Below are 57,359 nucleotides of genomic sequence, written 5' to 3'. Positions count from 1 at the left end.
ACGCCGACGCCGGCCTGAATCGCTTCGTCGCGCAGATCGAAACGCTTGCCGTCGCGCCGGACCGGAGCTCGCGCGTCGTGATCAACGAACGCACCGGAACGGTCGTCGCGGGCGGCGACCTGCGCATCGCGGCGATCACGATCTCGCATGGCGACATCAGGGTGTCGGTCGCAACGCAGTACAACGCATCGCAACCGGGCCTGATCGGCGTTACGGGACCGAACGTGCACAGTCTGGTCGTCGGCAACAGCGAAATGCGGGTCGACGAACCGGGCCAGACCGTCGCTGGGTCGTTCCCGCGCGGCAGCGTCGGCGAACTCGTTCAGGCGCTCAGGTCCAGCCATGTCAGTACGCGCGACGTCATCGCGATCCTGGAAGCCATCAAGGCCGCCGGCGCGTTGCATGCCGACATCATCGTTCAATAAGGAGAATGCTCGTGCCGATCGATCTGGTGACCGCCGTCACCGCGAAAGCGCTCGATGGCCTGTATGCAAGGCAGGCCGCGACCGCGCAGAACATCGCGAATGCCAACTCGGCCAACTATGCGCCGCTGCGCGTGTCCTTCGAAGCCGAATTGCGCGATGCGGCCGCAGCGCGCACGAACAACGACGCCGCGGACCGTCTCGCCCGCGTGCGCGCCGTGATCCCGCGCATCGACACGCCGCTCCCGGTCGACGGAAACGGCGTGCGCGTCGACAGCGAAATCGCGACGGCATCCGAGACATCGGCACGCTATGCGATGCTGATCGGCATGCTCGACCGAACCCTGCAGCTTCGACAACTGGCCATCAAGGGAGCCTGAGCATGAGCGATTCCATCTTTGCGATCGCCCGCTCCGGGCTCGACGTCGAACACCAGCGCATGGAGATCATCGCGCAAAACATCGCCAACGCCGGCACGACCCGAACGGCGACCGGCGAACCGTATCGCCCGCTGCGCCTCGTTTCGGGCCCGCGCGTCGGCGCGTCGTTCAACGATCACCTGCAGGCCGGCGCTCCATCGCCCGCGGCCGGTCTGGCCGGCGTGCAGAGCTACGGGATCGAGCGTGTCGACGCACCGGCCCGGCTCGTCCACGACCCTGCCCATCCGCACGCCGACGCGAAGGGGTTCGTTGCCTATCCCGGCATCGATCATGCAGGCGAGATGTCGCTGATGGTGCAGACCTTGCGTACCTACGAGGCGGATACCGTCATGTTCAACGCGGCCCGCTCGATGTATATGCGCGCGCTCGAACTGGGGAGTCGCTCATGAGCATCGACTCCGTCGAATCCGTTCAGCCGCTGCCGCCGGCTTTCGCCACGCAGGCGTCGCTGTCGCCACGGCTGGTCGATCGCCCCGGCTTCGCCGACTGGCTGTCCGACGGCGTGACCCGCGTCGATCACGCGGTCGTCGCTGCCGACCGGGCAGTCGCCGGGTTCGCACTCGACGGCTCGACGCCGCCGCATCAGGTGATGATGGCGCTCGAGGAAGCCAGGATGTCCTTGCAGTTCGCGTTGCAGGTTCGCGCGCGGCTCGTCGAGGGCTATCAGGAACTCATGCGGATGCAGCTGTAACCGACTCCCATCATGACATTGCTATCCCGCTATCGCGCCCGCTTCAGCGACGCGCCTCCCGGCCGACAGCTCGCGTGGATCGCCGGCCTCGTCGCGCTGATCGCCGCCGTCGCGTTCGCCGGCTACTGGGCGCTGCGCCCGAGTTATCAGGTGCTGTTCAGCGATCTCAAGCCGCAGGACGCGGCTGCGATCATTGCCGAACTGGAACGCCAGAAAGTGCCGTTCCGTATCGACGAAGCAAGCCATGCGATTCTCGTTCCGGACGGCGACACGCGCGCCACGCGCCTGAAGCTGATGAGCGCCGACCTGCGCCTGCGAGGCACGGTCGGATTCGAGCTGTTCAACAACTCGGATCTCGGTCTGACGGATTTCGCGCAGAAGGTCAATTATCAGCGCGCGCTTCAGGGCGAACTCGCGCGCACGATCATGTCGCTGGACGAGATCGACATGGCACGCGTGCATCTGACGCTGCCCGAATCGTCGATCTTCCGCCGCGTCGACGATCGTCCGAAAGCTTCCGTTGCGCTGTTCGCGCGCGACGGGCAAACGCTCACGCCAGATACGATCGGCGGCATTCAGCGCCTGATCGCGGCCGCCATCCCGCAGATGGCGCCAGCCGACGTGACCGTGGTCGATCAACGCGGCGGTCCGGTCAATTCGCGCGAATCGGACCTGGACGATCCGCATTACGCGCTCAAGCATGCGATCGAGCGGGAATACGTGCGCAAGATCACCGGCCAGATCGCTCCGCTGATCGGGGCGCTGCACGCCACCGTCAGCGTCGACGCCGCGCTCGATTTCGATCAGGTACGCACGACCCGCGAGTCCGGCATCAGCCAGCCGATCGTGAACGACAATGGCACGGTTCCGGCGCTGCCGGCCGGCAAGCAGGCACTGCCGCCGGCCGGCCTGCCGCCGTTGCCGTCGCCTGCTGCCGCCAATGATGGAACGCGCAGCGAGCGCAGGGTCGAACAGATCGTATCCGCACCGGGGGCAATCAAGCGCCTGAGTGTCGGCATCGTCGTCGACGGTGCGTTGCCGGACGACGCGCTGGAACGCTTGAGGACCGTTGCAAGCGCGGCCGTCGGCGCCAATACGGCGCGCGGCGATACCGTTTCGGCGTTTGCCAGCCGGCGCGCGGCACATCCGTCGTCGTCGCAACTCCTCGCGCCCGTCCCGGTTGTGCCCGGCGACCACGCCGCTCGTCCAGCCCATCCCGCCCATCCCGCGAACTCGACCTACGTGGCGGTCAAACGCGACATCAAGCGGATCATTCGCGAACTCGATCCGCTCCGACCGCTCGTCGGCTATCTCGGCGTGACCGGACTGATCTCCTTCGTCGTGCTGCGGCTCGTGCGCGGCGCATGGGTGAAACGTCGCCGCACCCGGCTGCTGAGCGAATCGGAGCGGGAGCGGTATGTATTGCGATTGCGCACACTGCTTGCCGACGCACGAGGCCAGCATGGCGGCTGATTCCCTGTCTCGACACGATCGTCGTCTCCGTGGCGCAGTGGCGCAACTGGCGCACCGCCCGATGGCCGACATCGAGGCCGTCTGGCATGCGTTGACCGACGACGAGCGTGCGCAACTGGGGCCGCTGCTGGCGGATGCGGCTGCGGCGCTGTCCTCGGTGGCACTCGAGCTTGTCGCGGCACCGCCGACAGAGCCGCCCGATGGCCAGGCAGATGCCCCGCACGAGGACGGCATCCCGGCCGTGCTCGCGCGACTGGCGGGTCATTGGCCGGATGCATTGCTGATGCGTGCCGTCCGGTCGTTCGGCAGCCAGCAGGTCGATGCATTCCTCGCGCAGGTTCCCGTGGACCGGCGCGAAACGTTGTCGCGCCAACCTGCGACGCCACCACTCACCTCGCGCGCGCACGAGGCGTTGATGCAACGGGCGCGCCAGGCAGCAGACACGCTTTCGGCGCCGGCACCGACGGAAGACACGGTTGCCGACACGGCGCGTACGACATGGGCCCGGCGTCTGGTCCGTAGCTTTCGCAAGGGGCGTGCGTGATGGCGATCATCAAGGCCGGTCGCGTTCTGTTGACCCCTGAGCGCGCGATGCTGCCGGACCGGCAAGGCGCGACACGCGAACACGGTACGGCCGTCCCGTCGCCCGGCCCGGCTCCGTGCGTTTCCGATGAATCGGTCCGCGACGATACCGCCGTGCGGGAACGGGCCGCCCTGAACGCACGCATCGCCGAACTCGAGGCGCGGCTGGCGGAACACGAGGCCGCGCTGGAATCGCATGTGAACGACGCGTTCGAACAGGGCGCCGAAACCGCTCGTGGCCGGTTCGTTCAGGCTGAGGCCGAGCGGGTCGCGTTGTTGCAGAAGGCTGTCGACGCTGCGCGAGGCGAGTTCTCCCGAAAGCTCGACGCGCTGGACGCGCTTGCGACCGAGATCTCGCTGGCGGCGCTGGAACGCGTGCTCGGCAATCCGGACGACTACGCGCGTCTCGTCGTCGCCACCGTTCGTCATCGCATGACGACGATCGCCGAGGGATCGATGCTGGCCGTCCGCGTCTCGGCGACCGACTTCCCGGATGCAGGCGCGCTTGAGCAGATCGACGCGGGATCGCATGTCGAACTCGTTGCCGACCCAGCGTTGCAGGCAGGCGCCTGCTTCATTGATCTTCAGCTCGGGCGAATCGACGCAAGCATTCCTGGCCAGCACGCGCGGACCGCCAATCTGCTGAGCGGAGGACCTCGCGATGACTGACGCCCGGATCGCTCACCCGGCCCTCGCCGCCCTGCGTCATTTCGATCCGGTCATGCAGTTCGGTCGGGTCACGCGCATCATGCCGACCTTTCTGGAAGCTGACGGCCCCGGCGTGCCGATCGGCGCCCTGTGCGCCATCGGACCGGATACCGCGCGTCCCCGGTTCGCGGAAGTCACGCGGGCTGAACGCGGGCGGGTCACGCTCGCCCCCTACCAGTCCGTCGCGTCGATTCGCGTCGGCGACAGCGTCCGCGCCGTCCATGCCGACGCCACGCTCGCGGTCGGCGACGCCTATCTGGGCCGCGTGATCGATCCGTTCGGTCACCCGCTCGACGGCGGCCCTGGCGTCCCGACCGTCGAGCGCTGGCCGCTCGCGGGGCGCGAAACGCAGCCGCTCGACCGCATCTCGCCGACGGTCCCGCTGCCAACCGGCATCCGCGCCATCGACACGATGCTGACGCTGGGCGTCGGGCAACGCGTCGGGATCTTTGCCGGCAGCGGCGTCGGCAAGACCACGCTGCTAGCCGCGCTTGCCCGTCACGTCGACGCCGACGTCTGTGTTCTTTGCCTGGTCGGCGAACGCGGTCGCGAAGCGGAGGAGTTCTGGCAACGGGCGTTGTCGGACACCGCGCGCGCGCGTTCACTGATGGTCGTGGCCACGTCGGATCAACCTGCCATCCTGCGCGCGCGCAGCGTACTGGCCGCGCTGGCGCATGCCGAATATTTCCGGGCGCAGGGCAAGCACGTGCTGCTCCTGCTCGACTCTGTCACCCGCTACGGGCTCGCGCTTCGCGAGATCGGCCTTGCCGCCGGCGAGCCGCCGACCGTACGCGCCTATACGCCGGGGGTGTTCGCGGCCCTGCCCAAGGTCGTCGAACGCTGCGGCGCGTTGCGCGGCCACGGCGCGATCACCGCGCTGATGACCGTGCTCGCGGAGACCGACGAAATCGACGATCCGATGGCGGAAACCATGCGAGCGTTGCTCGACGGGCATATCGTGCTGACCCGCGCACTCGCCGAACAGGGACACTTTCCGGCTATCGACGTCATGCGCAGCATCAGCCGCGTGATGCAGCACGTCGCGTCCGATACGCAACGGGCGCTGGCGTCGCGGGCGCTGGCCGGCCTGTCGCTGTACGAAACCTCACGCACGCTGATCGAAGCGGGTCTTTACGTGTCCGGAAGCAACCCGCCGCTCGACAACGCACTGCGTGTTCGGCGCGACCTTATCGCGTTCCTGAGACAGGACGTCGGAGAGGCCGTCCCACGGGACGATGCGCTGGCGGCGCTGGCTCGATTGCTGGAAGACGTCGCATGAAAACGCGCGCCCGCCTCGACCGTGCCCATGAAATCGCCAGCCTGCGCAAGTTGCTGCGCCAGCGTGCGTTGACCGACGCAGCCGGCGCACAGGCGCTGCGCGACGCCGGACGCGAGCGCGAGTCGCGTGCCGTGGCCGCACGCGATGCCCATTTTGCCGCGTGGCGCGCCGCAGTCGGCACGGCGGGTCAGCTCGTTCCGGCGCTCCTGACCAACTTTGCCGGCGCAATCGCCGGACTCGCCGCCGAATGCGACACCGCACGCGCGCAGCAAATTCAGCGGCAGGCAGCACTCGATGCATGCCTGCAACAGCTGACGCAGCACGACCGGCTCGCGGAACTGGCAAACGAGCAGGTCGCGGCGGCCGAAGGGCAGTATCGCCGGGCACTTGACGAGCGCCGCATGGCGGAGCGCGAAATCCGGTCCACAGCCACGATGGAGGATCGATGAAAGTCGACGGACAGACCTTATCGGCCACCGGTCCGGCTCGCCACCGATCCGCGCCGGCCGACACGGAATCGAAGAATGCCTTCGGGCAACTGCTTCGCTCGCTGGAGCGGGACGTATGGACCGGTGCATCGCAGCCGGTGCGACCGGGTCGTGAAGCCGGCATGCGCGCCGCGCACTCACGCGAACCGGCGGCGACACGTTTGCAGCCGACGGGCATGGCGGATCGTACCTCCAACGAACGCCCCGATATCGCCGACGGCCGGCACCCTGTCAGCGACCGTTGCCGTATCCCTTCCGTCGTGCCGGAGACGCCCGCACCGGCGCTCGATTCGTCCGCCCGCGCACGGCGCGACGCATCGCCCGCCGTGCTCGCCGGCTCGCTCGACACACTGTTGCCCGTGCCGGAGCGACGCGGTGCGCCTGGCTCCCGACCCGCGTGCGGCGATTCCGGGCCGGAATCTGGCCTTCCATCGATCGCTCGCTCGGCATCGTCCCGGCCTGCGACAGCCGCCGAGCCGTTTAGCGTCGTCGTCGCGAATGGAGACGGGGGCGTGACGATCGCGCTTCGTGTCCGGCTGCCCCGCGACGACGACCTCGAAGCCCTCGCACTGCATGCCTGGCAGGCGCTGCGTCGCTACGGCATCGGTTCCGCCACCCTGCTGGTCAATGGTATCGACCGCAACCTGACGATTCCAGGAGAACAAACCCATGGCGATTAACCCGGTTGGCGCCTCGTCCGATCTCGGTAACCGGATCGATTCGATCGGCCTCGACATGCAATCGCTGCTGCAGATCATTCTGACGCAGCTCACCTACCAGGACCCGTTGAAGCCGGTCGACAACTTCGAGTTCGTGTCGCAGCTCGCGCAGTTCACGTCGCTGGAACAGACGCGCCAGATGACCGACAAGATCGACAGCCTGCTGTCGGTGCAGTCCGCCACGCAGACGTTGGGGCTGCTCGGGCGCAACGTGGACGTGAAAACCGACTCGGCCACGCTGAGCGGCGTGGTGAAGAGCGTGTCGTTCAAGGATGCGCAACCTCAACTCACGATCGAAACGTCCGACGGTCAGTTCCTGACCAACGCGACCGTCACGCAAATCGTGTCCGTCCGATAACCCGCGATTCAGGAGAACGACGTGCTTGAAAGCATCTACATTGGAATGAGCGGCCTGACGGCTTACTCGAAAGGATTGCAAACCATCAGCAACAACGTCGCCAACCTGAATACCGCCGGTTTCAAGACGTCTTCCCCGCAATTCGCCGATCTCTACTACGGGCAGCAGTTCGCGCGGAGCGCGCCGGGGAAATCGAACGCGATGTCTCTCGGCAGCGGCGTCGAATATGGCTATGCGTCTCTGAACTTCACACAAGGCGACCTGCGTGCGAGCGGAGGCCAGCTCGATCTCGCGATTCAGGGTGACGGCTTTCTTACGCTGCTCGACGGCGAGGCCGTTCGCCATGCGCGAACCGGGCAATTCGCCGTGCAGGACGACGGCACCATTCGAGACAAGGCCACTGGCCTGAAGCTCGCGGCGCTCACGTCGTCGGGCAGTCTGGGTGAACTGTCCATCGCCGGCAAGCAAGTCAGTCCGCCCCACGCGACGAGCGTCGTGCAGTTTTCGGACAACCTGTCGACGGGATCGACCAGTTTTTCGATTCCGAACGTCGACGTCTACGATGCCAACGGCGGCGTGCATACGCTCAAGATCGATTTCGAGCCCGATTCGCGCATCATCCCCGGTCGCTGGAAAGTCTCCGTCTCCGACGAGAACGGCATTCCCGTCCAGGAAAGCGCGTTGCAGTTCATCGGCGGCATCGTCGAGCCGGGTCGCGACAAGATCGACGTGACGCTGCGCCCGGCCGACGCTCCGGCACTGACCGTCACGCTCGATTTCTCGAGCGGCGTGACGAGCTTTTCGGCGGGCAGCACGTCGACCTTGCGGGTCGCCACCAAGGACGGATACACGGCCGGCACGCTGGCGTCGTTGAGCATCGACCAGGACGGCCTGCTGGCGATCGGCTATTCGAACGGCCAGACCGCCACACTCGACGCGGTCGCACTCGCCAGTTTCGCCAACCCGCAGCAACTGATCCAGATGGGCAACGGCCTCTTCGACGGCACGCACGCGGCGACACCCAACTACCGGACCAGTAAGGGGCCCGGTGTCGGCACGCTCATTTCAGGTGCGACCGAAGCGTCCAACGTCGACCTGTCGACCGAGTTCGGCCGACTGATCCTGATCCAGCGTGGCTACCAGGCGTCGTCCCAGGTCATCAGCGCCGCCAATGAAATGATCATGCAGCTGTTCCAGATGCGAGGGCAGGGATGAGTACGCAGCCCGTCGCATGGCGTCCCGACAGCGAGCGGGATCTGGTCGAGGCCCGCACCTGGCTGGATGGTGCGTTGGCTCAGTGGCAGACGCGCTGGTTCGTCACCGCTACATTTGCCGTCGATGATGTCGTCCGGGTACCGGCGGGTATGCCGCTTCCCGAGCATGACGGATATACCTGCCGCGCGCACGCCGACGGCGTGCGATTCGTGTCGTCGCCCGACGCCGACCGGCTGCTGGCGGAAGCTGTCTATGCGATCGACCGTCGGACGTTTTGCGCTCCGGGCTGCCACGACGCGCTGACCGCCATCGCGACAACGATGATCGATGAACTGGCCGACCTGCTTCGGTCGGCGTCCGACGCTTCGTCGCGAGCGCCGGCCGGCTGGCGGGCCCACGAGCAGGGCGAATCGATTGCCACGCCGCCCAGATACGGCGCGGTCGAAATGAGCATCGTGTCGACGAACGGTTCGCCGCTGGCCAAAGTCGCTTGCGACGTCACCCGGATTTGGACGCTGGCCGGAACGGCCGGTACGCCAGGCAAGGTGCCGCCGCCCGGCGAAACGGTCGTCCCGCGCGTCGTCGCGCTCGACGACAGCCCTGTCGCCCTGTCGGTAAGGCTCGGCAGATGCCGCCTGACCGCCGCCGAACTCGCCACGCTCGCCATCGGGGACGTCATCCCGCTCGATCAGGCGCTGGACGCGCCCGTCACCCTGACGATCGACGGCACCTCGATGCCCGTCGGCACCGGCACGCCAGGCCGCACGGGTACTTCCCTCTCCTTTCAATTGACGTCGCTTTCGACGCCCGCCGCCTCATGACGACACATACGCTCCCGCAACGCTCGACGGTCACGCGCGTGACGCTTCCGGAACATCAACCCGCCCCCCTCGACACCGACGCGAATCGTCCCGCGCTCGGCCTGCTGGACGACGTGAAGGTCGACATCGACGTTCGCCTCGGCCGTGCCACCCTGACCGTCAAGGATATGCTCGCACTCCAGACCGGGGCCGTGATTGAGCTCGAGCGGGCCGTCGGCGCCCCCGTCGACGTCCTGTTGAACGGCAAGCCGATCGCGCACGGAGAAATCGTCGCGGTCGACGGGAATTTCGGCGTCCGCATCCTCGGCATCGCGCCGGCCTGCTGATGAGCCTGACCTCGTCATCCTGGCTGGCGCCCGCCTCCGGTGCCGCCGCGGCACGCTATCCCGATGTCGATTGGGGCCATGTCGCGGCTGCGACGCTGCTATGCATCGGGCTCGGCATCGCCGCCATCCTGATGTTGCGCAAACGCCTGCTGCATGGCGCGATGTCCCGTGCCGCGCCGGCATCCCGCATGCGCATCGTCGAACAGACGCGCCTGGCGCCACGCACGACCCTGCATCTCGTCGAGTACGACCGTCGAATCGTGATGCTCGTCACGGATGCGACCGGCGTCAAGGTGCTCGATGCACATGATCTCGATCCGGATTGCTGATATGCGACCACGCGTTCCGATTCATGGCGCCCTGATCGGTCTGGCGTTGCTTGCGTGTCTCGGCCCAAGCCTGGCGCACGCTGCGACCGGCGCAAGCGTCGTCGCGCCGCTGTCGCTGTCGGGGGCGGCGGATCTGGCCCGCACCGGGCAGAGTACATCGGAAGCCGTTCGCATTGCGACGCTGCTCACCGTGCTGAGTGTCGGGCCCGCGCTCGTGGTGTCGATGACCGCGTTCATCCGGATCGCCATCGTGCTGTCGATGATTCGCCATGCGTTCGGCATGCCTGAAACGCCGCCTACGCCCGTGCTGATCAGCCTTGCGCTGTTCCTGACGATATTCGCGATGCTGCCGACGCTGCAGACGATCAATCACGACGCATTGCAGCCGTTCATGGACGGCCGGATCGACCTGAAATCGGCCATCGACCACGGCAGCGGACCGATTCGCGACTTCATGCTGCGGCAGGTTCGCGAGGACGAGCTGCAGCTGATGTACGCGCTTTCGCATCAACCGCTGCCGGCAACGCCGGCCGACGTGAGCCTGTTGCAATTGACACCCGCGTTCATCCTCAACGAATTGCGCGTGGCATTTCAGATCGGTTTCGTGATCCTGCTGCCGTTCCTGCTCATCGATCTCGTCGTATCGAGCGTCCTGCTTTCGCTCGGGATGCTGATGGTGCCGCCGGCAACGATTTCGCTGCCGCTCAAGGTGTTGATGTTCGTACTGGTGGACGGATGGGGGTTGATCCTGCGCGGCGTTCTGGGAAGCTTCAAATGACGCTCCCCGCCTCGGCCGAACCATCGTCGGCGACGACCGCGGACGAATCCGTCGAGCAGCGGCTGTGGCATGCCGTTCTCCACGACCGGTGTGCGACGTCCCGAGAGCGGCTGTTCGATCTCCACCTGCCGTACGCAACGGCGCTCGCGGGGCAACTGTACCGAAGCCGCCGCCATGACGACGTCGAGTTCAGGGACTATCTGCAGTTCGCCTGCATCGGGCTCCTCGAAGCCATCGATCGCTTCGATGTCGCTCGCAGCACCGGTTTCAGAACCTTTGCGACACGACGGATCCAGGGCAACGTGCTCGACGGCGTGGTACGGCTGAGCGACGGGCAGGAGCAGGTCGCGTTGCGAGCGAAGATCCGGAAAGAGCGGCTCGAGTCGCTCAACGAACCCGGCGGAACTCGGACAATGGACGCGTTTCAGGCATTGGCCGGACTGACGATGGGGCTAGCGATCGGCTTCGTCCTCGACGAAACCGGGATGATCGATCGCTCGTCGAGCGTCGCGCCGGGAAACCACGATCATGCGTATCGGACGCTTGCATGGCGCCAGACCAAGACGCGATTGAACGACGCAATTGCCGACCTCCCGGATCGAGAACGCAAGATCGTGCAGCATCATTACTTCCACGGCCTGACTTTCGATCAGATCGGCGACATTCTTGACCTGACGAAAGGACGCGTATCGCAGATGCATCGTGCCGCGCTGGCAAAGCTCCGGAACAACGTCGGCACCATCGAAAACCTCTACCTCAAGACATGAATCCCATGACCGAAGAACTGAACGCCGTGTCTTTTTGTCCCGATAGCGCAATGGCCGATGTCCTGAAAGCGATGCAGGAACCCGGTGCCTCGTCACTGCAAGCATTGACCGGAACGCTGGAGACGTGGTCGTCGGACCCGCGTCTTCACCTGTTGCGTGGCGCGACCTACGCCAGTCAGCACGATTATGCGCATGCGAAGACGGATTTCATCGCAGCACTGACGCTTGCACCCGATTATGCGGTCGCGCGGTTCATGCTCGGCTTTCTGGAGCTGACAAACGGGGAAGTCGAACTGGCCCTGCACGCGTGGGCGCCCCTCGATGCGCTACCGGCCGATGACACATTGCGCATCTTCAAATCGGGGCTGGTCGAGCTGGTTCACGACCGTTTCGACGATGCACTTCGCCAGTTGCGTCTGGGTATGGTGTCGAATCGACGGTATCCGCTGATCAATCACTATGTCGCGGCCGTGATCGAGAAAATCGCCGACCCGTTGGCGCAGACGGAGGCCTCCGTCGATCATGTGCCGGAGTGGGTTGCCGGGAATCGATATACCCCGCCGTCCAAACCGTAAGGCTTGCGAATCCCATGGCTTCCGGTCCCATGATCGATCAAATCAGTCAGTTGCTTCATCACGAGCTTTCGAGGAAATCGCGGCAGGTTGCGGAGAAAGTCCGAGCGGAATCCGCACTCACGGGGCGGACGCGTCAGCAAGAACCCAAGGCCGCCGATCCAAATGCGGTTCTGCGTGCGCGAATCGATCACCTGAAGCAGTCCGGTGTCGTCGAAACTCCCGTGCTGATTCGCGCCGCCGTCGAGTACATGCTGAAACGGGAATTCGGTGACAGACTCGCAAACTTGTCGTCGTTTCAGGAAATGACGGATTGGGTGACCGCCGTCATTCTCGACGATCCGGCGAGCAGGAGCGCCCTCGCCGATCTGCTGAAATTGTGACATCGTCCGACCGAAACGTACCAACAGCCCCATCATCTGGAGCCGCGAACGACTGACGGGCCGGAGTCGAACCTCCGCGATTTCCGCGCATGAATTCGCGCGGAATTCGCGACGACAGCGCCGCCAGCTTCATCGCACTTCACCGCCCCCCGGCTGCGCCACCGCCAGCGCAAACTCGAACACCGCGCCGCGCCCGTCCCGGTCGACGAGCCGAATCCCGCTGCCGTTGAGCGCCAGCATCCGGTGCACGATCAGCAGCCCGAGCCCGCCGCTCGTCGCCGCGCCGCCGCTCATCGGCCGCTGCGGCCGCTGGAACAGCCCCGCGCGCCGCGCCGGCGGAATCCCTTCGCCGGTATCCGACACGGTCACCACCACGCGATCGTCCAGCGGCGTCAGCGCGACCTCGACCTCGCCGTGCTGCGGCGTGTGCCGCAAGGCGTTGTCGAGCAGATTGGTCAGCACGCGCTCGATCATCCCGAGATCGGCCGACACGACCGGCACGCGCGGCGGGATCCGCGCATGCAGCGCGATGCCGCGCGACTGCGCGGCCAGTTCGAACTTCTGGAATACGTCCTGCACGAGATCGACGAGCGAGAACGGCTCGCGCTCGGCCTGCACGCCGCCCGATTCGAGCCGCGCGAGTTCGAACAGCGCCTGCGCGAGCCGCCCGACCTTCGTGCTCTGTGCGAGCGCGATCGACAGGTAGCGGCGGCGTTCGGCCTCGGCGAGCGTGTCGGACTTCAGCGACAGCGTTTCCAGATAGCCGTGCAGCGACGTCAGCGGCGTGCGCAGGTCGTGCGAGATGTTGGTGATCAGTTCGCGCCGCTGCTGGTCCTGGCGCGTCAGCGCGCGCCACTGGTCGCCGATCCGGTCGGCCATCTGCGCGAACGCGGATTCGAGCACCGCGATGTCGTCGCCGCGCCGGCCCGGCGGCGAGCGCGGCACCGGCGGCTGCGTGTCGGGCGCGCCGTTGGCGTCGAAGCGGCGCATCGCATCGGTCAGCCGGCGCAGCGGGCGCGTGATGAAACTGAACGCGGTCAGGCCCGCGAGCAGGCCGAGCAGCGCGACGACCGCCATCGACCACAGCGTCGTGCGCAGCACGTTGCCGGCGTCGACGCGCGCGGCCAGCCGGTCATGCGCTTCGCCGAGCAGCACCACGTAGATATAGCCGGACGGCGACTGGCCCGCGCGCTGCAGCGGCGCGGCGCTGAACACCTTGCGCGCGTCGGGGCTGCGCGGATCGTCGCCGAGGATCGGCAGCGGCTCGCCCGCGATGAAACGCCGCACCGGCGCGAGGTCGACGCGATCGCGCTTCACGTGGCCCGGCGGCGCGTCGTCGCCCTTGATGCGCCCCGCGTTGTCGAGCAGGTACACCTCGACGCTGGGGTTCACGCCCATCAACTGGCCGAACAGCGTGCGCACGGCGTCCGGGCGCAATCCGTTCGCGTCCATCAGCGGCGTGCTGCCCGCGATGTGCGCGGCGAGATCGCGCGACAGGCCCTGCACGACTTCCTTCTCGCGCATGTCGTTCGCGCGGATCTGCAGCCACGCCGACACGCCCGAGCACGCGAGCAGCAGCACCGCGAACACGCACGACAGCCGCTGGGTGAGGGTCAGTTTCATCACGTGTCCCGCTGGTCCGGCGCGGCGAGCTTGTAGCCGCGTCCCCACACGGTGAGGATCCGCGCGGGCTCGGCGGGATCGGCCTCGATCTTCGCGCGCAACCGGTTGATGTGGGTGTTCACCGTGTGTTCGTAGCCCTCGTGCTGGTAGCCCCACACGGCATTGAGCAGATCCATCCGCGAGAACACCTTGCCCGGGTGCCGCGCGAAAAAATACAGCAGGTCGAATTCGCGCGGCGTGAGGTCGATGCGGGTGCCGTCGACGGCGGCTTCCCGCGCGATCGGGTCGATCGACAGCCCGGCGATGTCGAGCGTGCCCGCGTCGATCCGCGAATCGCGCGCGAGCGCGTCGACGCGCCGCAGCAACGCCTTGACCCGCGCGACGAGCTCGAGCACCGAAAATGGCTTCGCCAGGTAATCGTCGGCGCCGAGTTCGAGGCCGAGGATCCGGTGCACTTCGCTCGAGCGCGCGCTGGTGATGATGATCGGCGTGTAGCGCGCCATCGCGCGGGCGCGCCGGCAGATTTCCAGGCCGTCGACGCCCGGCAGCATCAGGTCGAGGATCAGCGCGTCCCAGTTGCCCTGTTCGAGCAGGCGCAACCCTTCCGTGCCGTCGGCGCTGTGCACGACCTCGTAGCGCTCGTCGCGCAGGTGCAGGCTCAGCACGTCGGCGATGTCGGCATCGTCTTCGACGATCAGGATGCGTTTGGGGTGGTCCATGGCGGTCGGGGGCGGCAGGTCGGCGGCCGTCTTCGGTCTCGAACGGCGGTTCTGGCCGGCCAGGGTCCGGCAAGCCGGCCTGCCCGGGGCGAATCGCGGCGCAACGCCGCGCTGTCGCCATTGTGCAAAATTTTGCCGGTGGCAGGGGTCACATTTCGTTTAAGTTTGAATCGCGCCCTTGCCGTGAGCCAATGCCCGCCATGTTGCCCGTTCGCCCCCTCGAGCCGGATTGCCGTCATCCCGGTCGCGGACACGCCGACGAGAAGGCGCCATTGCCCGCCCGCATTACCGAATGCATCCGGCCGGCCCGGAAGGCACGCGCCGTGATACGACATGCCTGCCGACTCGCACCGCATCGATGCCGTGCGACGCCCACAGCCCGGCATCGTTTCGCGCCGAGGCCCGGGCGACGTCAGGACAACCCGGACGGAAAGCGGCCGGCATCGTTCGACGACACCGGCCGGACATCTCTTGATGCGCCACGCAATTTCATGACGGTCGCTCCGGCCTCCGACGGACGGTTCGGCACGCGTGGCGGATGGGGCGTTCGAGTTGCGCACCGGCACCACGAACGATACGACAGCAACCCGTGAAATCGAGACGACGCCCCATTACCTGACGGAGCGAGCCCCGTCGGGCGACCAGCGGACTCAGGTTTTCGTCACCTGGGTTTTCGCGAAATAGGTGTACGGCCCGTTCGGACTCCTTTCGGCGATGTATGCCGCACACCACCCGGCGCCCCACGGCTGCTTCGTATTGAAATTCTGGCCGTTTTCGTTATCCCAGCTCCACGCCTTCGCTTCGGTCGGATTGGACGGAAAGCTTCCCGCATACAGGCAGACTCGACCTTGCTGTGCTCGAAACGGCGAATTCGTGGACCACTTGATCCAGCAGGTTCCCTGGTATTCATACAACGACAGTTCCCAGGTGTACGTACCGACACCGGCCACCGGCGCCACTTCCGCTTGAACGTTGCTCATGAATATTCCCCGTAAAGTCCGTATTTCATGACCGATCGAACATGGTCACCGTTTTTTAAAGTGGTGGCTGGACTCCACTCGACGATCGACGAGATGCGCGACCCGGCTCACTCAACTCAACAGCCGCTCGACCTCCTCGATGAGTGCATGACGACGCCGCGCGTCGTGTTCGTAAGCACGCTCGGCCGCCGCGATGTCCGCCCCGCAGTGCGGGCATCGGGATTCGTGCTGCTGGACGTAGCTGTTGCAGGCGCGGCAGACGACCAGCCTCGGCGGGACCCTCCCGACTTCCGGCGCACGCTTGCCCTTGTGTTTCCACGCGAGTTCGACGGTCTGTCCCGAGCGGGAAATGCTCGATACGGGGGTGCCGTCGGCAATGCGTTCGGTGACCAGATCGAAGCGCCCCACCGCGAACGACGTGGGCGCCGCATCCTCGATCTTCTCGATGCGCTCGCGCAGCCCCTGCTTCTTCAATTCGAGCACGCGATAGTGGCAATAGGGATTGTTGCCCGGCTTGCCGAGCAGCGAATGCGAGGTCCACGTGCAGCCACCGCGACACACGTCGGCGTAGTAACAGGTGCGACAGAATCCCCACAGGTCGTCCACCGAGCGCAGCCGGCCGAAATGGATCGCCTCGCTGGTGCGCCAGATTTCCTCCAGCGACAGATCCCGAACGTTGCCGCCCGCGAAACCGACCGTCGCGAGCGACGGGCACCCCTTGACCGTGCCGTCCGCTTCGAGCGCGATGACGGTCTGCCCGGCCGCGCACCCGGTCCAGTGCACCCGCTCGTCCCCGAAGCCGCGCCACAGATGCTCGTGCGGCCCGAAGTAGCCGATGTTGTTGCCGACATTCATCAGCAGGCCGCGCTCAAGCCCCCGCTTGTAGAGATCGGCGAGCAGCGGCATCAGCTCCTCGAGCTGGTACGGCTGCAGGAGCAATTCGTCGTGATCGACCGCGTTGCCCATCGCGACCGTCAACTGAATCTGCCAGTGGGTCGCCCCGATCTCGATGATCGTATCCATCAACGCCGGGAGATCGCGCATCGTTGCCGAACCGATCTGCGTGTTCACACTGACCGCGAGACCGTGCGCACGGGCACGCTTCAGTGTATCGACGGCCCGGTCGAACGATCCCGGGACATTGCGCAACTTGTCGTGCAGCGGCGCCAGGCCGTCCAGCGAGACCCCCAGCCCGTTGAGGCCCGCCTCGACGGCCTGCGCGAGCCGGGCCGGCGTCAGATTGCGGCCGCCCGTCTGCACCGCGCAGTACATCCCGTGCGAGCGGATCGCCTTGATGAGTTGCGCCCAGTCCTTGCGCAGGTATGCCTCGCCGCCGATCATCGACACTTCTCGCGTACCGAGCCGCGCCAGCGCATCGATCACGTCGAGACACTCGGCGGTCGACAGTTCGTTGGTGCGTCGGTGGCCCGCACGCGATCCGCAGTGCAGGCACTTCAGGTCGCACGCCAGCGTGATTTCCCACACGACGTGCACCGGGACGAACCGTTCGTAGTCCTGTTCGCTCAGGAAGCGAACCGGGCGCACCTGATTCTCGTCCATTTCGATGTCCTCGCGTATCGTCTGTCCCGCACCCGCCACTCACCGACCGGCCGTCGGCGGCGGCCGCCGCGAACCGCGGCAGGCACCGCCGCCTCGCACCTGCTCAGCGCCCGGCTTCCAGCCGGGCGATCTCGGCGTTCAGACCGGCAAGGGCTTGCTCGATACGGCCTGCATCGGCGAGCTGTTGTTCGGCCTGGCGGGCGAGCGCCTTCATGCGGCCGAGATCGCCCGATTGCGTCGCCTGCTGCAGGCCGACGCCGTACAGCGGCGTGACCGGATGGCGGGGTTCGAACGGTTGCGGCGCGCCGGCCACCGTCATGATCGCGTGTTCGACTGCATGCCAGCGGTCCCCTTCGAAGAACCGGTAGCTGGCGACCCCCGACTTCCAGTCCGCCTCGACCATGCCCTGCAGCCGGAACGTTTCGGCCAGGCCGCTGGTCGGCCCGGACGGGTTGCCCTGCAGGCTGAGGACGAGTTGCGTCTTGCCGCCCGGCGTCAGCACGATCGGGCTGAACTGGCCCCAGACCTGCGCACTGAATTCGAGCGGCGGCCAGGTCGTCTGGGTGATGCGCGCCACGCCGCTGACCTTCTTGGCCGGCGCGTTGACCAGTAGCGCCAGCGTGAGGACAGGTGCGCCGATAGCCGGCGTTGCGACGCGAAAATTCACGGGAAAAAGAGCGACGGACATGAAATGGCTCCTGTAGCGAATAGGGATCGGGGCAACCGGACCGGTTTCAGTTACCGGCTTCGAGTCGCGCGATTTCGGTCTTCAGCGCCGCCAGCGCCGCAGCAATTTCGTCACGGCTTTGCAGCTGGTGCTTCGCCGCGGCTGCGACCGTCTTCATGTGCGCGAGATCGCCGGAGGCCGCCGCCTGCTGAATGGGCGCACCGTACAAAGGCCGCGGCCCGCCGTGCGGCTCGACGATCACCGGGCCGGGCTCGAGGGGGACGAATTCCCGATCGATCCGTGCCGGCACGTTCTCGAACGAGCGCCAGCTGCCGTCGTCGAAAAAGCTGTACGACGCGACGCCGCCTTGCCAGTCGTTTTCCAGCACGAGATGCAGCCGGAACGTCACGATCGAATTCGAGTTCGGGCCGCCGTCGTTGCCCTGCAGCGTCACCAGGATGCGCGTGTTGACCGGCGGCATCAGCGCCATATAGGTGTAGTTGCCCCAGACGTCGGCATGGAAGTCGACCGGCGGATTCACTGCCTGCCCGATCGTTGCGGTGCCAACCACACTGCCCTCGGGCGCATCCACGAGCAAGGCGAGCCTGAGCGTCGGTGCGCCCGGCATTCCTGTGCCGATGACATAGCCCGCGGGGAAAAGCCCGGTACGTGCGTTTTCTGACATTTGGTCCTCCTGCGTGGTGAACGAAACGGCGATGCGTGCGACGCCAGCTCAGGCCCGCTCGCGCCTCACGATCTCCTGCTTGAGCTTGCCGACCGCCGCGGCAAGGTCCTCGTGCTGCTTCAGAACCGCTTCGGCCTGGCTGAGCAAGGCCTTCATCCTTGACACATCGCCATCCGATATGGCCTGGTGGATCGCTACGCCATAAGGCGGAATGACGTGGCCGGTTTCCCTGTTCATGACGTTCTCGCTAAAAAGGTCGTCGTGCCGATTCGCGGAAGCTCCGCGAGCAATAGATCAAGCAACCGATGTGCCAGTCGTGGATCGACGGGCCTGTGTCCGTGCGCGCTGCCGCCGCTCGACCATCCGAGGACGAATTCGTCCCGCCGTTTGCTGCGCGATGGACGAATGTGTCCATCCGCGGCGGGACCGCCCGATCGTCCGAATGCACGCGCGCGAGGTCCGGTGCCGCGGACGCGTGCCGGCGTGCAAGGTGGGAAAAGACCCGGCGCGCGTCGACACGGCGACGCTGCGCCGGCATGCGCCGTTCGCCACGGTCTCGGGAGAAAGGTGTCACGCGCGCAATCCGCCGTGCCGCGCGCTCAGGACATCGCGTCGATGCGATCGCTACAGCAGGCCAGGAAGCAGGCCCGGATCCTGGAGCGGCGTGGAGGGCGGGCGGACTGCGACGGGCACGTGCAACGGCCGGTCGATCGCTTCGATGATCGACGCCGGGCGGACGGCCTGCCGCGACAGATCCGCGAGATGTCCCATCGCGGCAAGACGCGCGGGCACCGAGCCCAGCGCCAACGCCGTCGAGATCGCGATGCGCAACCCCTGCTCCGCACCCGCGGTATCGCCCAGCATCGATTGCGCACGCGCCTTGAGGATCAACAGCTCACCGAGATACGCACGCTCCTGCCTGCGAATCACCTTGTCGAGCGCATCGGAAACGAGCGCTTCGCATTGCTGCGCGCGCCCCGTGCTCAACAGTATCTCGCCATGCTTCCAGGTCTTGATCGAATAGAACAGCGCGCCGCCCTGCTTTTCGATTTCGTTTTCATAGCCGTCCAGCAGCATCGCCTCGGCGTCGCGGAATTCGCCGATCGCACTCAGATAGCACGCCCTGAAAATCCGCACCGCACCGCCCGAACAGGCCGGTGCGTCGGTCGCCGGTATCGCGTCGAATGCACGGGTCAGGTTCCCGAGCCGCTCGACGTCGTTGAAGAGCATCGCCAGCCACGCCGCGCCTTGCAGGTCGAGCGCACGACCGGGCACATACGGCGGATCGAGTTCCGCGCGCTCGGTCAGACGCTCCATGGCATCGCGTGCGTCGTCGAGTGCGCCGGTCTGGTAAGCGGCGAGACCCTCGAACGTCAATGCGAGCCCCGCGACATCGGCGCCCGAGACGCCGAGCCGCCGGTCGGCGCGGCCGATGCCGGTCAGCCCGCCACGGGAAAGCAACGCCAGCGCTTCCTCACTGTCGCCGAGCCAGAACAGTGTGTTGGCGAGCGCAACGTGCGCGTCGTCGAGCATCGCCCGATCGTCGATCGCGTGCGCGCGGTGAAGCAGTTCCTGCGCGGTGGCACGCGCCCGCGTGAGTTGCAGCGTCACCAGTTGCGTCATCCAGATGCCGAACTGCACGGTGGCGAGTTCGCGGGCGTCGCATACGCCATCGCCGATCGACAATGCCGCCTCGTAACACGCCGTCGCTTCGGGAAACTGCCAGCCGTGGATGCCTCGCAGCACGACGGCAAGCAGGCGATACGCACCGAACTGCAAGCGGCGGCTCTCCTCGGTCGGACTGGCCTTTTTCAGGAGATCGAGGCAGCGGTGCAGCTGCGCGACGGATTCGCGATACTGGATCGCGCCGGCCAACGCCTCGGCACGCTCCAGGCACTGTCGAGCCTCCCCGTGCTGCGCTTCGCGCGCCTTGAGCCGGCGCTCGACGACCTTCCGGCCGACCCCGAGCAACGCGGCCGCGGCGCTCTTGTTATACGACGTCCGTTCGAGCGCGCGGTCGATGAGCAGGCGCTCGGCCGCGGCCAGCTTGTCGCTGCCACCGAATTCGAGCAGGCGGTCCGCGAGCAGCGCGCACGCCATCGCGTCGGGCGCGTCCGTGGCCAGAAACGGGGCGAGCGTGTCGGCGTCGATCCGCGCATGCTCCGCGAACACGCTGAGCTGGCTGACAAGATTGCGCAACTGGCGAACGTTGCCCGGCCACGGATGCTCGCACATGCGCTTGATCGCCGCCGGCGTAAACGCGATCGCGCGCGTTTGCTGGGCGGCAAAATGCGCGACCAGCAGCGGGATGTCCTCGCTGCGTTGCGCGAGCCCCGGCACATTGAGGATGAAAACCGCCAGCCGGTAGAACAAGTCCTCCCTGAAGCGGCCAACCCGCGCTTCTTCCAGCAGGTTTCGATGGGTAGCCGCAACGATGCGCCCGGCAAAGCGCTGGCTTGCCGAGGCGCCGATCGGCCGGAACGTGCGCGTTTCGAGCACGCGCAGCAGTTTGGGCTGCAGCGCCAGCGGCAGCTCGCCGATCTCGTCGAGAAAGAGCGTGCCGGCCCCGACCTGGTCGAACAGGCCGCGGTGGTCGTCGACCGCGCCCGTGAACGCGCCACGGACATGACCGAAGAATTCCGCTTCGATCAGATCATGGGGAATGGCGCCGCAGTTCACGTCGATGAACGGCATGTCGCGCCGCGGGCCGTTTGCGTGAAGGCGCCGCGCCACCAGTTCCTTTCCAGAGCCGGTCGGCCCGACAATCAGTAGCGTATGCTCGGTCGGCGCCACCCGATCGATCATCCGGACCAGTTGGCGAAAGGCTGCCGACACGCCGATCAGCGCATGCGCGTCGAGCGTGCCGTTGCCGTGCGCGCACGCGTCCGGGCCGCAAGCGGCCCCGTTCCGTAGCCCCTTCATCGCACGACGCCCGGCAATCGCGATACCTGTGCGGGCAGGACGATGTCGAGCCGGCAAATGGCGGTCTCGGCGCACGCCGCCGCGCCGACGTCGTGCAATATGCCCGCGCTGCGGACATCTGTCCCCGGTCTTTGCATGCTCTTTCCTATACGGTTAGGCTCTAGAGCGATTCTTTTTCAGTTTTCTTGTGTTTTTAAAACCAGATACCACCACGTCACTTCACGCATCAACCTTTCAGCCCCGCCTGCGGCGCTCCGGGTCGCTGAATAACGGCCGTTGCAGAAGACAGTGTAGAGGGATTTATTCGACCGGGAATCTAAATAAATAGGGCTTGATTATCTTGCGGCCCGATCGAAAGCAGCAATAATCACCACGTTTGTTCAATGATTTCCACCTCGCGTACGGTTGCTTGATACGTCAGCGGAGGTTCCATCGCATCAAAGCCTCGCGCGGGAACGATATTGATGAATTTCATGCGAAAAATTGAAGCCATTCCATCGTAAACATCGACACGATTTTCTTTCGAGACAGCCATTTTTCAACATCCCTTCAAAAATGGTACGCGTGACGCCACGGGATTTTCGAATGGCCGCACGACATCGGCCCGACATTCATTACAAATCAATTTCATAATATCGCTGCTCGCCGCCAGCCCCCCCTTTGCGGGCCACTCAGTCGTTTCATCCATAAACATTCGAATATCGCAATCTGGCCGATCTGTTTATATTTGAATCACACGTGGGCACTAGGTCACGAATAACTTGAAAATGGAAAGTCGCTCCGGCAGAGGATTCCAGCGAATTTCGGCGAAGCATCCGGCCAGCCCGGATCGCCGATGCCACCCGGCTTCGATCAAACCGCACGTCGGTGCAGCCGCGCGTCGTCATTCCGGAATCGGCAACCGCATTCGCCAGCTCAAATTCTTGCGCGCCCGCATCTCGCAGCGCGTGTAGAAGAAATCGGTCTGATAGATGCGCGGGCGTACGAACAGCCCGCGCAGAATCGTCCGCTCGTGAAAATCGTAAGCCCGGTCGTCAAGCTCGGGGCGCTCCGCCCGCAGGCGCCGGCCGTCTTCGCGAAATCGACGGCGAGGCGCGCCCAGCGCCGCCAGGTCGATGTCGCACGCGAAACGGGTATCGAGTTCCGCAGCCGTGCCCGAGTGGGTCGTCGCGAGAATCATCGCGCAGATGCGGTCGCACGCGCGGATTCGCCCCGCCGCCTGGTGTCGGAACCAGTCCGCGCTGCGCTGCTCGTTGTCCTGCGCGCCGGGAACGAAAATCACGTCATGAAACCAGAGCGCGAGTTCGACGGCATCCGGCTCGGGAATCGCGTGCCGCGCCAGGTCGAGGTGACGCAAGCATCGCCGGACATGCACGAGCGTATGGTAGTGGCGCGCCGGCTCCGTATAGCATTGCGCCAGCATGCGATAGACCTCCTCGGCATGCGTCCCGCCGCTGCACGACCACAACGCGACGAACCGCGCCTGCGTCCGCTTCACGTTCGCTCCTTGGCCCGGGACGGCTACGCATGCGCGCCCCATGCCGACATGACTGCGATGCGCTCAGAGAAATTCCCGGCGAATGTCGATACTCGAGCGCTGTCCGATGTTTCCGTAGTGATGCGCGAGCCACGCATCCGCTTCGCGTCGTCCATGGTCATGCAGCTCGCGCAGAAATCCCCAATCCGCGTTGTACTTGCTCGAGATGCTCAGCGCACACAGCGCGTCGTCGGCGCGAATGGAATGAATCAGCATTTCCTTCATGTCGCCGCGTTGTATCGTGCCTTGCTGGATCAGGTCGGTGACGAACGCGATGGCGCGCATCTCGCGCATCAGCGACGAGTTGAAACTGATCTCGCTGATACGGTTGAGAATTTCCGCGGCCGTGATCGGTACACCGCGGCGCACGAGCGGATTGATGTGGACGATCACGACGTCGCGCGTCGCGCAGTTGTAGATGAGCGGATAGATGGCCGGATTTCCCATGTACCCGCCATCCCAGTAGTACTCGCCGTCGATCGAGACCGCCTGGAACAGTGTCGGCACACAGGCCGATGCAAGCACTGCGTCGGCACTGACGTCCACGCCGGTGAAGAGGCGTATTTTCCCCGTCTCGACGTTGGTCGCGCACAGGTACAACCGAATCGGACAGTGCTTGCGCAACGCGTCGAAATCGACCTGGCCTTCGAGCACCTCGCGCAGCGGATTCAGGTTGTGCGGATTGAACTGATACGGCGAAAAAACGCGCAGCATCATGTCGGCGAACGCATACAGCGGCGAATGATCGAGCCCGAAGCTGTGCGTGCCCTTCAGCCACGGCGCCCAGCGCAGCGGGTTGTAGCGCTCCGCCGATTTCGCGACCGCCTGCCAGAAGTCGTGCAGTGCCTGACGCGCACCGTCTTCGCCGCCCTTTTGCAGCCCATACGCGAGTACCGCGGCGTTCATCGCGCCGGCGCTGGTTGCGCTGACGCCTTCGATGTCGAGCCTGCCGTCTTCGAGCATCCGGTCGAGCACGCCCCAGGTGAACGCGCCGTGCATTCCGCCGCCCTGCAACGCGAGCGCGATCGGTTTGCGCGGGACATCGTTGCGGCGTCTTGTGTGCGTGGTTGCCATGCCCGTCTCCTCAGCGCTCCGTTCACGCGGAGCAGCGGCAGGTCATCGAACGCACGTCGTCGCGCGATACGTCGCCGTGCGCCGTCGTTCCATTCATCCTGCGCGCGCGTCCAATGCATCCAGCAGCGCTTTCGCCTCGCGCAGGTCGCTCGTGTCGAAGCCTTCCGTGAAGCAGGCGACCACCTCGGACAGCGCTTGCCTTGCCTCGACCGGCTTACCCTGCCGTTGCAATAGCCGCGCAAGGTCCATCGCGGCTCGCAACTCGAACGCTCCGGCACCCTGCTGGCGTGCTCGCGCGATCGCCCGGCGGAAACAGTCGAGCGCTTCTTCATCGCATGCGGCCGCGGTAGCCTCATCGCTTGCCGCTCCAGTCAAATAGATTCCCCTGAGCCGATACAACTCGGCCTCGTAGCAATGCTCGCCGGATTGCTCGACGATCGCCGTCGCCTCTTCCAGCATGTCCCGTGCCGCCCGCTTGTCACCCGCGCGCCAGTAACTGTCGGCGAGCAACGCGAGCGAATAGGGCCGCTGGTCTTCGCCGCCGGCTGCCCGCTGCGCGTCGAGGCCCAGCCGCATCTGCGCGATGCCGTCCTGGATGTGTCCTTGCGCGCTCATCGCCCAGCCTCGCAGGAGCGTCCCCCACGCGAGCCAGTACGGCAATCCGTGCTCGGTCGATACGGCAATGACAGCTTCCGCGCGCTCGGCGGCAAGCGTCGGCTCCCGCCGCAGCTGATGCAAGTGCGCCGTGTAGGTCAGGCTGAACGCCAGGGACGGCCCATAGGAAAGGTACCGTGCGAGCGCGAGTGCTTCGGCGCTGCGCTTGAGCGCCTGGTCGGGGTATCCCTGAATCCACAAGGTCAACACGAGGAAGCTGAGCGCCCGGATGCCCGGATCGACCCCGTGCGCGAAGACGTGTGCCTGATGCTGCTCCGGATCGTAGATCGCGAGCGCCTGTTCCAGGTGGGTGCGGGCAGCCGTGAAATCGCCCTGCAGAAAGAAGCACGAACCCAGCGCACTATGGGCCTCGATGAGAAAGCCGGGGTCGTTCGCATCGCTGGCGGTACCGAGCATCTGCTGGCCCAGGTCGGTCGCGAGCGCATACTCGCCGCGCACGACGTGGTACATCCGCAATCCCAGCTGAGTCGCAAAGCGCTGCGCTACCTCGCCGGTCCGCTCGCACAACTCGAGCGCTCGCGTATAGGTCGCGCCCACCTCCGTCGCGCCATACCCGCGCACATCCATCAAGACCGGCCCGAGGGAAAGCAGCAGTGTCAGCTCCCAATGCGCGCGCATGGGTGTGTCCGGCAAGCCCTTCAGCAACGCAAGCGCCGCGCCGAGGTGATTCATGGCATCGTGATGGGCAGCATGGCGCAGCGCCTGCTGAGCCGCACGATGCAGGTATTCGACGGCCTTGGGAATGTTTCCGCTCTGACTGTAGTGGTGCGCCAGTTCGCTGCAGTAATCGGCGATGCGCGTCGGAAACAGCACCTCGATCGCCTGCGCGGTGCGCTCGTGCAGCGTGGTGCGCCGCTCCGTGAGCAACGAGCGCCCGGCGACCTCCTGGGTCAGCGCGTGCTTGAACGAATAATTGACCTCGGGAAAGGCGGGCCGTTCGTAGATGAACTCCGCGGCTTCCAGATGGGCGAGCAGGCGGCGCAGTTCGTCGTCCCGCGCCGACACCTCACCGCAAATGCGCCGGATCAGGCTGAACGGAAACTCGTGGCCGATCACGGCAAGCGCCTGCAGCAGTTCCTTTTCCTCGATCGGAAGCCGGTCGATCCGGGCAGCCAGCACGCCCTGCACGGTGGTCGGGATGTGCAGCGTCGTCGGCGTCTCCACGATGCGATAACGGCCCGCATCGCCGAGCAGCGACTTCTCTTCGACGAGCGTCTGGACCACTTCCTCCATGAAGAACGGGTTGCCCTCCGTCTTCTCCAGAATGAGCTGTTTCAGCGGCACGAGCGTGCGATCCTCGCCGAGCAGCGCCGTGAGCAGTCCTTGCGCATCGGACGGGCCGAGCGGTTCGAGCCGGATCTTGCTGCAATGACCCGCGCCGGCCCACGCAGGCCGATACTCGGGCCGGTAGTTCACCAACAGCAGGATGCGTGCGTCCGGCACGTGGTCGATCAGGTAGGTGAGGAATGCTTCCGTTTCGCGATCCAGCCATTGCAGATCCTCGAACAGCAAATGGACCGGCTGATTCTGGCTCTCGCGCACGAAGATCTGCCTGATCGCGTCGAAGGTGCGGTCGCGCCGGATCTGCGGATCCATCTCGACGAGCACCGACCCGCCCTCGCCGATGCCGAGCAGATAGAGGATGTATGGCACGAGGTCCTCGAAACTGCGCTCGAGCGTCAGCGCCTTGCCGATGACCTTTTCCCGGCAGCGCCGCTCGTCGTCCTGCGTCGTGATCTGGAAGTAATTCTTCAGGAGTTCGATCAGCGGCAAATTGGAAAACGCCTTGCCGTGCGATACCGAGAACGTCTCCAGCACCAGCGCGCCGCGTCGTGAACGCTCCTTGAACTCGTGGAAAAGGCGCGACTTTCCGACACCGGCCTCCCCGACGACGCCGACCACGCGCCCATGCCCGGCCCGCATGGTCTCCAGGGCCCGGTTCAGGTGTTCCATTTCCGTTTCGCGGCCGACGAACCGCGCGAGACCACGGTGCGCCGACAACTGCAGGCGCGTGCGTAATGCACCCAGGCCCAGCACCTCGTAGACGCACAGCGGCGCGGGGATGCCCTTGAGTTGCGTGGCCCCCAGCGCCTTGAACTCGAAATAGCCTTCGGCCAGCTTGTGGGTGGATTCGCTGACGAGAATCGACGTGGGCGCGGCAATGCCCTCGATCCGCGACGCGATGTGGATCGTATGCCCGAGCGGGTCATATTCGGTGTGCAGGTCGTCGGTGCGGATCGAACGGACGACGACCTCGCCGGTATGAACGCCGACGCGAATCTGCAGAGGAATGCCTTCCTGCAGACGAATGCGGTCGCCATGCTGGCGCATCGCCTGCTGCATGCGCAATGCGGCGAACAGCGCGCGCTGCGCGTGGTCTTCGTGGGCGATCGGCGCGCCGAACAGCGCGAGGATGCCGTCGCCGAGCGATTTGGCGACGTACCCCTCGTAGTAGTGAACCGCTTCCATCATCAGCTCGACCACCGGCACGATCAGGCGATGCGCCACTTCGGGATCGAGATCGTGGATCAACGCGGTCGACCCGGCCATGTCGGCAAACAGCGCGGTAACGGTCTTGCGCTCGCCGGCCGGCTCGCCGCGCGCTTCCATGGCCGCGTGTTCGGCACGGATGCGCTCGGCCAGATGATCGGGCGTGTAATGGATCGGCGTGGGCGACGGCGCCTGCCCCGACGGTCGAGACAATGGCGGCACCGCGGCGGGGGGCGCGAGCGACGTCCCGCAATGGCTGCAGAAGCGGGCTGCCGGCTCCGCCTCATGCCCGCACTGCGGGCATGTGCGGGACAGCACGGCCTGACATTCCTGGCAGAACCTCGCACCGGGAGGATTCTCGGATCCGCAGAGTGTGCAGCGCATAAAACCCTCTTCCTGCCAAGGGTCGACCTCAAAACATTATGCGCCACTCTCCGCGGGGATTCAGGCTGGTAAATGCGCTTACGCATGCCGACGAGCGCAGGAACGAATGGGGCGATGGGTGCGCGCCGCGCGACGCCTGATCCATTGTCGCGTGGCGTCGTCAACGACGACCGTGGCAGTAGCGCGACCCAGGCACGGATCTCATTTTCGACCCGCATCAACAGCAGGTCGCAGGTCGCGGCCAGACGCTTGAATGCCGCGAAGTTCAGTCGGGCAGCGTCCGTCGACCGTCCTCGGGCACGGAATCCCGAACCCTCTTGCGCGCACGCTGCTTCAGCTGATCGGCCATTGCAAGATGACGATGCCGTCGTTGAAATCGGCATCGACGCCATCCTCGGCACCGAGCCAGCCCAGCCAGGCCCGCTCCCCTGCGGACAATGGCGCCAACCGGGCATCCGTTGCGGATTTCCTGCCCTTCGCCGACGCATCGATCCGGATTTTTCCGCCGTTCGAGTTCAGGGTGAACATCCTGACGCCATCGTCACTGCTTCCCAGAAACGCGGCAGCCGGTTCGGTCGCATCGTCGATGAACAGCTTGAGGTCTTGCTTGAAAGCGGCATTCGCATAGAAGATCGCCTTGAAGTCGGTATGGGGCGGCAGGTTGAAGTTGCCGTTGCGGTCCGACGACGGCTTGAAATCGGGCTGCTTCGAATCCGCCTGGCCACCGGCGATCTCGATCGACGTCTCCCATCGAAAATAGCCGGACACGGCACCGTCGCGGTCGAGTACGGCGAAATCGGCCGTACACGTCGTGGCGCCCGCAGCCAGTACATCGCCGCGCCAGTAATGGTCCCGCATCGGCCGGCACTGCGGATGCAGCAGGTCGTCGTCGGACGGCACCGGCGTCGTGGCGTCGCGCACCTCCGCTTCGATCGGCGCGACGATGCCCGCGTCCTTCAACGCAAACCGGATGAACAGAACGCTCACTTCGGCACGCAGCGCCAGCGCCGTTTCGCGCAGGCGGAGCTGGTCGCCCGCCGCCAGGCCGGCAAACAGCCGGCTGTCGTTGCGGCCGAGCGGCCCGGTGTCACCGGGGCTCACCACGTAGATGTGGCGGCCGTCGATCACGGTCGGCGTATCGGCGTTCCTGCTCGCATCGGGATAGGCCGACAGCAGCGTGACGGCATCGACGATCGCGAGCACATCGCAACGAAGACCAGACATGGCACGTCCTCCGGAACAGGAAAATGACGCGGGCGACCGCCGTGCGGCCGCCCGCCTGCCGAGATCAGTTGTGGATCGAGATGAACGGATCCCACTGATAGCAACCCAGCGACTGGCAGTTGCGATCGATGATCTGGAAGTAGAAGTGGTAGGTGACGCGGCCTTCCGACAGCGTTTCCGACGACCAGTAGTAGTTGTCCACCTTCTGGCAGGTCGGCGTCGACGGCGAGCTCGGATTCGGAATCGGGACCGATGCAGTGGCCTTGCGCGGCGTCGGCGTCGAAATCAGGTCCTTGCCCTGGTTGGCGATGAAGCCGTAGAACACCACCTGCTTCTCGAAGCCCAGCGACAGGCTCGTTTCACGCCATCGGATCAGGTCGCCGACCTGGGCTCTCAGGTCGAGTTCGCCGCCCGCCTGCCCGGAAACGACGTTGTCCTGGTTCGTGACCATGTACACGTGCTTCCAGTCGATCAGCGTCGGGCTTTTCGGATCCCGGCTGGGATTCGGATATTTCTGGAGAATCGTTTCGGTATCGATCGAGACGAGCACATCGGTAACGCGTGACATAGGAACTCCAGTTCAGGTAAATGGGGTTGCCGGTGCGCGGACTGCTCCAGACGACCGTCAAGCGCCGAGCGGATGACGATTCGCATGAAACCTTGAAACCTCAAGCTGTTCCGCGATTTAAATTTACACCGATCACTTAACCCGAAAAACCTGTAAATGCTGACAGTTCTCGATTATTTTTATGGAGATTCAAATTTACTAAAACAATATCCCTGATTGACTCCATATTTCATACAGTTTCCAAGAATGCAGAATCCGCGTGCCGGGAGCGAAGCCCTCGCGAGATGGGCCGGGACGCAAACCGGATGCGCCACGCACGCACTGGCCGGGGCGTCCGCCGTATCGATCGCGGGAGACGGGTTTGTCATCACCGCCAGGTCGGCGACGCGCGGACCCAAAGGAATATGTCGCCGCTTCGGCAATACGGTTATCGACGCCGCCGTTTTCGATACGAATCCATGATCTTGAGGGCCACACAGGTTAATTGACCTCCATATTAGATGCGAAATCGAAACAAAAATATTCACACGAATCGCATCGAACGCCGTCATTATTTAACCGAACCTGCAACGACATTATTTCGCCCCGCACGCCATCAGGCAAGATTAATAAAAAAACCGAACCGAAATCACCGACGATATAGGTTCGCGCTCGATCGTGGCCGATAACCCGTCACGCAGTCGTACTGATCGCCCCCGGTACGAGATCACGGGCACATCCGCGCGGCTGGCGCGCCCGCTATTCGACATTGTCCGAAACGTCCGTCATCCGGAGCATGTGCGGCTTGACACCTTCGTCGTCCGCCGCCGCCGCCTCCTTCGGATGGATCAGCGCTTCGAGCCGCGCCTTGGTCGCAATGAATTCGGGCGTGTTGACCTGCGAGTCATCCCGCGGCCGCGCCACCGGCACCTCGATCAGTTCCTGCACGCCTCCCGGGTTCGCCTTCAGCACGAGAATCCGGTCCGCCAGGAAAATCGCCTCGTCGAGATCGTGCGTGATGAACAGGATCGTCACGTCGATGTTGCGCCAGATGTCGAGCAGGTGTGTCTGCATCCGCGCACGCGTCTGCGCGTCGAGTGCGCCGAACGGCTCGTCCATCAGCAGGATGCGCGGACGGTTCGCGAGCGCGCGGGCGATCGCCACGCGCTGCTTCATGCCGCCCGACAACTGGTGCGGATACACGTCGGCGAAACGCGTCAGTCCGACCAGATCGAGCCACTGCAGCGCTTCGCGCTCGGCCTCGCCGCTGCTGCTGCCGTTCATCCGCAGACCGAACATCACGTTCTTCTTCACGGTGAGCCACGGAAACAGCGTATAGCCCTGGAACACCATCCCGCGATCGGCGCCCGGCCCCTGCACGGGCTTGCCGTCCAGCAGCACCTCGCCGCTCGTCTGCGCGTCGAGCCCCGCCAGGATGCGGATCAGCGTCGACTTGCCGCAGCCGGACGGGCCGATCACGCACACGAATTCGCGCCGGTGCGTACGGAAGCTGATGTCGTCGAGCGCGACGCACTCGCCCTGCGGCGTCGCGAAACGCTTGCCGACATGACGCACGTCGAGTATCACGTCGCGGGCTTTCAACCGCGCGAAGCGCTCGCGCACCGCATCGGATTGAATCAGGTAATCGGGAACGGCTTGCGGATTCTGCATGATGCCCTCTACGGAAATCGGTCGATGGATGCGAGTCGAAGAGCGTCACGCCTTCAGCGTGCGATCCCACGGAAACAGCTTGCGGCCGAGCAGCCCGAGCACGATGTCGGTGCCGAGTCCGATGATCCCGATCATCAGGATCGCCGCGTATACGTTGTCGAAATGCTGGTAGCGCGCCTGCTGGCTGATGTACCACGTGATGCCCGAACTCGTGCCGACGAGTTCCGCGACGATCAGGTAGGTCCACGCCCAGCCGAGCAGGATCCGCTGGTCGCGATACAGGTCCGGCAGCACGCCCGGAATCACGACGTGCGTGAGCAGCTTCAGCGTCTTCGTGCCGAGCGTCATCGCGGCCTCGAACAGCCCGTATTCGAGCTTGCGCGTCGTGTTCGCGACGATCAGCACCTGCTGGAACAGCGTGCCGATCACGATGATCGCGATCTTCGGCGCGTCGTAGATGCCGAGAATCGCGACCATCAGCGCGCCGAATGCCGGCGCGGGCAGGTAGCGGAAGAACTCCAGGAACGGCTCCTGCAGCCGCGCGAGCGCACTGAAGGTGCCACAGACGATGCCGAGCGGCACACCGATCGCGGACGAGATCACGAAGCCCCAGAAGATGATCCGGATGCTGTGCCACAGGCTCTCGTGCAGCCACACGCCGTCGCGCGACGCAGGCGGCGTCGTGAACGCCGTATAGAACGCGCGCAGCACCTGATGCGGCGCAGGCAGGTACACCGGATTCGCGCGCACGCCCTCGGGCACGGCCGCGTGCGTCGCACGCGCATGCGCGCGCTCGTCGTCGAACACGTCGCGGTCGATCTGCATGCCGGTCTGGAAATAGTCGACACTCCCCGGATTCGTGATGCGCATTTGCGGATGCCAGACGAACGGCACATAGCTGATCAGGCACCAGACGGCGAACGGCAGCAGGAAGGACGCCAGGCCGAGGGTCCATCTGCCGCGCGCCGTCAGCTCGCGGCGCACGGCGAGCCATCCGGTCGTGTTGCGGGTCGTTGACATGGGAATCTCCGTATCGTTTCGGGTGCCGGCCGCGCGGATGCCGGGGCAACGCGCGACCGGGCGTTCATTGCAATGCGCCGCTGGCGGCCTGGGCGCGGTAAGCGCGCCAGCCGCCGAAGCGCGTGATGTCCTGCGCATCGTCGAGTGCCGCGCTTTCGCACAGGAAGCCCTGCACCCGCGAGCCGTCCGCGAGCGTCAGCGTGCCGATGCCGAGCGGCGCCGCGATCCCGGCGACGAAGCTGCCGTAGGCGTCGACAGGCATCTCCCAGATCTCGACCGCGATCGGCGCGCCGCCGTCCGGCACGCGCACGAGGCCCGGCTTGGCGACGCCGCCGCATGCCGCCGCGGACAGCGCGTAGAGGCGATAGGCGGCTGCCGTCGTCGTCGCGGCGACGAAACGCGCGCCCCGCTGCGTGAGCTGCCCGTTCAACGGCTCGCCACGCAGATGCGCGCCGACGACGGCCACGCGCACCACATCGGACGCCAAGCCGGACGACCCGTCGGGCACAGGTGCCGCCGGCGCGGGCGACCCGGCATCGCCGACAGCCGCATCGCCGGCAGCGACAGTGCCGTCGGCCCACGCCTGCGCGAGATCCAGCAGCCGCGCATCGTCGTGCGCGCGGCCGACGAACGTGATCCCGAACGGCAAGCCGGCATGCCGCCCGGTTTCGCACATGCCGGCCGGCACCGCGATCGCCGACAGGTCGAGCAGGTTGACGAAGTTCGTGTAATAGCCGAAGCGCGAGTTGACGCCGATCGGGTCGGCTTCGAGCGCGTCGACGGTCGCGGTCGTCGCCGAGGTCGGCATCACGATCGCATCGAGCCCGCCCCACGCGCGGTCCGCCTCCACGCGCAGCGTCGCGAGCCGGTCGAATGCCGCGAACGCGTCGGCCGCGCTGAAGCGCGACGCACCGCCGACGATTTCGCGGATCACCGGATGCAGCGCATCGGGTTCCCGCGCGGCGAATGCGCCGATCGCGGCGAGCCGCTCGGCAACCCACGGGCCTTCGTACAGCAGCCGCGCGGCAGCCAGGAACGGACTGAAATCGATCTCGACGACCCGCGCGCCGGTCGCGCGCAGGCGTTCGAGCGCCACGCCCCATGCCGCGCGATACGATTCGTCGCCGAAGAATTCGAGCTGCTCGGCACGCGGCGCGCCGAAGCGCAACTGCGCGAGCGGCCGCACCGGATGCGCGCGCAGTCCGTCCGCGCCCGGCAGCGGCTGCCATGCGCGCCCGTACGGATCGCCTTCGGTCACGCCATGCGCGACGTCGAACACCGCACGTGCATCCGCCGACGAGTGCGCGAACACCGACACGCAATCGAGCGACCGGCAGGCCGGCACCACGCCGAGCGTGCTCAGCACGCCCCGCGTCGGCTTGAGCCCGACGAGCCCGTGGAACGCGGCCGGCACGCGCCCCGAACCGGCCGTGTCGGTGCCGAGCGAGAACGTCGCGACGCCGAGCGCGACCGCGACCGCCGACCCGGAACTCGACCCGCCCGACGCATGGCGCGGATCGAGCGCATTGCGGCACGCGCCGTAAGGCGAGCGCTGTCCCGAGAGCCCCGTCGCGAACTGGTCGAGATTGGTCTTGCCGACGGGAATCGCGCCGGCCGCGATCAGCCGCTCGACGACGGGCGCGCTGCGTGCCGGCGTGTACGCATAGGCCGGGCAGGCCGCCGTCGTCGGAATGCCGGCGAGGTCGATGTTGTCCTTGATCGCGAACGGCACGCCGTAGAGCGGCAACGACGCGAGGTCGCGCCCGGTGAGCGCGTCGGCATACCGCGTCATCTCCGCGCGCGTCAGCGGCCGGATCCACGCATGATGCGGATCGCCCGCGTCGAAGTGCGCGGCGATCGCGTCGACGAGCGCATGCGGCGTCAGGTCGCCCGCTTCATGGCGCGCACGCAGCGCGGCCATCGAGCGCAGCCCGGGCAGGATGGAGCGTTCCGTCGTGCTCATGCGACCGCCTCGGCGGCGCCGGTCTTCATCACCATCAGCCGCTGGCCGGCCACCACCGCCGCGCCCTGCACGCAATCGATCGTCTCGATCGTGCCGTCTTCCGTTGCCGTCACCGCCACCTCCATCTTCATCGATTCGACGATCGCGACGACCTGCCCTTCGGTCACGCGCTCGCCGGCCTCCACCAGCACCTTCCACACGCTGCCCGACACGTCCGCGGCAATCGCCCGCTGCGTGTCGTCGAGCGCACCCGCTCCGCGTGCCGCCTGCGCGTCGCCCTGCTCCGCTTCACCGACGTAGTCCGCCTGCCCGGCCGCTCGCCATCGCTCGCGCTCGGCATCGAACGCGGTTTGCTGCGCGGCCTTGAACGTCGCGATCGAATCCGCCTCGTCGCGCAGGAAGCGGTTGTATGCGCCCAGATCGAACACGGATTCCTCGATCTTCAGCGCCGCGCGGCCCGCGATGAAATCCGCGCGCAGCGCGGTCAGCTCGGCCTCGCTGACTTCGTAAAAGCGGATCTCGTCGAAGAAGCGCAGCAGCCACGGCTTGCCGGCCTCGAATTCGCGCGTGGTGCGGTGGCGGTTCCACATCTGCACGGTACGGCCGACGAACTGGTAGCCGCCGGGTCCTTCCATCCCGTACACGCACAGATACGCGCCGCCGATGCCGACCGCGTTCTCCGGCGTCCAGGTGCGCGCGGGGTTGTACTTCGTCGTCACGAGCCGGTGCCGCGGATCGATCGGCGTCGCGACCGGCGCACCGAGGTAGACGTCACCGAGCCCCATCACCAGATAGCGCGCGTCGAACACGATGCGCTTGACGTCGTCGATGCTCGCCAGGCCGTTGATGCGCCGGATGAACTCGATATTGCTCGGGCACCACGGCGCGTCGGGCCGCACCGACTGCATGTAGCGCTCGATCGCGACGCGCGTCGATGGGTCGTCCCACGACAGCGGCAGATGCACGATGCGGTTCGGCACACGCATGTCGGCCACGTCGGGCAGTTCGCGTTCGGCGGCCTGCAGATGCGCGAGCAACGCGGCAAGCGGCAACGTCCGCGCGTCGAACTGCACCTGCAGGGAGCGAATCCCCGGCGTCAGGTCGAGCATGCCGGGCAGCCGGTGCGCGTCGAGCCAGCACATCAGTGCGTGCACACGAAAGCGCAAGTTGAGGTCGAGCACCAGCGGCCCGTATTCGACCAGCACGTTGCGATCGCCCGAGCGCCGGTAGACCACGCCGATGCCGCCGCCGGCCGACGGGTCGCGATGCAGCACGCAATCGTCCGGCGCGCCGGCGGGTGCCGCCGGCACGACCGCGGCGGCGGCATGCGCGGGCGACACGCGGGCGCGCACGAACTGCACGGTATCGCCCGGGCGCAACTGCCCGAGCTTCCACCACTCGTCGCGCACGACCGTCACCGGACAGACGAAGCCGCCGAGGCTCGGACCGTCGGGGCCCAGGATCACCGGCATGTCGCCGGTGAAATCGACCGCACCGATCGCATACGCGTTGTCGTGGATGTTCGACGGATGCAGGCCTGCCTCGCCGCCATCCACGCGCGCCCACTGCGGCTTCGGGCCGATCAGCCGCACGCCGGTGCGGCTGGAGTTGTAATGGACCGTCCACTGCGTGCCGTAGAGCATCGCAATGTCGTCGGGCGTGAAGAAATCCGGCGCGCCGTGCGGACCGTCGAGCACGCCGAGCGTCCATGCATGCGTCAGCGCGGGAATGTCGGCCGCGGCCGGCGTCGCGCCCGCGTCGCCGCACCCCGCGTCCGCGTGCAGATGCAGCACGTCGCCCTTGCGCAGCGCGCGCCCCGCGTGACCGCCGAACTGGCCGAGCGTGAAGGTCGCCTTGCTGCCGAGATAGTCGGGCACCTGCAGCCCGCCTTTCACGGCCAGGCATGCGCGCACGCCCGCGCCGGTCACGCCGCCGAGCTTCAGCACCGTGCCCGGCCGTGCGCGCAGCACCTGCCAGAACGGCGCGGGCTCGCCGTCGAGCGTGGCCGCGAGCGGCGCGCCGCCGAGCACGAACAGCGTCGCCGTGTTGAAGCGCAGCGTCGCGCCGACCATCGTGAATTCCAGCCCGGCCGCATCGCGCGCGTTGCCGAGCAGCGCGTTCGCGAGGTTGAACGCGCGATCGTCCATCGGCCCGGACGGCGGCACGCCGACGCTCCAGTAGCCGACGCGCCCCGGGGCCTGCTGCACGGTGGTCTGCACGCCGCCGTCGAGCACGTCGATCGTGTGCGGCGCGAACGCGAAGCGCGACAGGAATGCCGTGGTCGGCGCGCCGCGCGCGAACGTGTCCGAGCCGACAACGGCGCGCAGGTAGTCGAGGTTGGTCTCGATCCCGTACAGTTCGGTATGCGCCAGCGCGGCCTGCAACGCGGCCAGCGCGTCGCGCCGCGTATCGCCGCGCACGATCAGCTTCGCGAGCAACGGATCGTAATGCGCGCTGATCTCGGTGCCCGCGTCGATCCAGCCGTCGACACGCACGTTGTCCGGAAACGCGACGTGCGTGAGCAGGCCGGCGCTCGGCAGGAACTGCTTGTGCGGATCCTCCGCATACAGCCGCACCTGGATGCTCGCGCCGCGGGGCGCAACGGCGAGCGTGTCGAGCGGCGGCAGGTCGCCTTCGGCCTGCAGGATCATCCATTCCACCAGATCGACACCCGTCACCGCTTCGGTCACGCAATGCTCGACCTGCAGGCGCGTGTTCACCTCGAGGAAATAGAAGCGCCGCGCGTTCGCGTCGAACACGAATTCGACCGTGCCGGCCGACGCGTAGCCGACTGCGCGGACGAGCCGCACCGCGCTCGCGTGCAGCGCGTCGCGCTCGGCGCCCGTCAGGTCCGGCGCGGGCGTTTCCTCGATCACCTTCTGGTTGCGGCGCTGCACGGAACAATCGCGTTCACCGAGCGCGATCGCACCGCCCCGGCCGTCGCCGAAGATCTGCACTTCGATGTGCCGCGCGTGTTCGACGAACTTCTCGAGATAGACACCCGCATGCGCGAAGTTCGCGTTGCCGAGCCGCACGACGGATTCGAAGGCCGCCTCGAGCTGCGCGGCGTCGCGGCAGAGCGACATGCCGATCCCGCCGCCGCCAGCGGTGCTTTTCAGCATCACCGGATAACCGATCGCGCCGGCTTCGGCAAGCGCGATCGCCACGTCGTCGAGCAGGCCCGTGCCCGGCAGCAGCGCGACGCCCTGCGCGGCGGCGAGCGCGCGCGCGGTGTGCTTGAGGCCGAACGCGCGCATGTGATCGCCGCGCGGCCCGATGAAGCGCAGGCCCGCCGCTTCGCATGCGTCGGCAAAACCGGCATGCTCGGACAGGAACCCGTAGCCGGGATGCACGGCCTGCGCGCCGGTCTCGCGCGCGGCGGCGAGGATTGCCGCGACGTTCAGGTAGCTGTCGGCCGCCGGCGCGGGCCCGACACGCACGGCTTCGTCGGCGAGCGCCACGTGACGCGCGTCGCGATCGGCATCCGAATAGATCGCGACCGATGCGATGCCGAGCCGCTTCAACGTGCGGATCACGCGGCACGCGATTTCGCCGCGGTTCGCGACGAGGACTTTGGCGAATCTCATGTTGCCTCCCGCCGGGTCGCCCCAAGGAAGGCAACCGCCCCCTCGGGGGGCAGCGAACGTGTCGACCCGGCGTAGCGCTTCGGCGCGTACGCCGGTCCCATCCAAAGCAAGTGAGCGCGGGGGTCGTTCATTCAGCCTCCCAGACCGTGAGGCGCACGGGCGTCGGGTTGTAGCCGTTGCACGGATTGTTGAGTTGCGGGCAGTTCGAGATCAGCACCGTGATGTCCATCTCCGTGCGCATCTCGACGTACTTGCCGGGCGCGGAAATGCCGTCCTCGAACGTCAGCCCGCCGAGCGGCGTGACGGGCACGTTCATGAAGAAGTTGACGTTGCCGACGAGATCGCGCTTGCCGAGCCGCGCGCCCGCGCCGCACGTGCAGTGCGCGAGCGCGTTGAGGAAGCTGTCGCGGCAGTTGTGCATGTAACGCTTGTCGAGCGCATAGCGCACGGCATTGCTCTCGGCCGCGCACGCGCCACCGAGCGTGTCGTGGCGGCCGCAGGTGTCCGCGACGATCGTCGCCATCGGGTTGCCCCGGCTGGACAGCAGCACGCTGCCCGCGCTCAGGTACAGGTTGCGCTGTGCGCGAATCGTGTCCTGCGCGCTGTAGCGCTCCTCGGTATCGTCGGAGCGGTAGAACAACGTGTCGACAGCCTGGTTGCCTTCCAGGTCGAGGATGCGGAAGACCTGTCCGCGTTTCAGGTCGTGCAGCCACGGCTCGCCCGCTTTCAGCGTGGTGTCGTGGATCGCGTCGCGCGGGTCGAGACGGCTTTCGATGATCGGCATGGCCCGGCTCCTTATGCGAACAGTCGGTCGGTGTTGGCGAAGCCGCGCGTGTTCTCCGCACACGCGCGCCGGCACGGGTCGTCCTCGGGCGCGGCGCCGTCCGCCGGATACGCGCGGTACGCGATCAGCTTCACGGGCTTCGGTGCATAGTCCGCACGCGGATCGAGCGGATGCGGTGCGGTCGAGAACGCCGCGAGCGTGTTCATCTCGAAGCGCAGGTCGACGGCACTGCCGGCCGGCGAATGTCCGGCGACGAAATCGAGCGCGCCGTCGTCGCGCGTGTCGAGCCTGCTGAAGAAGTTGACGTTCGCGGCGAGATCGCGCGCCGACAGTCCGTATTTCGCGAGTTCGAGCACGAGGCTGTCGCGGCCGTTGCGGATCATCGCGTTGCGATCGGCCTGGTACGACGTCGTGCCGTACTTGTGCGCGAACAACCGCGCATCGCCGACGCCGCCCAGCGGGTCGTGCCAGCCGAGCGTGTCGGCCGTGATCGACGCGATCACGCGCCCCATGTCCGTGTACAGCGCATGGCCGCGCGTGAGATGCGCGGTGTGCTGCGCCTTCAGCGTATCGGCCATGTTGTAGCGTTCGAGCGGGTCTTCCTGGCGATGAAAGACGGCGGACAGGTTCGCGCCGCCGTCGACATCGACGATGCGCAGCGCGAGGCCGCGGCGCAGGATGCCGGACCAGTGGGTTCCTGCGGGAATCAGCGTTTCCCACACGACGTGTGGCGGCGGAACAAGGACGGGGACGGCTTGGGGGCTCGGCGACATGGCGGCTCCGTGGTCGGTTGGACAAAAGGCGTGAGAGGGCGACCGAACGACATCGCGACCTCCCGGGCTTTTATCCCTCCGTGGAGCCTCGCCGTTTCCTCGAATCGAGGCGAAGGCAAGACCGGATTGCTCTCGGACCAGTCATCGCGCGGCGCGAACACCGCACGACCGGAACCCTAGCGATCCTGAAGATGATGCAAATTGCTTCGCACCTCTCGGGCGTCGATTAAGCGAGTTGCGTGCCAGCCGCCGCGCAACGACCGCACGACGCGGCACGGCGGCGCGATGAAGCACGGCACGCACGAATCGGCGGCGGACGCTTGCCCTCGCAGCGGGCGTGCGGCGCACCATGCGCACGCGATCGCGCACCGGCGCAGTGCGCATCGCGCGCACGTGCACCGCACGATCGGCGATGGCATGGGCATTGCTGAACCAATGCACCGTCACTCGATTCCCCACCCTTCATGAACAAGCTCGACCTGCTCCGGCGCGCATTGAGCGCGCTGTTCTCGGCCCGCTTCATCGAACTTCAGCGCGCCGCACGCCGTCGTTGAATCGCGTTGCCGCGCGCCATTGGCACGCTTCTCGCTCGGCATGACGCCGAGAGGTGCGGCGGCATCGCATCTTAGGGGTGCTAGGGTTCCGGTTCATCGAACGTCTGGTCCGAGAGCAGCCCGGCGCGGGTTCGTCCGATCGCGAGACCGGATGCACGCGCGCTACACGGCGGGACAAAAGCCCGGGAGATTGGCGATGGCAACGGCCGTCGCGCCTCTCCGTGGCCGCTTCGTTCGTTCCGCATCCGCAGGAACCGGCCACGCGGCCGGACCGCGCACAGGCGCGGTCCGAATCGACGATCCCGATCCCGGTCTCCTGGAGAACAACGATGACCCGTCCCGCCCCGGCGTTCCGCCGCCTGCCGTCCCTCCGCTTCGTCCGCTTCGTCCGTTTCGTCCGTCACGCCCTGGGGGCCGCCGTCACGGCTGCCGCGCTATTGGCGGCGCCCGCCGTGCACGCGGCAGCCCCGTTGAAGATCGGCTACAGCGACTGGCCCGGCTGGGTCGCGTTCCAGGTCGCGATCGACAAGGGCTGGTTCAAGGAAGCCGGCGTCGACGTCGACTTCGAATGGTTCGATTATTCGGCATCGCTCGACGCGTTTTCCGCGGGCAAGCTCGACGCGGTCGCGGCGACCAACGGCGATGCGCTCGTCACCGGTGCGGCCGGCGCGAAGAACGTCATGATCCTGCTGACCGACTATTCGGCCGGCAACGACATGATCGTCGCGAAGCCGCCGCTGCGCACCGTCGAGGCGCTGAAGGGCAAGAAAGTCGGCGTCGAACTCGGCCTGGTCGATCACCTGCTTCTCGAGACCGCGCTGCAGAAGCACGGGCTCAAGGACGGCGACGTGACGCTCGTGAATGCGAAAACCAACGAACTGCCGCAGGTGCTCGGTTCGTCGGCCGACATCGCCGCGGTGGCCGCATGGCAGCCGAACGCGGGCGAGGCGTTGAAACGCGCACCGGGCGCACGGGCGATCTTCACGTCGGCGGATGCGCCCGGGCTGATCTACGATGCGATCACGGTCGCGCCGACAAGCCTCGCCGCGCGCCGGGCCGACTGGGCGAAGGTGGTCAAGGTCTGGTATCGCTGCGTCGCTTACATCAACGACCCGAAGACGCAGGCCGACGCGGTCAGGATCATGTCCGCGCGCGTCGGGCTCGCGCCGGCACAATACCTTCCGCTGCTGAAGGGCACGCACCTGCTCGACGAGGCTGCCGCGAAGCGTGCGTTCCGGAAGGGCGACGGGCTCGACTCCATCTATGGCTCCACGCGCAACGCGAATGCGTTCAACGTGCGTAACGCCGTGTACAAACAGTCGCAGGACGTCGACGCGTATATCGATCCGCGCTTCAGCGAACTGCACTAACCGCAGCAGGCACGCTTGCGGGCCGAACCGGGCATGCCGGTGGCTGATCCGGTTCGGCACCTTGTCGCCGTGCATGGCCGCAACGCGGTGTCGATCGCACCGCGCCCTTGCCCGGCCGCATCCTGGAAGACCGTGACCGTCAATTCGCCGGCCTTCGTTGCCGTCGGCACATCCCGGGTGGCCGCCGCCTGCGACCGCCGTGCCATTGAGCCGCCTGGCCGCCGGGCCGCATTGAGCGCCTGGATCGCACCCTCGACTTTGCGGCCCGCTTCCGGATCCGGGCCGCCTCCGGCACCCCTACATCTTCCCCGCCAGATGAAACCGCGATGCCGGATGCCACAGCCTGACCGACGTCGCGACGTGCTCGCCGACCCACGTGCGGCGCCTCAACACCAGGCACGGTTCGCCGATTTCCATCACGAGATGCCGACGCACCTGCGCATTGGGCTTCTCCGCATAGATCCGGAACTCCGCGCGCTGGATCGGCGCCAGTCGCACCATGTAGTGGTTCGGCGTATCGATCGTGAAATCCTGCTCCAGATACGCAGGAAACAATGCCGGATTGACGTAGCGATCCTCGAACTGGATCGGCTCGTCTTCCTCGTAATGGACGATGCGTGAATGAAACACGGGCCCGGAACGAAGCCCGAGCGCATCGATCGCTTCCGGGTCGACGCTGCGCTCGATCAGCAACACCCGTGCGCTGTGCCGATGACCCCGTTCGGCAATCTCGTCCGCGATGTTGCGGATCTCCAGCACCGTCGATTCGTAATGCCGGCGCTCGACGAACGTGCCGGCCCCCTGGATGCGGGTCAGCACGCGTTCGGCCGTCAGTTCGCGCAGCGCGCGCGACACCGTCATCCGGGCCACGCCGAATTCCTTGACCAGCTCGGCCTCGGTCGGGATCGCGCCACCGGGCTTCCAGTCCCCCTTCGCGATCCGCTCGACGACGTAGCGCTTGATCTGCTGATAGGCCGGCAGTGCACGCGCCGGCACGGCATCGCCCGATGCCCTCGCCGGCCGTGCGGAAAATTGTCGTTCCGTTTCGTTCATGCGCCCTCGACCGAATGAATGATGGATGATCCGCCAGTCGTCGCCCGTCGTCACTGCAATGGCGGCGGCGCCCCCGCGACGATGCCGGCCGCGATCGCGATGTCGTCCGCGAGCGGCCGGTCGTCGCGATACGCCGGTACACGTTCGCGCACGTGCCGCCACAGCGCGTCGGTCGACGCGGCCCGCCCCGTTTCGTTCGCCTGCAGATCGTACGCCTGCGCGGCGGCGAGCAGCTCGATCGCGAGCACGCGCGTCGCATTCTCGATGATGTCGAGCGCCTTCAGCGCGGCCGGCGTCGCGTGACACAGGTGATCTTCCTGCAACCCCGACGTAATGCCGCCGTCGAGGCTCGCCGGCGCCGCGAGTCGCTGGTTCTGCGCGACCAGCGCGACTGCCGTGTACTGCGCGATCATGAAGCCCGAACACGTGCCGCCCGGCGCCGCGAGAAACGCCGGCAGCCCGCTCACGAGCGGATTGACGAGACGGTCCAGCCGCCGCTCGGCGATCGCCGCCACCTGCGCCATCGCGGCCGCGAGGCTGTCCATCGCCAGCGCGATGCCCGCGCCGACCGCATGCGCCTGCGAATGAACGGCCGGCGCGTCGCGCGTACCGGCGACGATCGGATTGTCCGTGACGGACGCAAGCTCGCGATCGACGACATCCGCCGTCACCGCGAACACGTCGCGCGCCGCGCCATGCACATGCGGAATCGTGCGCAGGCTCAGCGGATCCTGTGTACGCCGCCCGCTCGCCGCGGCGAGCATCGGGCTGTCGGCCAGCATCGCCCGCAAGCGTGCGCCGACGTGCCCGATGCCGGGCGAGATCCGCAGCGCGAGCGACGCCGGGTCGAACGCGGCGAGCTGCCCGCCGAGATTCTCGAAGCTCGTCGCCGCGATCCAGTCGGCCCAATCGAGCAGCCGTTCCGCGCGGGCCAGTGCGAGCGCGGCGAGCCCCGTGACGCACGGCGTGCCGTTGACCAGGCTCAGCCCCTCCTTCGCACCGAGCATGAGCGGTGCGCGGCCGATGCGCCGCAGTGCCTCGTCGCCGCGAATGCGTTCGCCGCGATGGCGCGCATGGCCATGCCCGATGCAGACGAGCGCGACGTGCGCCATGTGGGTCAGATAGCCGACCGAGCCGTGCGCCGGCACCTCCGGCAGGCAATCGTGCTCGAGCAGCGCGACGAGCTGTTCGACGACGTCGGCACGGACGCCCGAATGCCCGTGCGCATAGTTGTTGATCGCGGCCGCGATGATCGCGCGCGTCTCGGCCGCGCCGAGCGGCGCGCCGACGCCGACCGCGTGGCTCATCAGGATGTTGCGCGACAGCGTGCTCTGCTGCTCCGGCGACACGATCACGTCGCACAGCGCGCCGACGCCGGTATTGACGCCGTATGCGCGAATCCCGCGCGCGACGATCTCGTCGACGAGTTCGCGGGCGGCAACCACGCGCGCGCGCGCATCGTCGGCCAACGCCAGCGGCTCGCCGGCCGCCACCGCCGCAACCTGTCGCCAGTCAAGCGGCCGCGCCGCACGGAATACGGTCATGGCAGCCTCAGTTGGTGGTGCGGTCGTGGTGGCTCGACACGAATTGCCGGAAGCGCTCGGAGGTCTGGCCGCCGAAGACTTCGTCGGGCGTCCCGTCCGTATCGACTTCGCCCTGATGCAGGAACATCACGCGATTCGACACGTGCCGCGCGAAGCCCATTTCATGCGTGACGACCAGCATCGTGCGACCTTCCTCCGCGAGCGAGCGCATCACGCGCAGCACCTCGCCGACCAGTTCCGGATCGAGCGCCGACGTCGGTTCGTCGAACAGCATCACTTTCGGATGCATCGCGAGCGCGCGGGCGATCGCGACGCGCTGCTGCTGGCCGCCCGACAGGTGTGCCGGATAGTAGCCGCGCTTGTCCGCGAGGCCGACGCGCGCCAGCAGCGCCTCGGCCTCCTCGACCGCTTCGGCGCGGCTGCGCTTCTGCACGCGCAGCGGTCCCTCGACGAGGTTGTCGAGCACCGTCATGTGGGACCACAGGTTGAAGTTCTGGAACACCATCCCGAGCTGGGAGCGGATCCGGTCGACCTGGCGCCGGTCGCTCGGATGCAGCTTGCCGTCGCGCGCACGCTTCATCGCGAGCGCTTCCCCGGCGAGTGCGACGGAGCCGTCGTCGGGTGTCTCGAGCAGGTTCAGGCAGCGCAGGAACGTGCTCTTGCCCGATCCGCTCGCGCCGAGGATCGAGATGACGTCGCCCTCATGCGCGTCGAGCGAAATGCCCTTCAGCACATGATGATCGCCGAACGACTTGTGGATGTTCTTGACCGACAGCGCAACGGGAGCAGCGGTGTTCATCGGATTCTCCTGGAAAGGACGGGGACGCTCAGGATGCGACGCGTCGATGATTGCGCGTCGTCGCGGCGGGCGCACCGGACGGCTTCGGCGCACGCAGGTGCCCGGAGAGCCGCCATTCGAGCGCGCCGAGCAGGCGCACGACGATGAAGTTCAGGCCCAGATAGATGAGGGCCGCGCAGACGAACACCTCGGTCGTCCGATAGGTTTGCTGGATGATCTGCTGCGCGACGCCCGTCACTTCCCACACCGTGACGAGGCTGGCCAGCGCGGTCGACTTGACGAGCAGCACGGCTTCGGTCGAATACGCGGGCAGGCACTGGCGCAACGCGATCGGGCCGATCACGCGCCGCAGCAGCGCGAAGCCCGACAGGCCGATCGAATACCCGGCCTCGATCTGCCCGATCGGCACGGCCATCAGCCCGCCGCGCAGGATCTCGGCCGTGTAGCCCGCCGTACACAGCGCGAGCGACAGCACCGCGCACACGTACGGCTCGCGCAGCAGCGGCCACATGAAGCTTTCGCGGATCACGCCGAACTGGCCGAGCCCGTAATACACGAGGAACATCTGGATCAGCAGCGGCGAGCCGCGAAACACGAGGATGTAGGCACGTGCAAAGCGGTTCGGCAGCCAGCGCGGCGACACGCGCATCGTGACGATCACGAGCGACAGCAGGCCGCCGAGCACGAGCGATGCGAAGAACAGGCCGAGCGTGGTCGGCACGGCCGCGAGCAGCTGGCGCAGCGTATCGAAGAGAAAGTCGAAATCGATGGACATGCACGTTCTCCGTCAGTTACGCGCGAAATTGCGGCGGAACGACCGGCCGACGATCGCTTCCGCCCGGTTGAACACGCGGTTCGACAAGCCCGTCATCACCAGGTACAACGCACCGCCCGCGACGAAGAACACGAAGTATTGATGGGTCGAATTGGCGGCGATCTGGCTCGTGCGCAGCAGCTCGGCGAGGCCGGTGACCGAGATCAGTGCCGAGTCCTTGAGGCTCAACTGCCACACGTTGCCGATCCCGGGCAGCGCGAAGCGCAGCACCTGCGGAATCAGGATGCGGCGCAGCACCATGCTGCCCGGCATGCCGATCGAGCGCGCCGCCTCGAGCTCGCCCTTCGACACCGCGAGCACCGCCGCGCGATACACCTCCGCCTGGTAGGCGCCCGAGATCATGCCGACCGCGAGCGCGCCGATCACGAACGGCGGCACGCCGATGAAGCCCTCCGCGCCGAACCACTGGCCGACGGCCGTGACGAGCGTCGAGCCGCCGAAGTAGAACAGATAGATGACGAGCAGTTCGGGCACGCCGCGAAACACCGTCGTGTACAGGTCGCCGAGCAGGCGGGCGCTGCGGTAGCGCGACAGCTTCGCCGCCGCGATCGCCGCGCCGATCACGGCGCCGACCGCGAGCGCGGCAAGCGTCAGCGCGACCGTCATCAGTGCGGCGAGCAGCAGCACACCGCCCCAGCCTTCGGTTCCGAAGCCGAGCATTTCAAGAATCGCCATGCGTGCCTCCCGGCAAGCGTTGAGTGAATCGGCAGGATGCCTGCCGCCGCGCGTCGTTCAAGTCGCTCACGCGGCGGCGGCCGGATGCACGCTTACGGCGTGACGTCGGTCTTGAACCACTTGTCGGCCAGCTTCTTCACCGTGCCGTCCGCGAGCGCCGCGCCGATCGCCGTATCGAACTTCGTCTTCAGATCGGCATCCTGCTTGCGGAACGCGAGCCCTTCGCCCGGCCCCCAGATCGGCCCGCCGAGCTTCGGCCCCGCGAGCACGATCGACGCGTTGTCCTTCTTCGCGTTGTTCGCCGCGTAGTACGTGACGTCGTCGAACGATGCATCGATGCGCCCGGCGACGAGGTCGAGGTCGCGCTCCGGCGAGGTCTTGTACACGCGGATCGATGCGATGTCCTTGAAGCTGTCGTTGATGAACTTCGTATAGACGGTGCCCGACTGGATGCCGATCGTCTTGCCCTTCAGCTGCTTGCGCAGCGCATCGACGGTGGGCTTGTCCGCGTTCGCGTCACCCGTCAGCTTGACGGTCGGCGCGCCGGGCGCGGCCTTCGGCAGGATCTTGGTATCGGTGACGGCGAACGTCGCGGGCGTCGCCGCATACGGACGCGAGAACAGCAGGATCTTTTCGCGCTCCGGCGTGATGGAAATCGCATCCATCAGGATGTCGAACTTGCCGGCCTGCAGGCCGGGAATCATCCCGTCCCAGTCCTGCGCGACCATGTTGCACTGCACCTTGATCCGCTCGCACACGTTGGCGAGCAGCTCCGGTTCGAAACCGCCCAGCTTGCCGCCCGGCAGCGTGAGGTTCCACGGTGCGTAGCCGCCTTCGAGCGCGACCGTCACCGTCTTCCATTCCTTCGCCTGCACCGGTGCGGCGAGCGTTGCCGCCGCGGCCGCGATGACGCCGATGGTCCTGATTGCCAACTTGATCCGCTTGCCGTTCACGAGATTTCTCCTTGCGTTGAAGTTCGTCATCCCTTCGGTGCTGCAGCAAGCCGCCTCAGGAATTTGTCTATACAAGCATGCAAGAAGAAAAACAGTGAGACAAGCTGCGATCAAAAAAAACCGCGTAAACGCGGGAAATCCCCTAATTTCAGGCGTCGAACATGCCTCGTCGCGGTGAATTCAGGCACGCACTTGGTGCAAAAAGGACGCTCCAATCTCAAGGATGACTAGACAAATTCCGGATTCGATCGCAACGGTTGCGCGACTCGGCGTGCGAAATCGGGAATGCCGAACCGGCTTGCACGACGACCGGCAGCCGCCATCGCGCGAATCGGCTCCGCCATGCACGGCGCTCATGCGCCGCATGAGAACTAATCGATTGTTGGCACCGAGGATCGACACCGACAATCCGCTCCATGCCCCCTCGTTTTCGGTACGGGCCACTCATCCTCCCCATCGGCACATCACGATCCATGAGCCATCCAGCCATCGTCTCCTGCATCGCCGAGGCCCGCACGGCCGCGGCGGCACCGTTCCCTGTCCGCCCCCGCACCTGCGGCGAAGCGCTCGTCGACCTGCTCGAACGCCAGGGTGTCGAATGCGTGTTCGGCATTCCCGGCGTGCATACCGTCGAGCTCTATCGCGGCCTTGCCGCGTCGTCGATCCGTCATGTGACGCCGCGCCACGAACAGGGTGCCGGCTTCATGGCCGACGGCTATGCCCGCGTCACGGGCCGGCCGGGAGTCTGCTTCATCATCACCGGGCCGGGGATGACCAATATCGCGACCGCGATGGCGCAGGCCTACGCGGATTCGATTCCGATGCTGGTGATCTCGAGCGTCAACGCACGACGCGAGCTCGGCAGCGGCGACGGCCGCCTGCACGAGCTGCCGTCGCAGCGCGACGTGTTCGCGGGACTCACCGCGTTCTCGCACACGCTGCTCGACGCCGCCGACCTGCCGCAGGTCCTCGCGCGCGCATTCGCGGTGTTCGAAAGCGCGCGCCCGCGGCCCGTGCATATCGAGATTCCGCTCGACGTGATCGTGATGCCGGCGCCCGCGCTGCCCGCCGCTCCGCTCGCGCTGCCCGCGCGACCCGCGCCGGACGCGAACGCCCTCGCGGCGGCGGCCGACCTGCTCGCGCACGCGCGCCGGCCGCTGATCCTGGCAGGCGGCGGCGCGATCCACGCGGCGGCGGAACTGCGCGAACTCGCCGAACGCCTGCACGCACCGGTCGCGCTGACGATCAACGCGAAGGGCCTGCTGCCGGCCGGCCACCCGTTGCTGATCGGCTCCACCCAGTCGCTGCCGGCCACCCGCGCGGCGATCCGCGATGCCGACGTGGTGCTCGCCGTCGGCACCGAACTCGGCGAAACCGATTACGACGTCACGTTCGACGGCGGCTTCGCGATCGACGGCCGGCTGATCCGCATCGATATCGACGCGCAACAGCTGATGCGCAATGCCCGCGCGGAGATCGCGATCGCCGGCGATGCGCGGCTGGCGCTCGGCGCGCTGTCGACCCGCCTGCACGAAAGGCCCGCGCCGACACCCGAGCCCGGCTGGGGCGCGCAGCGGGTCGCCGCCGTGCGCGCCGCGATCGCGTCCGGCCACGACGGCGCCGCGCGTGCCCAGGCGCTGCTGATCGACACCATCGTCATGGCGCTGCCCGGCGCGATCATCGCCGGCGATTCGACGAGCCCCGTCTATGTCGGCAATTTCACGCACGATGCACCGGCACCACGCAGCTGGTTCAACTCGTCGACCGGCTACGGCACGCTCGGCTACGGGCTGCCCGCCGCGATCGGCGCACAGCTCGCCGCGCCCGCGCGGCCGGTCGTGTGCCTGATCGGCGACGGCGGCGTGCAATTCACGCTGCCGGAGCTCGCGAGCGCGGTCGAGGCGCGCGTGCCGGTGATCGTGATCGTCTGGAACAACCGCGGCTACGGCGAGATCCGCAAATACATGGTCGCGCGCGACATCACGCCGGTCGGCGTCGATCCGTATACGCCCGATTTCCTGGCACTCGCACGCGGCTTCGGCTGCGCGGCGCAGGCGGCCGCGACGCCCGACGCGCTGGCCGAAGCGCTGCGCGACGCCACGGCACGCACGATTCCGACCGTGATCGAAATCGACGAGGCAACCTGGTTCGGTCGGGTGCCGCGATGAGCACGACACCGAATCTCGCGTTCGATCCGCCGCTGCACGCGCGCCACTTCATCGACGGTACCTGGCGCGCGAGCTTCAGCGGCGCGACGCTGCCTGTCGTCGACCCGTCGACGGAAGCGGTCATCGCCGACGTCAGCGCGGGCGGCGAGGCCGACGTCGAGCGTGCGGTGCAAGCCGCATCGCGCGCGTTTCCCGGCTGGAAGCGCACGACGGGTGCCGCGCGCGCGGCCCTGCTCCGCGCGATCGCGCGCGGCGTCGACGCGCGCCGCGTGCGGCTCGCGACCCTGCAATCGATCAATAACGGCAAGCCGTTCGCCGAAGCCGAGATCGACGTCGCGGACGTGATCGCCACCTTCGACTACTACGCGGACCTCGCGGAACGTCTCGACACCGACGGCGAAACCGAGATCGCGCTGCCCGGCGGCGACCATCGCGCATGGATCCAGCGCGAGCCGGCCGGCGTCGCCGCCTTGATCGTGCCATGGAATTTCCCGATGGTCACGACCGCGTGGAAGCTCGCGCCCGCGCTCGCTGCCGGCTGCACCGTCGTGCTGAAGCCGTCCGAGATCACGCCGCTGCCCGAACTCGAACTCGTCGCGATCGTCGCGGAAGCGGGCCTGCCGCCTGGTGTGCTGAACGTCGTGACGGGCACCGGCCACGACGTCGGCGCCCGGCTGTGCGCGCATCCGCTCGTCGCGAAGGTGTCGTTTACCGGCAGCACGGCAGTCGGCGCGCAGGTCATGAAGACGGCCGCGGACACGATCAAGGGCATCGGCCTCGAACTCGGCGGCAAATCGTCGATCGTCGTGTTCGACGACGCCGACCTCGATCACGCGGTCGAACTGATCGCGGGCGGCGGCCTGTTCAACGCCGGGCAGATGTGTTCGGCAACCTCGCGCGTGCTCGTTGCCGCCCCGCTCGCCGACGACCTGATCGCGCGCCTCGCGCGACGGATCGACGCCACCGTCGTCGGCCCCCCGTTCGCGCCCGGCGTACAGATGGGCCCGCTGACCAACCGCGCGCAATACGAACGCGTGAAGCGCCACATCGCACAAGGCCGGGCCGACGGCGCGCGGCTCGTGACCGGCGGCGACGCGCTCGCCGGCCCCGGCTACTTCATCCGGCCCGCGCTGCTCGCCGACGTGCCGGCCGACTGCGCGCTATGGCGTGACGAGATTTTCGGACCGGTGCTGTGCGTTCGCGCGTTCGATACCGAGGACGACGCGATCGCGGCCGCCAACGATACCGAATACGGGCTCGTCGCAACCGTCGTCACGCGCGACGCGGCGCGCGGCAGGCGGGTCGCCGATGCGCTCGAGGCAGGCGTCGTCTGGATCAACACACCGCAACTGATCTATCCGCAAACCTCATGGGGCGGCTACAAGCGCAGCAGCATCGGGCGCGAGCTGGGCCCGTTCGGGCTGGCCGCATTCCAGGAGGTCAAGCAGGTCATGATGCCGGCCCGCTGAGCCGGCAGGCCCATGCGTTTATGTCATGCCGCGCATGCGGATATTTCGTTTGTTGCGGAAATTTGACCTCCCTACAGTTCATCCACACCCCGCGCCGCAGTTCGGCGACCGGCATCGAACCACACGGCATCGTTCATCAGGAGACGGCCATGCAACACTTCAAGGCGGGAAGACGGCAGGTGATCAAAACCCTCGGCACGGCACTCGCCGCATCCGCCCTTCCGATGCCATTCATCAGTACTGCGAAGGCACAGTCGAAGAGCTTTGCAGGCAAGACCTTGCGCCTGCTCACGTGGTCTGACGATACCGGCGCGGCCGCGCTGCGCAACATCGCGGAAACGTTCAGCAAGCAGACCGGCGCACGCGTGATCGCCGATCGCGCGGACGGCACGTCGGGGATGGTCGCGAAGGTCAAGGCCGCGGGCGAGCGGCCGACCTACGACGTCATCACGCTCGCCGGCGTCGGCGCGGCCGGTCTCGCCGACGCCGGCCTGCTCGCGAAGCCCGACCTGAACCAGCTGCCGAACCTGAAGGACGTCGCGCCGCAATACCGCACGGGCGCGAACGGCTTCGGCATCGGCTACCTGCTGTGGTCGGACGGGCTGATCTACAACACGTCGACCGTCAAGAGCGCGCCGTCGAGCTACGAGGCGCTGTGGGATCCGAAGTATGCGGGCCGCCTGTTCCTGCCGCCGCCCGAGTGGGCCGAAGCGGTCGACCTCGCGATCATCGCCGCGAAGCTGGCCGGCGGTTCGCAGCAGAACATCGATCCCGGGTTCAGGAAGCTCGCGCAGCTCAAGGATCGCGTGATGACCCTCGGCGAGAACCCGAACCAGGTCGCCGACCTGTTTCGCACCGGCTCGCTCGACATCGGCGGCATCTACTCGCCGGCGTTCTTCCCGGACCAGATCCGCAAGCCCGACTACAAGATGGGCGTGACGTACGGGATGAAGGAAGGCTTCGCGACGCAACTGATGTTCACGGTGATCCCGAAGGCGCACCCGGGCGACCTCGACCTGATCCACGCGTTCATCAACCATTCGCTCGACGCGGGCGTGCAGGGCCGGATGGCGGCCGACGTGCTGAACGGCCCCGTGAACGGCAAGGCCGTGATTCCCGCGGAAAGCCGCGCGTTCGTGCCGTCGCCGCAGCAGATCGCGGAGAAGGCCGTGCTGCACGACGACAAGGCGCTCGCGGCCGTCCAGCCCGCGTGGATCAAGCGCTATACGGGCCTCTTCTCGGCATAACGACATGGCCTCCCTGTCCTCCTCCCGCGATGCGGGGCCGGCCGCCGCGGCACCGGCCGGTGCCGGCGCCGGGCCCGCACTGCCCGGCGTGCCGCCCTGGCTGCTGCTCGCGCCGATCCTCGCGTTCCTCGCGGTGCTCGCCGCCGCGACGCTCACGGTGCTGCGAATGAGCGTCGGCGTATCCGGCGACGAATGGCGGACCTTCACGCTGCAGAACTACGCCGACCTTGCAGACCCGTACTTCACGAAGTCGCTGTGGCTCACGCTGCGCCTCGCGTTCCAGAGCATGGTGTGCGCGGTGCTGCTCGCGATCCCGGTTGCACTCGCGATGGCGCGCACCGAATCGCGGCTCGCGCGCCGGCTGCTGCTCGCCGGCGTGCTGCTGCCGCTGCTCGTGAACCTGCTGCTGCAAGGCTATGGCTGGCTCGTGATGCTCGGCCCGGCCGGATTGCTCAATCGTGCGCTGCTGGCCTCGGGCGTGATCGAGCGGCCGCTGCAGCTGCTGTACCGCGAGCACGGCGTGCTGCTCGGGCTGATCCAGACCGCGTTCCCGCTCGCCGTGCTGCCGCTGTCGAGCGCGCTGCGTGCGGTATCCCGCGCGTACGACGAAGCCGCCGCGACGCTCGGCGCGAGCCGCTGGCAGACGCTGCGGCACGTGACGCTGCCGCTCGCGATGCCCGGCCTCGTCTCCGGCGCGCTGCTCGTGTTCGCGTACAACGCCAGCGCGTTCGCGGTGCCGCTGCTGCTGGGCGGTCGACGCGTGCCGATGCTCGCGGTGCTCGTGCACGACCAGGTCGCACCGCTGCTCAACTGGCCCGCCGCGTCGGCATCCGGCGTCGTGCTGATGGGCGCGACGCTCGTCGTGATGGCGGTTTCCCAGCGCCTCGTGCGCACCCTGCAACGCACCGGCGAGGTGAACCGATGAATACCCTGCTCTTGCGTGCGCCCATGCCCGGCCGCCTCGGACGCGCGACGGGTGCGCTCGCGACGCTCGTGCTGTTCCTCGCCGCGCTGCCGATCCTGACGATGATCACGATGTCGTTCGGCGCATCGGGCACGCTCGAATTTCCGCCGCGCGATTTCAGCCTGCACTGGTATCGCGCCGCGTGGCAGACGTTCATGTCGTCCGATGCGGGCAGCGCGCAGTCGATGGGCGCCGCGTTGACGACGAGCCTCGTCGTCGCGGTCGCGACGATGCTGATCGCGACCGCCGTGTCGGTACCCGCGGCTTACGCGCTGTCGCGCTGCCGCTTCCGCGGCAAGACGCTCGTCGAGCAGCTCGTCGCGTTGCCGATCGTCTACCCGCTCGTGATGCTCGGCCTCGCGCTGCTGATCGTGTTCAACGCGCTGCCGGTCGAGCTCGGCATCGTGCGGCTCGTCGTCGCGCACGTGATCCTCACGCTGCCGTTCACCGTGAAGAACTGCGCCGCCTCGGTCGCGTCGATCGGCCCCGACTTCGAGGAAGCCGCATGCCTGATGGGCGCGAGCCCGCGCCGCGCGCTCGTCGACGTCGTGCTGCCGCTGATGCGGCCCGGCATCCTCGCCGGGATGCTGTTCGCGTTCATCGTGTCGTTCAACGAATTCACGGTGACGTTCTTCCTGTACAGCATCGACACGATGACCCTGCCGGTCTGGCTCTACAGCCGCACCGTGTCGTCGCTCGACCCGACCGTGTTCTGCTTCGCCGTGTTCACGGTCGCGATCGACTTCGCGCTGATCTGGATGCTCGAAAAACTCGTCGGCGACAAGGGTGTCGCGCTCTGACGCGCGCACTGCCTCGCCCACGCCCGTGCAAGGAACCCTCATGACCCAGCTCATCCTCCAGAACGTGACGAAGCGCTTTCATCAGGCGTATGCGGTCGATCACGTCGACCTGTCGGTGCCGGACGGCAAGCTCGTCTGCTTTCTCGGCCCGTCCGGCTGCGGCAAGACCACGCTGATGCGAATCATCGCCGGCCTCGAAACGCCGACCTCCGGCGCCCTGACGTTCGCCGGCCGCGACCTCACGCACGTGCCCGCCAACCGGCGCGACTTCGGGATGGTGTTCCAGTCGCTCGCGCTGTTTCCGCACATGACGGTCGCGCAGAACATCGCGTACCCGCTGCGGCTGCGCAAGACGGCCAGGGCCGCGCAGGCGCGGCGCGTGGCCGAGCTGCTGGAGCTGATCCAGCTTCCGCACATGGCCGACCGGCTCGTCACGCAGCTGTCCGGCGGGCAGCGCCAGCGCGTCGCGATTGCGCGCGCGATCGCGTCGTCGCCGCGCCTGCTGCTGCTCGACGAGCCGTTGTCGGCGCTCGACGCGAAGCTGCGCGAGGCGATGCAGGTCGAGATCCGGCTGCTCCAGCAACGGCTCGGCATCACGACGATCATGGTCACGCACGACCAGCGCGAAGCGATGACGATGGCCGACGAGATCGTCGTGATGGAGCAAGGCCGGATCCAGCAGGTCGGCCGGCCGCTCGACATCTACCGCGATCCGGTCAACGAATTCGTCGCCGACTTCATCGGCCTCGGCAACATCCTGCCGGTCGCGCGCGACGGCGACGACGCAATCGTCCTGCCGGGCGGGCAGCGTCTCGCGATCCGGCGCACGCCGGACACGCCACGCGCGTCCGACGCCGTGCGCCTGCTGATTCGTCCCGAGGACGTCTGCGTGCGCCCGGGGCAGCCGGCGGCGGCACCGAACACGCTGGCCGGCACGATCACGTTCGTGCGCGACGTCGGCGCGTCGATCGAGGCGACCATCGACTGCCGCGGCTTCACGCTGACGGCCGCGACCACGCCGCGCGAGACGCCCGACCTGCACGTCGGCATGCCGGTTGCCGCCGAACTTCCCGCACATGCATGCAAGCTCATCGCCGCACGCGGCGCCTGAATTTCCTTTCCTTCCCCAGCGCAGCAACAAGGACCTCACCATGAACGCACCGACCCAAGCCAACCGCCTCGTGCGACGCCTGCTCGCCCGCACCGCCCTCCTCTGCGCGTGCGCCACCGGCCTTGCCGCCGTCACGCCGCTCGCGCACGCCGACGCGCTCGACACGATCGCGAAATCGGGCGTCGTCCGCATCGGCGTGTTCGAGGACTATCCGCCGTTCGGTTCGATCGGGCCCGACATGAAGCCGCAGGGCTACGATATCGACATGGCGAACCTGATCGGCCGGGCGCTCAACGCGAAAGTCGAACTCGTCCAGGTCACCGGCGACAACCGGATGGCATATCTCGCCGACCGCAAGACCGACATGCTGCTGTCGGTCGGACAGACGCCGGAACGCGCCAAGGTGATCGACTTCTCGAACGCGTATGCGCCGTACTACCTCGCGGTGTTCGGCCCGAAGTCGCTGGCCGTGAAGGGCAACGCCGATCTCGCCGGCAAATCGGTCGCGGTCGCGCGCGGCACGCTCGAGGACCTGAGCGTCAGCAAGGTCGCGCCGCCCAGCGCGACGATCAAGCGCTTCGACGACCCGAACGGCGCGATCGCGGCGTTCCTGTCGGGACAGGCGCAACTGCTGGTGGTCGGCAACGACGTCGGCGCAACGATCATCGCGCGTCATCCGTCGATCGATCCCGAACAGAAGTTCTCGCTGTTCAGCTCGCCCGATCATGTCGGCCTGAACAAGAACGAGCCGCGCCTGATGCAGAAGGTCAACGACGCGATCGCCGGCGCGAAGAAGAACGGCACGCTGAACACCTTGTCGCAGAAGTGGCTGCACGCGGCACTGCCGGCCGATCTGTGATGCACACCGCCTCCGCCCCGCATTCACGACCCAAGGCATCGCGATGACCTACGTGTTCGACTTCAGCGATTTCGGTCTCTACGCCGGCATGCTCGCGCGCGGCATCGGCGTGACGCTCGGCCTGACCGCGGCCGCAACCGTGCTGGGCGGCCTGATCGGCACCGCCGGCGCGTGGATCGCGCTCGCCGGCCCGCGCGGGGCGCGTGCGCTCGTCGCGGCCTACGTCGAGCTGATCCGCAATACGCCGTTCCTGGTGCAGTTGTTCTTCATCTTCTTCGGCTTGCCCGCGATCGGCGTACACATCGACGAAGCGCAGGCGGCCGTGCTCGCGATGACGGTCAACCTGGGCGCCTATGCGGTCGAGATCCTGCGCGCCGGGATCGAATCGGTGCCGCACGGGCAAGTGCAGGCCGCGCGGGCGCTCGGGCTGCACGGCCGGCAGGTGTTCGGCCACGTCGTGCTGCCGCAGGCGCTCGCGAACGTGTACCCCGCGCTGCTCGGGCAGGTGCTGATCGTGATGCTCGGCTCGGCGGTCGTGTCGCAGATCTCGGTGCCCGACCTGACCTACGCGGCCAACTTCATCCAGTCGCGCAATTTCCGCGCGTTCGAGATCTACATCGTCGTGACCGCAATCTACCTGCTGCTGTCGATCGCCCTGCGCATGCTGCTCAATCGCGTCGGCCGGCGGCTGTTCGCCGGCCGCACGCCGCACGGTGCGGCAGCCGCGCCGCGGCGCACCCGGGTTGCCCGCTTCACGTGGCGCGCCCGCTCCCCTGAAACCCGCCTGCCGACGGAGCGTGCACGATGATCGAATTCACCTTCCAGGATATTGCCTGGAACCTGCTGCTCGCCGCGCGCTGGACCGTGCTGCTGTCGCTGATCACGTTCGTCGGCGGCAGCGTCGCCGGGTTCGCGCTGCTCGCGATGCGCATCTCGCCCGCGCCGGCGCTGCGCCGCTTCGTGATCCTGTACGTCGAACTGTTTCAGGGCACGCCGTTGCTGATGCAACTGTTCCTCGGCTTCTTCGGGTTGCCGCTCGTCGGCATCGACGTGACGCCCTGGGTCGCGGCGTCGGTCGTGCTGACGCTGAACGCAAGCGCCTATCTGGCCGACATCTGGCGCGGCTGCGTCGACGCGGTACCGCGCGGCCAGTGGCACGCGGCGGCAAGCCTCGGCATGACGTGGATGCAGCGGCTGCGCTACGTCGTATGGCCGCAGGCGTGGAAGATCGCGCTGCCGCCGACCGTCGGTTTCCTCGTGCAGGCGGTGAAGAGCACCGCGCTCACATCGATCATCGGACTGACCGAACTGACCAAGACCGGCAACATCATCACCAACGCGGTATTCAAGCCGTTTCCGATCTACGCGCTGGTCGCGCTGCTCTACTTCGCGATGTGCTTCCCGCTGACGTGGTACGCCCGCGCGCTCGAGCGTCGCTATCGCGTCGCGAAGGCGCGCTGAACCGGCGCCGCGCGCGCCTCACTACGATGCAGGTACTTTCATGATTTCCATCAGCAACGTTTCGAAGTGGTACGGCCCGTTTCAGGTCCTCGCCGATTGCACGACCGAGGTCAGGAAGGGCGAGGTGGTCGTCGTGTGCGGTCCGTCGGGCTCGGGCAAGTCGACGCTGATCAAGACCGTGAACGGCCTCGAGCCGTTCCAGCAGGGCGAGATCCTCGTGAACGGCCAGTCGGTCGGCGACAAGAAGACGAACCTGTCGAC

The 57,359-nt window shown here is 66.9% G+C and carries 56 protein-coding genes and 2 riboswitches (1 of these 58 running past the window's edge); of the genes, 30 read left to right on the top strand and 26 right to left on the bottom strand.

Annotation, left to right across the window (positions count from 1 at the left end; translation table 11 throughout):
• The 19 genes from U5771_RS23330 to U5771_RS23240 form a co-directional block, all read left to right on the top strand.
• Window positions 1-425 carry the end of a flagellar basal body P-ring protein FlgI gene (locus U5771_RS23330; protein ID WP_415859426.1) on the top strand. Its footprint begins 703 nt before the window's first position, so only the last 425 of its 1,128 coding nucleotides appear in the window; its start codon lies beyond the left edge, outside the window; the stop codon is at window positions 423-425.
• Between the two features lie 11 nt (window positions 426-436).
• On the top strand, window positions 437-802 hold the full coding sequence (locus tag U5771_RS23325; protein WP_322026142.1) for a hypothetical protein: 366 nt from the start codon (window positions 437-439) through the stop codon (window positions 800-802).
• Window positions 803-804: 2 nt separating this feature from the next.
• Window positions 805-1,251: a flagellar basal body rod protein FlgC gene (gene flgC / locus U5771_RS23320; RefSeq protein WP_322026141.1), complete on the top strand. Its 447-nt coding sequence runs from the start codon at window positions 805-807 to the stop codon at window positions 1,249-1,251.
• On the top strand, window positions 1,248-1,553 hold the full coding sequence (fliE, locus tag U5771_RS23315) for a flagellar hook-basal body complex protein FliE (protein WP_322026140.1): 306 nt from the start codon (window positions 1,248-1,250) through the stop codon (window positions 1,551-1,553). Before flgC ends, fliE begins: the two co-directional genes overlap by 4 nt.
• A 12-nt stretch (window positions 1,554-1,565) precedes the next feature.
• A complete protein-coding gene (gene fliF, locus U5771_RS23310; RefSeq protein ID WP_322026139.1) occupies window positions 1,566-3,026 on the top strand; it encodes a flagellar basal-body MS-ring/collar protein FliF in 1,461 nt (486 codons plus the stop codon).
• 61 nt (window positions 3,027-3,087) lie between these two features.
• Window positions 3,088-3,570, top strand: coding sequence for a hypothetical protein (locus U5771_RS23305; protein WP_322026138.1), 483 nt, complete (start codon window positions 3,088-3,090; stop codon window positions 3,568-3,570).
• On the top strand, window positions 3,570-4,277 hold the full coding sequence (locus tag U5771_RS23300) for a hypothetical protein (protein ID WP_322026137.1): 708 nt from the start codon (window positions 3,570-3,572) through the stop codon (window positions 4,275-4,277). The genes U5771_RS23305 and U5771_RS23300 overlap by 1 nt, the downstream gene beginning before the upstream one ends.
• The gene (locus U5771_RS23295) at window positions 4,270-5,595 is read left to right on the top strand and encodes a FliI/YscN family ATPase (RefSeq protein WP_322026136.1); all 1,326 of its coding nucleotides are present in this window, start codon (window positions 4,270-4,272) and stop codon (window positions 5,593-5,595) included. The genes U5771_RS23300 and U5771_RS23295 overlap by 8 nt, the downstream gene beginning before the upstream one ends.
• Complete coding sequence (locus U5771_RS23290; RefSeq protein WP_322026135.1) at window positions 5,592-6,044, top strand: hypothetical protein; 453 nt, start codon at window positions 5,592-5,594, stop codon at window positions 6,042-6,044. The genes U5771_RS23295 and U5771_RS23290 overlap by 4 nt, the downstream gene beginning before the upstream one ends.
• On the top strand, window positions 6,041-6,763 hold the full coding sequence (locus U5771_RS23285; protein WP_322026134.1) for a hypothetical protein: 723 nt from the start codon (window positions 6,041-6,043) through the stop codon (window positions 6,761-6,763). The genes U5771_RS23290 and U5771_RS23285 overlap by 4 nt, the downstream gene beginning before the upstream one ends.
• Window positions 6,753-7,160: a flagellar hook assembly protein FlgD gene (locus U5771_RS23280; RefSeq protein WP_322026133.1), complete on the top strand. Its 408-nt coding sequence runs from the start codon at window positions 6,753-6,755 to the stop codon at window positions 7,158-7,160. Before U5771_RS23285 ends, U5771_RS23280 begins: the two co-directional genes overlap by 11 nt.
• A 21-nt stretch (window positions 7,161-7,181) precedes the next feature.
• On the top strand, window positions 7,182-8,375 hold the full coding sequence (locus tag U5771_RS23275) for a flagellar hook-basal body complex protein (RefSeq protein ID WP_322026132.1): 1,194 nt from the start codon (window positions 7,182-7,184) through the stop codon (window positions 8,373-8,375).
• Window positions 8,372-9,196, top strand: coding sequence for a FliM/FliN family flagellar motor switch protein (locus U5771_RS23270; RefSeq protein ID WP_322026131.1), 825 nt, complete (start codon window positions 8,372-8,374; stop codon window positions 9,194-9,196). The genes U5771_RS23275 and U5771_RS23270 overlap by 4 nt, the downstream gene beginning before the upstream one ends.
• Window positions 9,197-9,234: 38 nt before the next feature.
• On the top strand, window positions 9,235-9,522 hold the full coding sequence (gene fliN, locus U5771_RS23265; RefSeq protein ID WP_322026130.1) for a flagellar motor switch protein FliN: 288 nt from the start codon (window positions 9,235-9,237) through the stop codon (window positions 9,520-9,522).
• Window positions 9,522-9,851: a flagellar biosynthetic protein FliO gene (locus U5771_RS23260; protein WP_322026129.1), complete on the top strand. Its 330-nt coding sequence runs from the start codon at window positions 9,522-9,524 to the stop codon at window positions 9,849-9,851. The genes fliN and U5771_RS23260 overlap by 1 nt, the downstream gene beginning before the upstream one ends.
• On the top strand, window positions 9,829-10,629 hold the full coding sequence (gene fliP / locus U5771_RS23255) for a flagellar type III secretion system pore protein FliP (protein WP_322026128.1): 801 nt from the start codon (window positions 9,829-9,831) through the stop codon (window positions 10,627-10,629). Before U5771_RS23260 ends, fliP begins: the two co-directional genes overlap by 23 nt.
• A complete protein-coding gene (locus U5771_RS23250) occupies window positions 10,626-11,396 on the top strand; it encodes a sigma-70 family RNA polymerase sigma factor (protein ID WP_322026127.1) in 771 nt (256 codons plus the stop codon). Before fliP ends, U5771_RS23250 begins: the two co-directional genes overlap by 4 nt.
• A 5-nt stretch (window positions 11,397-11,401) precedes the next feature.
• Complete coding sequence (locus U5771_RS23245) at window positions 11,402-11,971, top strand: hypothetical protein (protein WP_322026126.1); 570 nt, start codon at window positions 11,402-11,404, stop codon at window positions 11,969-11,971.
• A 29-nt stretch (window positions 11,972-12,000) separates the two neighbouring features.
• Window positions 12,001-12,351, top strand: coding sequence for a hypothetical protein (locus tag U5771_RS23240; RefSeq protein ID WP_322026125.1), 351 nt, complete (start codon window positions 12,001-12,003; stop codon window positions 12,349-12,351).
• A 129-nt stretch (window positions 12,352-12,480) separates the two neighbouring features.
• Here the strand turns inward: U5771_RS23240 and U5771_RS23235 are convergent, their stop codons facing one another.
• From U5771_RS23235 to U5771_RS23140, 20 genes are all read right to left on the bottom strand, one after another.
• Window positions 12,481-13,974, bottom strand: a complete 1,494-nt coding sequence (locus tag U5771_RS23235) for a HAMP domain-containing sensor histidine kinase (RefSeq protein WP_322026124.1) — start codon at window positions 13,972-13,974, stop codon at window positions 12,481-12,483.
• Window positions 13,974-14,693 (bottom strand): response regulator transcription factor, encoded by a 720-nt coding sequence (locus tag U5771_RS23230; protein WP_322026123.1) that lies wholly within the window; start codon window positions 14,691-14,693, stop codon window positions 13,974-13,976. Before U5771_RS23230 ends, U5771_RS23235 begins: the two co-directional genes overlap by 1 nt.
• Window positions 14,694-15,343: 650 nt before the next feature.
• Entirely contained in the window at window positions 15,344-15,673 is a 330-nt protein-coding gene (locus U5771_RS23225) for a hypothetical protein (RefSeq protein WP_322026122.1), read from the bottom strand.
• A gap of 111 nt (window positions 15,674-15,784) precedes the next feature.
• On the bottom strand, window positions 15,785-17,233 hold the full coding sequence (locus U5771_RS23220) for a GDL motif peptide-associated radical SAM/SPASM maturase (RefSeq protein ID WP_322026121.1): 1,449 nt from the start codon (window positions 17,231-17,233) through the stop codon (window positions 15,785-15,787).
• 103 nt (window positions 17,234-17,336) lie between these two features.
• Window positions 17,337-17,921 (bottom strand): DUF1842 domain-containing protein, encoded by a 585-nt coding sequence (locus U5771_RS23215; RefSeq protein WP_322026120.1) that lies wholly within the window; start codon window positions 17,919-17,921, stop codon window positions 17,337-17,339.
• Window positions 17,922-17,967: 46 nt separating this feature from the next.
• Complete coding sequence (locus tag U5771_RS23210; protein WP_322026119.1) at window positions 17,968-18,585, bottom strand: DUF1842 domain-containing protein; 618 nt, start codon at window positions 18,583-18,585, stop codon at window positions 17,968-17,970.
• Between the two features lie 48 nt (window positions 18,586-18,633).
• A complete protein-coding gene (locus U5771_RS23205; RefSeq protein WP_322026118.1) occupies window positions 18,634-18,822 on the bottom strand; it encodes a DUF1843 domain-containing protein in 189 nt (62 codons plus the stop codon).
• Window positions 18,823-19,209: 387 nt separating this feature from the next.
• Entirely contained in the window at window positions 19,210-21,507 is a 2,298-nt protein-coding gene (locus U5771_RS23200; protein ID WP_322026117.1) for a sigma 54-interacting transcriptional regulator, read from the bottom strand.
• A gap of 367 nt (window positions 21,508-21,874) precedes the next feature.
• A complete protein-coding gene (locus U5771_RS23195) occupies window positions 21,875-22,042 on the bottom strand; it encodes a hypothetical protein (protein WP_322026116.1) in 168 nt (55 codons plus the stop codon).
• Window positions 22,043-22,390: 348 nt separating this feature from the next.
• On the bottom strand, window positions 22,391-22,930 hold the full coding sequence (locus U5771_RS23190; protein WP_322026165.1) for a hypothetical protein: 540 nt from the start codon (window positions 22,928-22,930) through the stop codon (window positions 22,391-22,393).
• Between the two features lie 138 nt (window positions 22,931-23,068).
• A complete protein-coding gene (locus U5771_RS23185; protein ID WP_322026115.1) occupies window positions 23,069-24,118 on the bottom strand; it encodes a patatin-like phospholipase family protein in 1,050 nt (349 codons plus the stop codon).
• A gap of 93 nt (window positions 24,119-24,211) precedes the next feature.
• Entirely contained in the window at window positions 24,212-27,667 is a 3,456-nt protein-coding gene (locus U5771_RS23180; RefSeq protein ID WP_322026114.1) for an adenylate/guanylate cyclase domain-containing protein, read from the bottom strand.
• A 333-nt stretch (window positions 27,668-28,000) separates the two neighbouring features.
• Entirely contained in the window at window positions 28,001-28,870 is an 870-nt protein-coding gene (locus tag U5771_RS23175; RefSeq protein WP_322026113.1) for an AidA/PixA family protein, read from the bottom strand.
• A gap of 85 nt (window positions 28,871-28,955) precedes the next feature.
• On the bottom strand, window positions 28,956-29,459 hold the full coding sequence (locus U5771_RS23170) for an inclusion body family protein (RefSeq protein ID WP_322026112.1): 504 nt from the start codon (window positions 29,457-29,459) through the stop codon (window positions 28,956-28,958).
• A gap of 738 nt (window positions 29,460-30,197) precedes the next feature.
• Window positions 30,198-31,109 (bottom strand): ABC transporter ATP-binding protein, encoded by a 912-nt coding sequence (locus U5771_RS23165; RefSeq protein ID WP_322026111.1) that lies wholly within the window; start codon window positions 31,107-31,109, stop codon window positions 30,198-30,200.
• Window positions 31,110-31,154: 45 nt separating this feature from the next.
• Entirely contained in the window at window positions 31,155-32,129 is a 975-nt protein-coding gene (locus tag U5771_RS23160) for an ABC transporter permease (protein ID WP_322026110.1), read from the bottom strand.
• Between the two features lie 64 nt (window positions 32,130-32,193).
• Window positions 32,194-34,092: an allophanate hydrolase gene (gene atzF, locus U5771_RS23155; RefSeq protein ID WP_322026109.1), complete on the bottom strand. Its 1,899-nt coding sequence runs from the start codon at window positions 34,090-34,092 to the stop codon at window positions 32,194-32,196.
• Window positions 34,089-37,679, bottom strand: a complete 3,591-nt coding sequence (uca, locus tag U5771_RS23150) for an urea carboxylase (RefSeq protein ID WP_322026108.1) — start codon at window positions 37,677-37,679, stop codon at window positions 34,089-34,091. The genes atzF and uca overlap by 4 nt, the downstream gene beginning before the upstream one ends.
• A 127-nt stretch (window positions 37,680-37,806) precedes the next feature.
• A complete protein-coding gene (locus U5771_RS23145) occupies window positions 37,807-38,463 on the bottom strand; it encodes an urea amidolyase associated protein UAAP2 (RefSeq protein ID WP_322026107.1) in 657 nt (218 codons plus the stop codon).
• 11 nt (window positions 38,464-38,474) lie between these two features.
• On the bottom strand, window positions 38,475-39,236 hold the full coding sequence (locus tag U5771_RS23140) for an urea amidolyase associated protein UAAP1 (RefSeq protein ID WP_322026106.1): 762 nt from the start codon (window positions 39,234-39,236) through the stop codon (window positions 38,475-38,477).
• A 57-nt stretch (window positions 39,237-39,293) separates the two neighbouring features.
• A riboswitch (guanidine-I (ykkC/yxkD leader) is annotated at window positions 39,294-39,427 on the bottom strand.
• 432 nt (window positions 39,428-39,859) lie between these two features.
• Window positions 39,860-39,981: riboswitch (guanidine-I (ykkC/yxkD leader) on the top strand.
• A 138-nt stretch (window positions 39,982-40,119) separates the two neighbouring features.
• Between U5771_RS23140 and U5771_RS23135 the strand changes: the two genes are divergently transcribed.
• On the top strand, window positions 40,120-41,160 hold the full coding sequence (locus U5771_RS23135) for an ABC transporter substrate-binding protein (RefSeq protein WP_322026105.1): 1,041 nt from the start codon (window positions 40,120-40,122) through the stop codon (window positions 41,158-41,160).
• Window positions 41,161-41,457: 297 nt separating this feature from the next.
• Here the strand turns inward: U5771_RS23135 and hutC are convergent, their stop codons facing one another.
• From hutC to U5771_RS23105, 6 genes are all read right to left on the bottom strand, one after another.
• Window positions 41,458-42,213 carry a histidine utilization repressor gene (gene hutC, locus U5771_RS23130; protein ID WP_322026104.1) on the bottom strand — a complete coding sequence of 252 codons (756 nt, stop codon included), beginning with the start codon at window positions 42,211-42,213 and terminating at the stop codon, window positions 41,458-41,460.
• Between the two features lie 50 nt (window positions 42,214-42,263).
• Window positions 42,264-43,757: a histidine ammonia-lyase gene (locus tag U5771_RS23125; protein ID WP_322026103.1), complete on the bottom strand. Its 1,494-nt coding sequence runs from the start codon at window positions 43,755-43,757 to the stop codon at window positions 42,264-42,266.
• A gap of 7 nt (window positions 43,758-43,764) precedes the next feature.
• Window positions 43,765-44,556: an ABC transporter ATP-binding protein gene (locus U5771_RS23120; RefSeq protein ID WP_322026102.1), complete on the bottom strand. Its 792-nt coding sequence runs from the start codon at window positions 44,554-44,556 to the stop codon at window positions 43,765-43,767.
• A gap of 28 nt (window positions 44,557-44,584) precedes the next feature.
• The gene (locus U5771_RS23115; protein ID WP_322026101.1) at window positions 44,585-45,331 is read right to left on the bottom strand and encodes an ABC transporter permease subunit; all 747 of its coding nucleotides are present in this window, start codon (window positions 45,329-45,331) and stop codon (window positions 44,585-44,587) included.
• 12 nt (window positions 45,332-45,343) lie between these two features.
• A complete protein-coding gene (locus U5771_RS23110; protein WP_124612996.1) occupies window positions 45,344-46,066 on the bottom strand; it encodes an ABC transporter permease in 723 nt (240 codons plus the stop codon).
• Between the two features lie 92 nt (window positions 46,067-46,158).
• Window positions 46,159-47,019, bottom strand: coding sequence for a transporter substrate-binding domain-containing protein (locus tag U5771_RS23105; protein WP_322026164.1), 861 nt, complete (start codon window positions 47,017-47,019; stop codon window positions 46,159-46,161).
• 473 nt (window positions 47,020-47,492) lie between these two features.
• On the opposite strand from U5771_RS23105, the gene U5771_RS23100 reads away from it, so the two are divergent.
• From U5771_RS23100 to U5771_RS23055, 10 genes are all read left to right on the top strand, one after another.
• Window positions 47,493-49,187 (top strand): 5-guanidino-2-oxopentanoate decarboxylase, encoded by a 1,695-nt coding sequence (locus tag U5771_RS23100; RefSeq protein ID WP_322026100.1) that lies wholly within the window; start codon window positions 47,493-47,495, stop codon window positions 49,185-49,187.
• On the top strand, window positions 49,184-50,656 hold the full coding sequence (locus U5771_RS23095) for an aldehyde dehydrogenase family protein (protein WP_322026099.1): 1,473 nt from the start codon (window positions 49,184-49,186) through the stop codon (window positions 50,654-50,656). Before U5771_RS23100 ends, U5771_RS23095 begins: the two co-directional genes overlap by 4 nt.
• A 149-nt stretch (window positions 50,657-50,805) precedes the next feature.
• Window positions 50,806-51,903: an ABC transporter substrate-binding protein gene (locus tag U5771_RS23090; RefSeq protein WP_322026098.1), complete on the top strand. Its 1,098-nt coding sequence runs from the start codon at window positions 50,806-50,808 to the stop codon at window positions 51,901-51,903.
• A gap of 4 nt (window positions 51,904-51,907) precedes the next feature.
• Window positions 51,908-52,828, top strand: coding sequence for an ABC transporter permease (locus U5771_RS23085; RefSeq protein WP_322026097.1), 921 nt, complete (start codon window positions 51,908-51,910; stop codon window positions 52,826-52,828).
• Window positions 52,825-53,667 (top strand): ABC transporter permease, encoded by an 843-nt coding sequence (locus tag U5771_RS23080; RefSeq protein ID WP_322026096.1) that lies wholly within the window; start codon window positions 52,825-52,827, stop codon window positions 53,665-53,667. Before U5771_RS23085 ends, U5771_RS23080 begins: the two co-directional genes overlap by 4 nt.
• 40 nt (window positions 53,668-53,707) lie before the next feature.
• Window positions 53,708-54,778: an ABC transporter ATP-binding protein gene (locus tag U5771_RS23075; protein WP_322026095.1), complete on the top strand. Its 1,071-nt coding sequence runs from the start codon at window positions 53,708-53,710 to the stop codon at window positions 54,776-54,778.
• Window positions 54,779-54,818: 40 nt separating this feature from the next.
• Window positions 54,819-55,637, top strand: coding sequence for a transporter substrate-binding domain-containing protein (locus U5771_RS23070; protein ID WP_322026094.1), 819 nt, complete (start codon window positions 54,819-54,821; stop codon window positions 55,635-55,637).
• Between the two features lie 43 nt (window positions 55,638-55,680).
• Window positions 55,681-56,445 (top strand): amino acid ABC transporter permease, encoded by a 765-nt coding sequence (locus U5771_RS23065; protein ID WP_322026093.1) that lies wholly within the window; start codon window positions 55,681-55,683, stop codon window positions 56,443-56,445.
• Window positions 56,442-57,098 (top strand): amino acid ABC transporter permease, encoded by a 657-nt coding sequence (locus U5771_RS23060; RefSeq protein ID WP_322026092.1) that lies wholly within the window; start codon window positions 56,442-56,444, stop codon window positions 57,096-57,098. Before U5771_RS23065 ends, U5771_RS23060 begins: the two co-directional genes overlap by 4 nt.
• A gap of 40 nt (window positions 57,099-57,138) precedes the next feature.
• On the top strand, window positions 57,139-57,359 hold a 221-nt coding region (locus U5771_RS23055; RefSeq protein WP_322026091.1), incomplete at its 3' end, for an ATP-binding cassette domain-containing protein.

Source organism: Burkholderia sp. BCC1977, from assembly GCF_905339595.1.
In the GTDB taxonomy this organism is placed as follows: Bacteria; Pseudomonadota; Gammaproteobacteria; order Burkholderiales; family Burkholderiaceae; genus Burkholderia.
This window is presented reverse-complemented; position numbering and strand designations above follow the sequence as displayed.

Coding starts and splice junctions, on each gene's coding strand:
- flgC (WP_322026141.1), top strand. CDS start 805: ATGAGCGATTCCATCTTTGCGATCGCCCGCTCCGGGCTCGACGTCGAA.
- fliE (WP_322026140.1), top strand. CDS start 1,248: ATGAGCATCGACTCCGTCGAATCCGTTCAGCCGCTGCCGCCGGCTTTC.
- fliF (WP_322026139.1), top strand. CDS start 1,566: ATGACATTGCTATCCCGCTATCGCGCCCGCTTCAGCGACGCGCCTCCC.
- U5771_RS23305 (WP_322026138.1), top strand. CDS start 3,088: ATGGCCGACATCGAGGCCGTCTGGCATGCGTTGACCGACGACGAGCGT.
- U5771_RS23300 (WP_322026137.1), top strand. CDS start 3,570: ATGGCGATCATCAAGGCCGGTCGCGTTCTGTTGACCCCTGAGCGCGCG.
- U5771_RS23295 (WP_322026136.1), top strand. CDS start 4,270: ATGACTGACGCCCGGATCGCTCACCCGGCCCTCGCCGCCCTGCGTCAT.
- U5771_RS23290 (WP_322026135.1), top strand. CDS start 5,592: ATGAAAACGCGCGCCCGCCTCGACCGTGCCCATGAAATCGCCAGCCTG.
- U5771_RS23285 (WP_322026134.1), top strand. CDS start 6,041: ATGAAAGTCGACGGACAGACCTTATCGGCCACCGGTCCGGCTCGCCAC.
- U5771_RS23280 (WP_322026133.1), top strand. CDS start 6,753: ATGGCGATTAACCCGGTTGGCGCCTCGTCCGATCTCGGTAACCGGATC.
- U5771_RS23270 (WP_322026131.1), top strand. CDS start 8,372: ATGAGTACGCAGCCCGTCGCATGGCGTCCCGACAGCGAGCGGGATCTG.
- U5771_RS23260 (WP_322026129.1), top strand. CDS start 9,522: ATGAGCCTGACCTCGTCATCCTGGCTGGCGCCCGCCTCCGGTGCCGCC.
- fliP (WP_322026128.1), top strand. CDS start 9,829: ATGATCTCGATCCGGATTGCTGATATGCGACCACGCGTTCCGATTCAT.
- U5771_RS23250 (WP_322026127.1), top strand. CDS start 10,626: ATGACGCTCCCCGCCTCGGCCGAACCATCGTCGGCGACGACCGCGGAC.
- U5771_RS23245 (WP_322026126.1), top strand. CDS start 11,402: ATGACCGAAGAACTGAACGCCGTGTCTTTTTGTCCCGATAGCGCAATG.
- U5771_RS23240 (WP_322026125.1), top strand. CDS start 12,001: ATGATCGATCAAATCAGTCAGTTGCTTCATCACGAGCTTTCGAGGAAA.
- U5771_RS23235 (WP_322026124.1), bottom strand. CDS start 13,974: ATGAAACTGACCCTCACCCAGCGGCTGTCGTGCGTGTTCGCGGTGCTG.
- U5771_RS23230 (WP_322026123.1), bottom strand. CDS start 14,693: ATGGACCACCCCAAACGCATCCTGATCGTCGAAGACGATGCCGACATC.
- U5771_RS23225 (WP_322026122.1), bottom strand. CDS start 15,673: ATGAGCAACGTTCAAGCGGAAGTGGCGCCGGTGGCCGGTGTCGGTACG.
- U5771_RS23220 (WP_322026121.1), bottom strand. CDS start 17,233: ATGGACGAGAATCAGGTGCGCCCGGTTCGCTTCCTGAGCGAACAGGAC.
- U5771_RS23215 (WP_322026120.1), bottom strand. CDS start 17,921: ATGTCCGTCGCTCTTTTTCCCGTGAATTTTCGCGTCGCAACGCCGGCT.
- U5771_RS23210 (WP_322026119.1), bottom strand. CDS start 18,585: ATGTCAGAAAACGCACGTACCGGGCTTTTCCCCGCGGGCTATGTCATC.
- U5771_RS23205 (WP_322026118.1), bottom strand. CDS start 18,822: ATGAACAGGGAAACCGGCCACGTCATTCCGCCTTATGGCGTAGCGATC.
- U5771_RS23200 (WP_322026117.1), bottom strand. CDS start 21,507: ATGAAGGGGCTACGGAACGGGGCCGCTTGCGGCCCGGACGCGTGCGCG.
- U5771_RS23195 (WP_322026116.1), bottom strand. CDS start 22,042: ATGGCTGTCTCGAAAGAAAATCGTGTCGATGTTTACGATGGAATGGCT.
- U5771_RS23190 (WP_322026165.1), bottom strand. CDS start 22,930: ATGCTGGCGCAATGCTATACGGAGCCGGCGCGCCACTACCATACGCTC.
- U5771_RS23185 (WP_322026115.1), bottom strand. CDS start 24,118: ATGGCAACCACGCACACAAGACGCCGCAACGATGTCCCGCGCAAACCG.
- U5771_RS23180 (WP_322026114.1), bottom strand. CDS start 27,667: ATGCGCTGCACACTCTGCGGATCCGAGAATCCTCCCGGTGCGAGGTTC.
- U5771_RS23170 (WP_322026112.1), bottom strand. CDS start 29,459: ATGTCACGCGTTACCGATGTGCTCGTCTCGATCGATACCGAAACGATT.
- U5771_RS23165 (WP_322026111.1), bottom strand. CDS start 31,109: ATGCAGAATCCGCAAGCCGTTCCCGATTACCTGATTCAATCCGATGCG.
- U5771_RS23160 (WP_322026110.1), bottom strand. CDS start 32,129: ATGTCAACGACCCGCAACACGACCGGATGGCTCGCCGTGCGCCGCGAG.
- atzF (WP_322026109.1), bottom strand. CDS start 34,092: ATGAGCACGACGGAACGCTCCATCCTGCCCGGGCTGCGCTCGATGGCC.
- uca (WP_322026108.1), bottom strand. CDS start 37,679: ATGAGATTCGCCAAAGTCCTCGTCGCGAACCGCGGCGAAATCGCGTGC.
- U5771_RS23145 (WP_322026107.1), bottom strand. CDS start 38,463: ATGCCGATCATCGAAAGCCGTCTCGACCCGCGCGACGCGATCCACGAC.
- U5771_RS23140 (WP_322026106.1), bottom strand. CDS start 39,236: ATGTCGCCGAGCCCCCAAGCCGTCCCCGTCCTTGTTCCGCCGCCACAC.
- U5771_RS23135 (WP_322026105.1), top strand. CDS start 40,120: ATGACCCGTCCCGCCCCGGCGTTCCGCCGCCTGCCGTCCCTCCGCTTC.
- hutC (WP_322026104.1), bottom strand. CDS start 42,213: ATGAACGAAACGGAACGACAATTTTCCGCACGGCCGGCGAGGGCATCG.
- U5771_RS23125 (WP_322026103.1), bottom strand. CDS start 43,757: ATGACCGTATTCCGTGCGGCGCGGCCGCTTGACTGGCGACAGGTTGCG.
- U5771_RS23120 (WP_322026102.1), bottom strand. CDS start 44,556: ATGAACACCGCTGCTCCCGTTGCGCTGTCGGTCAAGAACATCCACAAG.
- U5771_RS23115 (WP_322026101.1), bottom strand. CDS start 45,331: ATGTCCATCGATTTCGACTTTCTCTTCGATACGCTGCGCCAGCTGCTC.
- U5771_RS23110 (WP_124612996.1), bottom strand. CDS start 46,066: ATGGCGATTCTTGAAATGCTCGGCTTCGGAACCGAAGGCTGGGGCGGT.
- U5771_RS23100 (WP_322026100.1), top strand. CDS start 47,493: ATGAGCCATCCAGCCATCGTCTCCTGCATCGCCGAGGCCCGCACGGCC.
- U5771_RS23095 (WP_322026099.1), top strand. CDS start 49,184: ATGAGCACGACACCGAATCTCGCGTTCGATCCGCCGCTGCACGCGCGC.
- U5771_RS23090 (WP_322026098.1), top strand. CDS start 50,806: ATGCAACACTTCAAGGCGGGAAGACGGCAGGTGATCAAAACCCTCGGC.
- U5771_RS23085 (WP_322026097.1), top strand. CDS start 51,908: ATGGCCTCCCTGTCCTCCTCCCGCGATGCGGGGCCGGCCGCCGCGGCA.
- U5771_RS23080 (WP_322026096.1), top strand. CDS start 52,825: ATGAATACCCTGCTCTTGCGTGCGCCCATGCCCGGCCGCCTCGGACGC.
- U5771_RS23075 (WP_322026095.1), top strand. CDS start 53,708: ATGACCCAGCTCATCCTCCAGAACGTGACGAAGCGCTTTCATCAGGCG.
- U5771_RS23070 (WP_322026094.1), top strand. CDS start 54,819: ATGAACGCACCGACCCAAGCCAACCGCCTCGTGCGACGCCTGCTCGCC.
- U5771_RS23065 (WP_322026093.1), top strand. CDS start 55,681: ATGACCTACGTGTTCGACTTCAGCGATTTCGGTCTCTACGCCGGCATG.
- U5771_RS23060 (WP_322026092.1), top strand. CDS start 56,442: ATGATCGAATTCACCTTCCAGGATATTGCCTGGAACCTGCTGCTCGCC.